A 56,459-nucleotide genomic window follows, 5' to 3' on the forward strand; every position below is an offset into this window, starting at 1 on the left:
GCGGCGCTGCGCCGGATGCCGGCCCGGGTCTTCGCGGTGCTGCTCAGCCTGGAGCCGGCGATCGGGGCGCTGGTCGGGCTGGTCCTGCTCGGCGAGCTGCTGGCCTGGCCGCAGGCGGTCGGCGTGGCCTGCGTGGTCGGCGCCGCGCTGGGCGCCACCCTGGTCCGCCCGGGCCGGTCCGCCCCGCACTGACGCCTGGCGCCGCCGGCACCGCCGGGGGCATGCTGTCGCAATGGGGGTACGCGTCGAACGCGCCGCGGCGGTGACCACGGTGATCCTGGATTGCCCGGAGGCCCGCAACGCGGTCGACGGGCCGACCGCCCGGGCGCTGGCCGACGCGTTCCGCGCCTTCGAGGCCGACCCCGGCGCCTCCGTGGCCGTGCTCTGGGGGGCCGGCGGCACGTTCTGCGCCGGCGCCGACCTGAAGGCCATCGGCACCCCGAGCGGCAACCGCGTCGAAGCGCAGGGGGACGGCCCGATGGGCCCGACCCGGATGACGCTCAGCAAGCCGGTGATCGCCGCGATCTCCGGTCACGCGGTGGCCGGCGGGTTGGAGTTGGCGCTCTGGTGCGACCTGCGGGTGGCCGAGTCCGACGCGGTGCTCGGGGTGTTCTGCCGCCGCTGGGGAGTGCCGCTGATCGACGGGGGCACGGTCCGGCTGCCCCGGCTGATCGGCGAGAGCCGGGCGATGGACCTGATCCTCACCGGCCGGCCGGTGCCGGCCGAGGAGGCGTACGCCATCGGGCTGGTGAACCGGCTGGTCGCGCCGGGCGAGTCCCGGTCGGCGGCCGAGCGGCTGGCCGCCGAGATCGCCCGGCACCCGCAGACCTGCCTGCGCAACGACCGGGCGGCGCTGCTCGCCGGCGCCGGCCTGCCGGAACCGGCGGCGCTGGAGGTGGAGCTGGCGTACGGGATGGAGTCGCTGGCCGCCGACGCGGCGGCCGGCGCGGCCCGGTTCGCCGCCGGCGCCGGCCGGCACGGCGCCCCGGCCCACTGACCGGGCGGAGGCCCGACCAGCGCGCCGCCCCGACCGACGGGCGGGCGGGAGGCCCGACGGGCCGGGCGGTACGGCCACCGGATGTCCGGTGACCGCACCGCCCGAAAGATCGGCCGCCGCTCGGGCGACCGGGGTGGGTCAGTTGCGGTTGATGGTGAACGTCGAGGTGGTGTTCTGGATGTCCACCGCGTTGTTGCTCAGGCGAAGGTTGTTGAAGGTGACCGACCCGACGGCCGGGCCCTGCCCCGACTCCGGCATCGGGTTGGCCCAGATGCCGAAGCCGGACTTCGCGTCGTAGGCGTCACCGCTCTTGCGGGCGCCGCTGATGGAGACGTTGGTGAAGACCGTGTCGGTGATCGGGAACTGCGGCTGCCCACCGACGTAGTTGGTCTGGAACATGATGCCGCTGTAGGTCGGGTCGACGATGTCGACGTCGCTGACCCGGATGCCCTGGAACACCTTCGAGGCGGAGAAGACCCAGATCGCCGGGAAGGTCTGCGCGCCCCAGAAGTGCCCGCCGGCCCGCACGATCGAGATGTTCTCGAACCGCGTGGGCGGGCTGGCGCCGAAGCCGTTCATCGGGTAGCCGAAGTCGAGCGAGCTGATGGTGATGCCGGAGTAGACCAGCGTGTCCGCGATGTAGATGTTGCGGAACGTGTTGCCGTAGCCGCCGTAGACGGCCACACCGGCGGCCCGCCAGGTCAGGGTCGAGGTCAGGTTCTCGTAGATGTTGTCCTTCATGTCCGCGCCGCCCGCGTCGATCGCCGAGAACAGCGCGAAGCTGTCGTCACCGGTGGCCCGGGCGTCGTTGTTGCTGACCAGGTTGTTGGTGCTCCCGTTGGTCATGTTGATGCCGTCGGCGAACATGTTCCGGATCCGGGAGTTCTTGATCGTCATGTGGTCGGTGTTCGCGCCCCAGTAGAGGCACACCATGTGCTCGTTCCAGATGTTGTCGATCACGATGTTCGACACGTTCGAGAAGTCGAACACCTTGCCCGGCCCGTCGATCCGCGACGTGTAGTTGCCGAAGTAGGCGAAGTTCGCGAAGGACGATCCGGCCGCCGAGTTCTCGGCCCGGAAACCGATGTCGGTGTTGTCCTGGCCGGACGGCGCGTTGAACCGGGTGTACCAGGGCCCGGCGCCGGTCACCTTGACCGCCTTGCCGTACACCTGGAACTTCGACGCGGTGGAGTAGTTGCCGGCGGGCAGGTACACCCCGACGAGGTTGCCGGTGGTGTCCATCCGCACCCGGTCGAGGGCGTTCTGCACGTCAGAGTGGGTGAAGCCGGTCGGCGTGGTGTAGCGCGCCGGGTCCGGGTTCGCGATCGGCGCCACCTGCTCGGTGTTGATGAAGTCGATGGCGTACGTGGTGGTGTTGGCCGGGTCCTTCTGGAGCCGGATCCGGCTGCCGGCCGGCACCGTGGAGTTGAGCATGACGTTGGCTTCGTCGTAGATGTGCCGCGGTCCGCCCGCGCTCGGCGAGTTGCCCGGGCTGGCCTCGTTGCCGTAGAGCCAGGCGTACCGGGACGTCAGGTCGATGGCCTTGTGGAAGCTGCCGTTGACGTAGACGTTCAGCGTCGAGTTGATGCCGCCGCCGCCCGGGGCGTCCGGGATGGAGAAGCGGGTGACCAGGGTGTTGGTGCTGGCCCGGGTGGTCCACTCGACGTAGCTGCCGGTCGAGTTGAGGGTCACCGCCCGCCGGCCGGACGCCTCACCGGCGAGGTCGCCGACGGTCCGGTTCGGCCCGACGACGCTGGCGCCGCCACCGACCACGCCGTCCTCGGCCTCGTACATGTCGTACGGCATGTTGGCGCCGCGCCCCACGAAGAGCGCGCGGTCGCTGGTGTTGTTGGCCTGCTTGACCGGCAGCTCGTTGCCGTCGGCCGCGAGCACCACCCGGACGGTGTACTTGCCGTTCGCGGCGGTCCAGGTGCCCAGGTTGACCGGGCCGACCGTGGCCCCGGCGTTGATCACGCCGGAGTACGAGCCGGTCAGGGTACGGACGACCGTGCCCGCCTCGTTGAGCACGGTGAGCGTGATGCCGTGCGCGCCGGACGCGGAGGCGATGCTGCCGGCGTTGCGGATCGACACCGAGAAGCTGACCGTGTTGCCGGCCGCCGGGGTGCCGGGCGACCAGGCGACCGCGGCGGCGACCAGGTCGGAGCTGGCGACCGGGCTGACCACCAGCGGGCTCGGATTGGTGTAGCTGTTGTTGGTGTCGTCCTGCTCGACGACGGTGTTCGACTCGTCGACCTTCGCGCTCAGCGGGTAGCTGCCCGCGTCCCGGGCGCCGATGTTGGCGGTGACCGTGGCCGAGGCGCCGGCCGCCAGGCCACCGACCGGCGCGGTGCCCACCCGGTTGGTGCCGAGGTAGAAGTTGACGTTGGTGGCGCCGGACGCCGCCGAGCCGGCGTTGCGGACGGTGGCCGAGAGCGTGACGGCGCTCGTCTCCACAGGCGCGGACGGGCTGAACGACATGCCGGTCACGGTCAGGTCCGGGTTGGGCGCCGGGGTGCCGATGACCTGGAACTCGGCGATCTGCCCGGCCGGGGCGCCGGTGTTCGAGGCGATCGAGAGCCGCACGTCGGCCGCCGCGCCGGAGACCGGGATGGTCACGGTGTTGCCGCTGGTCGGGTTGAAGCTGTAGTTCGCGGCACCGACCCGGGTGGTGAAGGTCGAGGAGCCCTGGTCCCGGCCGAGCACGGTGATGTTCTGGGTACGCGCCCCCCAGGCGGAGTCCGGGTTCAGCTTCAGCACGACCTGGCTGAGGCTGGCGTTGGCGCCGAGCTGCACGGTCAGCGTGCTCGGGTTGCCGTTGCCCTCCCAGTAGGTGGCCACGTTGTTGTCGTTGGCGTTGCTCGCCACGAACGTGTGCACGTGCCCGGAGGCGGTGATCGGCTTGCCGACCGCCAGGTTGGTGCCGACGGGCGGGTTGCCGGTGCCGGTCCGGGTCACGGTGTTGCTGTTCGCCGACTGGTTGCCGGCCGCGTCCTTGGCCCGGACGTGGTAGGAGACCGTGGCGCTGTCCGGCTGGCTGTCGGTGTACGTCAGCGTGGAGCCGTTGACGCTGCCGCGCAGCGCGCCGTTGGCGTAGACGTCGTACCCGGTCACCCCGACGTTGTCCGTGGACGCGGACCAGGTGAGCCGGATCTGCCCGCTGGCGGGCTGGGTGTACGCCAGGTTCCCGGGGACGCCGGGGGCCTGGGTGTCGGGGTTGCCGGCGGCGCCGTAGACCTCGACCTCGGAGAGTTGGGCGGCCGGCCAGCCGGTGTTGCCGGTGACCTGCACCCGCACGTACCGGGTGCTGGTCGCGGCGAAGCTGACGGTGACGGTGTTGCCGGTGGCCGGGTTGAAGGTGTAGCCGCCGGACGCCTTCAGGGTGGTGAACGACGAGCCGGTGGTGGAGCCGAGCACCGACAGCGTCTGGGTGCGGGTCTGCCAGGCCGACGAGGGCGGCAGCTTGAGCACCACCCGGTCGACGTTGACGGTGGCGCCGAGGTCGGCCTGGATCCACTGCGGGAACGCGTTGTTGGCGCTCTCCCAGTAGGTGTCGGCGTTGCCGTCGTTGGCGTTGCTCGCCACGTAGTTCTGGTTGTGGCTGCTGGCGCTCATGGTGGCGGAGAGCCCGGCGAGCAGGGCGGCGCGGGCGGCGGTCGCGGCCGGGTCCGCCGGTGGCGCGGCGGCCGCCGGGGTCACGGCCGGGACGGCGGTGAGGAGCAGCCCGGCGAGCACGCCGGCGAGCAGCCGTCGGTTGGCCGGGCGGATGGACCGGGGGACGGGACGGCGCGCGCCGGTCGGCGCGGTCCCGGGTCTGGTGCCGAGTCTGGACATGGGGTCGCTACACCTCTTTCGGGGGTGGGGTGCGGGTGCGTTGCCCGGTGACGGGCGCAGGGGTACGCCCGTCGTGCCGCGACAGGTGGGGGACGGTGCGGGACGGGGGTCGGGGCGGCGCTGCGCCGGGCCGCCCGGACTCCGGTGGCCCCCGCCCGGGACGGGCGGGGGCCACCGGGCTAGCTGGAGTAGACCTCGAACTCACCGAGCTGGCCGGCGGGCCAGCTGCTGTTGCCGGTGAACGTCAGCCGCAGGTACCGCTGGCTGGTCGCCGCGAAGGTCACGGTGACCGTGTTGCCGCTGGCCGGGTTGAAGGTGTAGCCGGCGGACGCCTTCAGGGTGCTGAACGACGAGCCGGTGGTGGAGCCGAGCACCGACAGCGTCTGCGTGCGGGTCTGCCACGCCGAGGACGGCGGGAGCTTCAGCACGACCCGGGACACCGTCCGGTTGGCACCCAGGTCCACCGTCACCGACTGCGGGAAGGCGTTGTTGGCGCTCTCCCAGTAGGTGTTCGGGTTGCCGTCGACCGTGTTGGCCGCCACGTACACGTCGGCGTGGCTGGTCTCCGCGGCCGGTCGGCCGAGCGCCAGGTTCCCGGTCGGCGGCGGCGTGGTCGGCGGCGGGGTCGTCGGGGGCGGGGTGGTGGGGCTGCCGCCGTACACCTCGAACTCGGAGAGCTGCGCCGCCGGCCAGCCCGTGTTGCCGGTGACGGTCAGCCGGACGAACCGGCGCTCGCCGGCCGGCACGCTGATCGACACCGTGTTGCCGCCGGCCGGGTCGAACGTGCGTCCGGCCGACCCGGCGAGGGTGGTCCACGAGGAGCCGTCGGTCGAGCCGAGCACCGACAGCGTCTGGGTCCGGCGCTCCCAGCCGGCGGGCAGCTTCAGCACCACCCGGTCGACGGAGCGCGCCGCGCCCAGGTCGACGGTCAGCGACTGCGGGAACGCGTTGTTGGCGCTCTCCCAGTAGCTGGCCGCGTTGCCGTCCACCGCGTTCGCCGCGCCGTAGTTCTGGTTGGTGCTGGTCGCGGTCGCCGGCCGGCCCTGCGCCAGGTTCCCGCCGGTCGGGGGCGGGGTGGTCGGCGGGGTGGTCGGCGGGGGCGTGGTGGGCGGCGGGGTGGTCGGGGGCGCGGTGGGCGTCGTCGTCGGGGGCGGGCTGGTGGGCCCGCCGCCCCACTGCGGCTCGGGCCACGGCCCGCAGTACGGCGTCGACGTGTACCAGCCGGAGTTGCCGGTGCCCTGGGTGATCTGGAAGCCGCTGCCGACGCAGTTGTGCATCGGGTTGGCCTGGGCGATCCCGGTCGCCCGCACGTTCGTGAAGGAGACCTGGCTGGGCGCCTGCACCTGGAGGGCGTACGTGCCCGCGCCGTCGATCCGTACGTTGTTGAAGCTGATCCCGCTGGACTGCCCCTCGATCCAGTGCAGCGCCGCGTACGAACTGTCCAGGATGTCGGTGTCGGTCACGTTGATCGCCGCGCCCTGGATGGGCTCGTTGAGCGCGGAGAACCAGATCGCGCCGACGCCGAAGCGCCAGTTGTAGTCCGAGTTGCCGTTGCGGATCAGGGTGTTCCGGGCGACGGTGATCGTCCCGGAGACGGCGGTCGGGCCGGTCACCCCGGGGTAGCGGTTGGCGACGTGGATGCCGCCGCCGTTGGTGACCGAGTCGGCGGTGACGTTGTCGGTGATCTTGATGTCCCGCCCGCCGTAGGTCACCAGGTGGTTGGCGAGGATCGTCACGCCGATCGTGTTGCGGGTGAAGGAGTTGTTCACGTTCGGCACGCTCTGCGCCCACATGGCGAGGGCGTCGTCACCCGTGTTGCGTACGAACGTGTTGGTCACCGTGGAGTTGGTGACGCCCCAGTGGAAGTTCACCCCGTCGGCGGTCTGGTCGAGGATCCGGCTGTTGCGGATGGTGAAGTTGTCCATCGGGCCGTCCATCCAGGCCCCGACCTTGGTGTGCTGCATCCAGACGTTGTCGACCACCGAGTTCGACATCGCCCCGCCGATGGCGTTGACCTGGTCCTCGTCCACCCGCTCCCGGATGTCGCCGATGATGGCGAAGTCGCGCAGCGTGACGTTGCGGCTGGGACCGCCGGCCTCGTGCGGCCGGATCTCGCCGCTGTAGCCGCCGCCGGGGACGTACTTGCCGTAGATGCCGGCAGCCCGCTTGCGGTCGGTCGGGTGCCGCCCGCCGAGCACCGAGTACCACGGGCCCGCCCCGCGCAGGGTCACCCCGTCCACGACGACGTGGTCCCAGAGGGTGAAGGTGCCGGTCGGGATCCAGACGGCCCGCCCCTGGGCCCGGCCGGCGTCCACCGCCGCCTGGAACCTGGCGGTCGAGTCGGTCGCGCCGGTCGGGTCGGCGCCGAAGTCGGTGACCACGTCGAGCACGCCGGTCGGCTTCGCGATGGGCCCGCCGACCAGCTCGAAGTCGGCCAGGTCGATGGTGAACGTCGGCGACTGGGCGGTCGAGGAGACCTGGAGCCGGATCTTCGTGCCGGCCGGGTACGTGGTCCCGAACATGGTCCGGGTCTCGTCGTAGAAGTGGTGCGGGTTGGTGTCGCCCGGGTTGTTGTTGAACGGGTAGCCGCCGTAGTACCAGCCGTACCGCGAGGTGACCGGCACCGCCTTGACCAGCGTGCCGTTGGCCCGCAGGTCGATGCTGGCGTCCCGGCCGGTGCCGGCGGCGTTGTCCGGCAGGCTGTAGCGGAAGGTGACCGCGTTGGCGGGCGCGGTCAGGGTGAACTCGACGTACTCGCCCACGGCGTCGAGGGTGACGGCCTCCCGGCCGGACGCCTCGGACGGCAGCGTGCCGTAGCGCCGGTCCGGGCCGATCCTCGTGCCGGTGTGCGCGACCTCCTCCGCCTCCTGCTCGACGAACGGGACGGTGGCGCCCCGCCCCGGGATGTCGAACGGCGAGAGTCCCGCCGCGCGGGCCGGGGTCGCGGTGGTGGTCAGCGCGACGACGGAGATCGAGGCCGCCGCGAGGGCGGTTCCGGTGAGGGCGGCGAGCCCCGCGCGGATGCGGTGTCTTCGCTGGTGGTGCGGGGTGGTGTGGTCGGCCATGAGCGGCGCTCCCTTTCCTGAGGTGGCCAGGTCCCCCGTGTCGTGCGGTGTGGTGCGCGTACCTCCCTGTCGGCCTCGGTTTGCGCGGGCCTGCGGGTGGGCGGTGCCGGCGGCCGGGACGGGCCGCCGGCACCGTCGGGTCAGGCCGTCCCGGGCGTCGGGTCCGTCCCGGGCGTCGGGGTGGGCGCCGCCTCGGCGGTACGCAGCCAGACGGCGGTGTCCGGGGGCAACCGGTCGTCGTCGAGCGGCCCGCTGACCAGCAGCCGGTCGGTGTGGGGCGGCAGCGGAACCGCCGTGTCCGACAGGTTGACCAGGCAGACGAACCCGGGTTCCCGCCGGAACGCGAGCACCCCCTCGGGGGCGGGCAGCCAGCTCAGCTCCCCGTCGCCGAGTGCCGCCTCGGCCCGCCGGACGGCGAGGGCGGCCCGGTACAGCTCCAGCATCGAGTGGACGTCGCCGGTCTGGGCGCGGGCGGTGCGGTCCTTCCAGTCGGCCGGCTGGGGCAGCCAGGGTGCCGCCGCCGCGTCGTCGGGGCTGAAGCCGAACGGCGGCGTCTCGCCGGACCAGGGGATCGGGACGCGGCAGCCGTCCCGGCCGGGGTCGACCCCGCCGGAGCGGAAGTGCATGGGGTCCTGCCGCAGCTCACGCGGGATGTCCTCGACCTCCCAGAGGCCCAGTTCCTCGCCCTGGTAGACGTACGCGGCGCCGGGCAGCGACAGCGACAGCAGCGCGGCGGCCCGGGCCCGGCGGGTGCCCAGCTCCAGGTCGGTGGGGGTGCCCTCGCGCTTGGCGGCGAAGCTGAACGTGGTGTCCGCCCGGCCGTAGCGGGTGACGTGCCGGGTGACGTCGTGGTTGGAGAGCACCCAGGTGGCCGGGGCGCCGACCAGCGCGTGCGCGCTCAGCGTCCCGTCGATGCTCTCGCGCAGCGCCGAGGCGTCCCAGGCGCAGCCGAGGAAGTCGAAGTTGAACGCCGCGTGCAGCTCGTCCGGGCGCAGGTAGTTGGCGAACCGCTGCCGGTCCGGCATCCACACCTCACCGATGAGTGCCCGGTCGCCGGGGTACTCGTCGGCGATCCGCCGCCAGTCGCGGTAGATCTCGTGCACCCCGTCGAGGTCGCGGAACGGGTGCGGCCGGTCCGGCAGGGTCTCGGGCAGCGTGCCGTCCTTGACCAGCAGCCCGGCCGAGTCGATCCGGATGCCGTCCACCCCGCGGTCGAACCAGAACCGCAGGATGTCCTCGAACTCGGCACGCACCCTGGGGTGGTCCCAGTTGAAGTCCGGCTGCTCCGGGGCGAACAGGTGCAGGTACCAGTCGCCGGGGGTGCCGTCCGGGTTGGTGGTCCGGGTCCAGGTCTCGCCGCCGAACTCGCCGACCCAGTCGGTGGGCCGCTGGTCGCCGTTCGGGCCCCGGCCGGGGCGGAACCAGAACAGGTCCCGCTCGGGCGCGCCCGGTCCGCCGACGAGCGCCGCCTGGAACCAGGGGTGCGCGTCGGAGCAGTGGTTCGGCACCACGTCGACGATGGTCCTGATGCCGAGGGCGTGCGCCTCCGCGATCAGCGCCTCCGCCTCGGCCAGCGTGCCGAAGACCGGGTCGATGTCGCGGTAGTCCGCCACGTCGTAGCCGGCGTCGGCCATCGGGGACGGGTACCAGGGGCTGAACCAGATCGCGTCGACGCCGAGCGCGGACAGGTAGTCCAGCCGCGACCGGATGCCGGCGATGTCGCCGATGCCGTCGCCGTCGCCGTCGGCGAAGCTACGCGGGTACACCTGGTAGATCACCGCTCCACGCCACCACGGACCGTTGTCTGCTCTGGACACGAGCACCTGCTTTCTGCGTCAGTGCGTCGGCGGGTTCGCCGGACCTTGATGTGTCCCGGGCGAACAGTCGTTGTCCGCCGCGGAAGGTTGCGCCGAGGGCTATCCCTTGAGGCTGCCCGTGGTGAGGCCGGACATGATGTTCCGCTGGAAGATCAGGAAGACGATGACGGTCGGGATCGCGGCGATGACCGAGGCGGCGACCACCACGTTCATGGGCGTACCGCCCGAGAAGGCGTAGATGCCGACGCTGACCGTCCGGGTCTCGGGTGACGGCATGACCAGCTTCGGCCAGAGGAAGTCCTTCCAGACCGCCGTCACGGCGAAGATCGAGACCACGCCGAGGATGGGACGCGACATCGGCAGGATGATCGACCAGAGCGTGCGCAGCGGGGTCGCCCCGTCCATGAGGGCCGCCGCCATCAGCTCCTCCGGGATCGAGTCGAAGAACCGCTTCAGGAGGAAGATGTTGAACGCGTTCGCGACCAGGGGCAGCCAGATCGCGAACGGCGAGTCGAGCAGGTTGACGTGCAGGATCGGCAGGTCGATCACGGTCACGTACTGCGGGACGATGAGGACCATCGCCGGGATCATCAGCGTCGCCAGCATCAGGCCGAGGATCACGTTGCCGAAGACCGGGCGGAGCTTCGACAGGGAGTACGCCGCGGCGGTGTCGAGGACGAGCTGGAACAGCACCGCGCCGGTCGCGTAGTAGAACGTGTTGAACAGCAGCTTGGCGAGATCCAGGTTGTTCCACGCGTCGACGTAGTTCTGCCACTGGGGATCCCGCGGGAACAACGACGGCGGGGTCTGCGCGATCTCCTGGCCCGACTTGAGCGCGCCGGTGACCATCCAGTAGAGCGGCCCGAGGAAGACGAGCGTGAATCCCGCCACGACGACGGCGAGCAGCGTCCAGTAGATCACCCTGCCGCGCCCCCGCCTGAGCTGGGCGGCAGAGACGAGTGTCCGGGTCCCGGAGTCCTGTGCCATTCCGCGTCCGTCCTAGTCCTGTTTCGCAGTCAGCCGCACGTAGACGGCGGAGAAGCCGGCCAGCACCACGAGCATGATCACGCCGAGCGCGGCGGCGCCGTTGAGGTCGTTCTGGAAGAAGCCGTGCTGGTAGATGAGGTACGCGACCGAGGTCGCCGAGTCCTCCGCGCCCGCGCCGTTGGCGAGGATCAACGGCTCGATGAAGAGCTGCATGGTGGCGACGATCTGGAGCATCGCCAGGAGCGCGAGGATCAGCCGGGTCTGCGGGATGGTCACGTGCCGGATCCGCCGCCAGATCCCGGCGCCGTCCAGCTCGGCCGCCTCGTAGAGTTCGCCGGGGATGTTCTGCAACGCCGCCAGGTAGATCAGCACCGCGCTGCCCATGTTCATCCAGGTCGACGCGAGCACCATCGCGGGCATCGTCATCTCGGGGGACTGCATCCACTGCGACGTCGGCAGGTGCAGCGCCTTGAGGATCGCGTTGAAGAGCCCCGCGTCGCTGGGGTCGTACGCGTAGAACTTGAACAGGAAGAGCGCCGAGGCCGGCGGCAGCATCACCGGCAGGTAGACCAGGATCCGCAGGTACCCCTTGGCGTGGCGGAACTCGTTGAGCAGGATCGCCACGAAGAACGGCACCACGTAGCCGAGGACGAGCGCGAGGACGGTGAAGGAGAACGTGTTCTTCCAGGCCGTCCAGAAACTCGGGTCGGCCATGATGCGCGTGTAGTTGTCCCAGCCCACCCAGGTGGTCTCGCCGCGCCGGGTGCGCTGGAAGCTCATCACGATGCCGCGGATCATCGGGTACCAGGAGAAGACCGCGAAGCAGAGCACCGCGCCGATCAGGAACGCGTGGCCGGTGAGGTTGTCCCGCACCTTGCGGCCGAGGCTCGTACGCTGCGGCCGTACCGGGGACGGCGGCGCGGGACGACCCGCGTCTCTGGTGGCCCCCGGGGCGGAGATGATCGCCAAGGCAACTCCTGGTGAGTCAGTGACCGGACGTGCGGTGCGGACTTCGGTGGGGGCCGGCGCGCCGGCCCCCACCTCCGGATCAGCTCTCCGCGGCGAGGAGCTGGTTGACCTTGTCTTCGGCCGTCTTGAGCAGCGCGTCGATGTTCGCGTTCGGGTTGGTCAACACCCCGGACATCGCCGCGTCGAGCACCGCGTAGATCGCCTGCGCGTTACGCGGTTCGCCCTTGATCGGCACCGGGTTGGCCTCGAAGAGCGCGAAGTTCGCGGTGTCGACGTTCGCGTTCGCCTTGCGCAGCTCGAGCTCCTGCTTCTGCGCCTCGCTGCCGCCCGCGAAGAGCAGCGGCTGGGGCAGGCCGACCGGGTAGTTCTGCGGCTTGGCCCGGACGTAGTCGAACTGGCCCTTGCCGGGCGTCAGCTTCTGGTAGGCGATCCACTTCAGACCGGCCTTGACCTGCTCCGGAGAGAGGCCCTTCTTGAAGAAGTAGCCCTCGCCGCCACCGAGCGTCGCCTTCGCCGGGCCGTCCTGGCCGGGCAGCGGTGCCATCGCCCAGTCCTGGAACTTGCCCTGGAACTGGCTGACGATCGCCTGGGTGGCGTCCGGCGCGCCGATGAACATGCCCACCTTGCCCGCGGCGGCGTTGGTCAGCAGGTCGCCCCACTGGAGCAGCTGGCGGCTGCCCATGCTGTTGTCGCCGTACCGCATGTCCTTGAGGTTCTGCAGGACATGCTTGCCCATCGCGTTGTTGAAGTCGGCCTTCTTGCCGTCCTCGGTCAGCACCTGGCCGCCCTGCGAGTAGAGCAGGGAGGTGAAGTGCCAGCCGCCGGTGTTGCCGGCGCTGTACTCCGAGTAGCCGGCGATGCCGTTGCCGAGCGCGGAGATCTTCTTGGCCGCCGCCCGGACCTCGGGCCACGTCTTGGGCGGGTTGTTGACGTCGAGCCCCGCCTGCTGGAACAGGACCTTGTTGTAGACCAGGCCCATCGAGTAGTTCTTCGCCGGGACGGCGTAGAGCTTGCCGCCGTCGCTGAAGACCTCCTTGAGCGCCGGGTCGACGCTGTCCCAGGTGGGGACCGTGTCCTTGTTGGCGTACTCGGTGATGTCCATGACCTGGCCGGAGTCCAGCACCTGCTGGAGGTCGGTCATGTACCCGTAGAACAGGTCGGTCACGGTGCCGCCGGCCAGGCGGGCGGTGAAGTCCGGCGGGTTGTTGCACTGCTCGCCGACGCTCACGCTCTTGATGACGATGTCGGGGTTCTGCCGCTGGAATTCGGCGACGTCGTCGTTCCAGTTCTTCAACAGCTCTTTCTGGGAGCCGACCGGCTGGCAGTCGACGGTGACGGTGACCTTGCCGCCTGCGCTGCCTGTCGCGTCATCGCTCTTCGTCGAACAGGCCGCAAGGCTGAGCCCCAGGCCGGCCACGAGCGCCAACGCCGCAGTCTTCCGGTACTGCGGTACGGACATCTGTCCATCCCTTCGGGAACGGTGTCTCCATGACCTGCGCTGATGCCCGGTGGTCGTCACCGCGCCGATGCGCCGTCACTGATCTGCATCTGCTGAGCGACCTGGCCCCGGGCAGCTGCGTCGGGGCCAGGTGTGAGTGGGGTCACTGTAGCTAAGCGAACTTGTTCCAGCAAGGTATCGATCTAATAATGAAAAAACGGAACTTCATAGTCGACAGATTTTGACAGGAGCTTGGAAGTGGTCGAGTTGCGGCCTTCGCCCTGATTGGCACCCGGTCGGATCGAGCCCCGCTTCGCACCAGGAGCCGCCGGTGCCGCGATCGGCACTCGTGATCGGTTGACGCTCCGCCGGCTCCGCGCGGCCCTCCGCCCGGGCCGACGCCAACGGATCATGGGACGCGACGGCGGCGCCAGGGGCGCAGGCGGGCACGGCCTGGGACAGCGGCGCTGGGGGTCGCCGGCAACGACGAACCGGCCGCCGACCGCGAGCAGCGGTCGACGGCCGGAGCGTCGATGGGTGGCCGGAGCGTCGTCCGGTGGACAGGCGGGGTCCGTGGCCGGACCGTCAGCCGGCGGTCAGCGCGATGCGGTCGGGGCGGAAACGGGGGTCAGCGACCGGGGGCGGGCGCGGTGGAGCCGCGTACGACCAGCTCGGGCTCGAACAGCAGCTCGTCGTGCAGCACGCCGGCGCCCTCGATCTGGGTGACCAGCAGGTCCACCGCGGCCTGCCCCATCGTCTCGATCGGCTGCCGCACGGTGGTCAACGGCGGGTCGGTGCAGGTCATGAACGCGGAGTCGTCGAAGCCCACCACCGACACGTCGGTCGGCACCACACGACCCAGCCGCCGGGCGGCCCGGATGGCGCCCAGGGCCAGCACGTCGCTGGCGCAGATGATGCCGGTCACGCCGCGCTCGACCAGCTTGGTCGCGGCGACCCGCGCCCCTTCCATGGAGAAGCTGGAGCGCTCCACGTACGCCGTGTCGTCACCCCAGCCCGCCGCCTGGGCCATCGCGTCCAGCTTGCGCCGGGACGGCACGTGCCCCTCCGGGCCGAGCACCATCCCGATCCGGTCGTGCCCGAGCGAGCGCAGGTGCCCGTAGGCCTGCTCCACCGCCACCGCGTCGTCCGTGGAGACCCGGGGGAAGCCCAACTCGTCCACACCCGCGTTGACCAGCACCACCGGCAGGCCCCGGTCCGTCAGCCGGCGGTAGTGGTCGTGCCGGGCGTCGGCGAGCGCGTACGAACCACCGGCGAAGATCACCCCGGAGACCTGGTGGTCGAGGAGCATCTCCACGTAGTCCATCTCGGAGACGCCGCCGATGGTGCGGGCGCAGAGCGCCGGGGTGAAGCCGCGTTGGGCGAGGGACCCGGTGACCACCTCGGCGAGCGCCGGGAAGATCGGGTTCTGCAACTCGGGCAGCACCAGCCCGACCAGCCGGGCACGCTCGCCGCGCAGCTTGGTCGGCCGCTCGTAGCCGAGCACGTCCAGCGCGGTCAGCACGGCCGTCCGGGTCGCCTCGGAGACCCCGTCCCGACCGTTGAGCACCCGGCTGACGGTGGCCTCGCTGACGCCCGCCTTCTTGGCAACTTCGGTCAACCGTTTCGTCACGGCCGCAATCGTACGTCACCTCGGTGAAAGAAATGGGCAGCCATCTGCCGGGCGATTGCGTTGCGCTGCCGCGCGCTGCCCGCATCCGGCATCCGACGTGCGGCCCGGCCGTCAGGACATGTCGCGCAGCGCGTCCTCGATCGCCCGGTGGAAGGTCGGGTACGCGTAGATCATCTGCCGGAGGCGGGCGATCGGCACGGCCGCGTGCACCGCCACCGCCAGACCGGAGAGCACCTCGCCACCGGCCGGCCCCACCGAGGTCGCGCCGATCAGCACGCCCTGGTCGGCGTCCGCGACCAGCTTGACGAAGCCCTCGTTGCCGGCCTTGTGGATCCAGCCCCGGGCCGACGACGGCAACCGGGCGAGGCCGACCTGCACGTTGACGCCCCGCTCGCGGGCCTGCGACTCGGTGAGGCCGACCGCGCCGACCTCGGGATCGGTGAAGGTCACCCGGGGCAGCGCCCGGTAGTCGGCGCGCGGCACCGCACCGGCGGAGCCGCCCACGCCGGTGGCACCCGACGCCCCACCCGTCGCGTTCGCGGTGCCGCTGGGGTCGGGCCCGCCGTCGGCGCGTCGGGCGTGGGCGAGCAGGTCGGCGACGACGATCCCCGCCTGGTACATCGCGACGTGCGTGAACGCCCCCTCGCCGGTGACGTCGCCGACCGCCCAGATCCCCTCGGTGACGTGCAGCCGGTCGTCCACGGTCAGGTAGCGCCGGCCGGCGTCCACCCCGACGGTGTCCAGGCCCAGTTCGTCCAGGTGGGCCCGGCGGCCGGTCACCACCAGCAGCCGCTCGGCGGTGAACTCCGCCCCATCGGCGGCGTGCACGGTGAAGCCCCGCCCGTCGTGGCCCACCCGCTGCGCCCGCACCCCGGTGTGGATCTCCACCCCGTCGGCGCGCAGCGCGGCGGCGGCCACCTCGGACGCCTCGGGCTCCTCGACGGCGAGCACCCGGTCCAGGGCCTCGACCACGGTGACCCGGACCCCGAACCGGGCGAAGACCTGCGCCAGCTCCAGCCCGATCGCCCCGCCGCCCAGCACCAGCAGCGACTCCGGCAGCTCCTCGACCTCGATCGCCTGCCGGTTGGTCCAGTACGGCGTGTCGGCCAGCCCGTCGACCGGCGGCACGGACGGTTTGGTGCCGGTGCCCAGCACGATCCCGTGCCGGGCGTGGAAGACCCGCTCGCCGACCCGGACCCGGCCGGGTCCGTCGAGCCGGGCGCTGCCCCGGACGAACCGCCCGCCCTTGCCGGTGAACCGCCGCACCGCGACCGTGTCGTCCCAGGTGTCGGTGGCCTCCTCGCGGATCCGCTTCGCCACCGGCGCCCAGTCGGGCCGGACCTCGGCGGTGCCCGCGAGCCCGTCCACGCGGCGGGCCTCGGCGATCGCGTTGGCCGCGCGGATCATCATCTTGCTCGGCACGCACCCCCAGTACGGGCACTCCCCGCCGACCAGGTCGCGCTCGACGCCGACGACGGTCAGCCCCGCCTCGGCGAGCCGCCCGGCCACCTCCTCGCCGCCGACCCCGAGCCCGACCACGACCACGTCCACCAGTTCCGGATCCGCCATCCCGCCAGCATCGCGCACCGCCCGGCGGCCGGCCAGCGGGTCGACCCGGAAATCCGCTGCCCGCGGACGTCCCGGCCTCCTACCGTGGCCGGATGCGCACCCGCTTCTCCGCCGTCCACGACTGCTTCACCGAACTGCTCGCCGAGGGCCGGGAGACCGGGGCCGGCCTGGCGATCTGGTACGACGGCGAGCCGGTGGTCGACGTCGTCGGCGGCGAGCGGTCACCGGGGCGGCCGTGGCTGCCGGACACGCTGGTGAACGTCTACTCCGTCGCCAAGCCGGTCGCCGCGCTCTGCCTGCTGGCGCTGGTCGACCGGGGCCGGCTCGACCTGGACGACCCCGTCGCCGATCACTGGCCCGGCTTCCGCGCCCCGGCCACCGTCCGCCAGGTGTTGACGCACACCGCCGGGCTGCCGGCCTTCCCGGTGCCCCGGCCGGCCGCCGCCGTCGCCGACTGGGACCTGCTCTGCGCCGACCTCGCCGCCGCCGAGCCCGAGTGGCCGCCGGGGTCCGTCGCGGGCGAGCACGCCTGGACGTACGGGCACCTGGTGGGCGAGCTGGTGCGGCGGGTCGACGGGCGGTCGGTGGGCCGCTTCCTGGCCGAGGAGATCGCCGGGCCGTGGCGGCTGGACCTCGGCTTCGGCCTCGGCGCGGCGGACCAGCGGCGCTGCGCCGACCTGCGGTACGGCGATCCTGGGTGGCCGGACCGGGTGGCGGGCGAGCCGGGTTCGCTCTGGGCGCGGGCGCTGGACAACCCGCCCGGTGGGCGGGACCTGTCGGTGGTGAACAGCTCGCTCTGGCGCGGCGCCGAGGTGCCGGCCGTCAACCTGCACTCGACGGCGGGCGCCCTGGCCCGCCTCTACGCGGGACTGCTCGCCGGCGGCGTCCTCGACGGCGTACGGCTGTTCGGCCGGGAACTGGTGGCCGAGGCGACCCGGGTCCAGTACGACGGCGACGACCTGCTGCTCGGCCGGCGGACCCGCTGGACGCTGGGCATGCAGTGGGAGGAGGACGGCAGCTGGGGCATGGGCGGGATCGGCGGCAGCTCCGCCTGGGCCGATCCCGGACGCGGCTACACCTTCGCCTACGCCACGTCCCACCTGGCCGACCACGACCGGGTCGACGCCCTGACGGACGCCCTGCACTCCTGCCTCTGACCGCACTCCTGCCTCTGACCGCACGGCGGCCCGGACGGCCAGCGGCAGGGGCCCGCCACGGCCCGGACGGCCAGCGGCAGGAGCCCCGTCCCGCGGCGGGCGGACGGTCAGCGGCGGGAGCCCGTCACGGGGCGGACAGGGTCAGCGGGCCGGGCACCAGGGCGGGCCCGGGGATCACCACCGGCGCGCCGACGGGGGTGAGCAGGGCGCGGGCGGCCACCGCCAGCCGGCGGCGCTGCGGCACCAGCGCCCGGTCGACGAAGACGTCGTAGTCCCGCGCGGCCACCTCGTCCAGGATCCCGCCGTACAGCGCGTACGCGGTGCGCATGCAGGCCTGCGAGGCGGGCGCGAGCAGGGTGATCCCGGGGGCCGCGGCGGCGTAGTGGGCCTGGGCGCGGGTCACCTCGTATGCGATCAGCGCCCGGATCCGGGACGTGGCGCGGCCCCGGGCGCGCGCCTCGGCCAGGTCCTCGCGGGTGACGCCGAACAGGGCCAGGTCGTCGTCGGGCAGGTAGGTCCGCCCCCGGTCGAGGTCCTCGGCCACGTCCCGGATGAAGTTGGTGAGCTGGAAGGCGAAGCCGAGCTGGCGGGCCGGCTCCCGGGCCGCCGCCGGGTCGGAGCTGCCCAGGATCGGCAGCATCATGGTGCCGATCACCGCCGCCGAACCCTCCATGTAGTCGAGCAGGTGGTCGTAGGTGCGGTACGAGGTGACCGTCAGGTCCATCGCCATGCTCTTGAGAAACGACGCGAAGTCGTCCCGGTCGAGATCGAAGACGGCGATCGTGTGCAGCACGGCGGGGAGCAGCGGGTCGTCCACCGGTTCGCCGTGCAGTCCGGCGACGAAGCGGCCAGCCCAGTCGTCGAGTCGGGCGGCGCGCCCGGCCGGGGGGAGTTCCTCGGTGCGGTCGACGATCTCGTCCGCGTAGCGCGTGAATCCATACAAGGCGTGCACATGCCGCCGTTTCCAAGCGGGCAGCAACCGGGTGGCGAGATAGTAGGTGCGGCCGTGCCGTCGGTGCAGCTCACGGCAGCGGCCATAGGCCACGGTGAGATCGGTGTCCACCGGCCCTCCTCATCGAACGACGCACGAATCGACGCAACTCGTAAGCCTAGGGTACGCTCGGTCACATGGCCAACGACGCAGTTGCGGGTAACTCGCTCCGCGTGGCCCCCGCCCGCCCGACAGACGGGGACGACCCGGTCCGGGCGGTCCTGGCCGCGTACACGAAGGACCTGGTCACGGCGGTGGAGGGCACCCTCGCCACCTTCCTGGCCACCGAGGTCGACGCGCTGAGGGAGATCGACGCGGCGATGGGCGGATTCGCCGCGACGGCGCGCGACTGCGTGCTGGCCGGCGGCAAGCGCGTCCGCCCCACGTTCGCCTACTGGGGGTGGCGCGGCGCGCCGGGCGGCACGGGTCCGCTGCCGGCGGTGCTGCCCGCGTTCGCCGCCCTGGAGCTGCTGCACACCTTCGCCCTCGTACAGGACGACGTGATGGACGACTCCGCCACCCGCCGTGGCCGGCCGACCGCGCACGTGGCGCTGGCCAACCGGCACACCGCCGCCGGCCACCGGGGTGACCCGCGTCGGTTCGGCGAGGCGGTCGCGGTGCTGATCGGCGACCTCTGCATGGTCTGGGCCGACCGGCTCCTCGCCCGCGCGACGCTGCCACCGGCCCGTCTGCTCGACGTCCGGCGCTGCTACGACCAGATGCGCGTGGAGACGATCGCCGGGCAGTATCTCGACGTGCTCGGCGAGAGCGACGCGGCGAACTGGTCGGTGGACCGGGCGCTGCGGGTCGCCCGCTACAAGACCGCGAGCTACACGGTGCAGCGGCCACTGCTCTTCGGCGCCTGCCTGGCCGGCGTCGGCGGCGACGCCCCGCTGACCGCCGCGTACACCCGCTACGGGCTCGCCGTCGGCGAGGCGTTCCAGCTCTGCGACGACCTGCTCGGCGTCTACGGCGACCCGGCGAGCACCGGCAAACCGGCCGGCGACGACCTGCGCACCGGCAAGCCGACAGTGCTGCTCATGGTGGCCCGGCAGCTCGCCACGCCGACCCAGCGGCGCGCGCTGGACGGGGTCGGCGCCGACGTGGGGGACGCGGAGGTCGCCCGCCTCGCCGAACTGGTCGCCGACACCGGGGCGGTCGACCGGGTCGAACGCATGATCTCCGACCGGGTCACCGAGGCGCTCACCGCGCTCGGCACCGCGTCGATCGACGAGACCGCGCGCACCGCGCTCACCGGCCTCGCCACCGCCGCCACCAACCGGCGGGCATGATGGGCAACTTCGCACAAGGAGGTGGTCGCGTGCGCACCGTCGACGGGCGTACGGACCGGGTGGTCGTCGTGGGCGCCGGGCTGGGCGGGCTGGCCTGCGCGCTGCACCTGGCGGGCAGCGGTCGGCAGGTGACCGTGCTGGAGCGCGAGCCGGTGCCGGGCGGCCGGGCCGGCCGGCTCGGCGTGGACGGCTACGAGTTCGACACCGGGCCCACCGTGCTCACCATGCCCGACCTGATCGCCGAGGCGCTCGGCGCGGTCGGCGAGGAGCTGGACGACTGGCTCGACCTCACCCCGCTCGACCCGGCCTACCGGGCGTACTACCCGGACGGGTCGACGCTCGACGTCATCACCGACACCACCCGGATGGCCGCCGAGATCGCCCGGGTCTGCGGCCCGCGCGAGGCCGACGGCTACCTGCGCTTCGTCGACTACGCGCGCAAGCTCTGGCAGTGGGAACGCGCCGACTTCATCGAGCGCAACCTGGACGCGCCCACCGACCTGCTCACCGGCAACCTGGTCAAGCTGCTGGCCGGCGGCGCCTTCCGGCGGCTCCAGACGAAGATCAACCAGTTCTTCCGGGACCCGCGCACCCAGCGGATCTTCTCCTTCCAGGCGATGTACGCCGGCCTCGCGCCGCACGACGCGCTGGCCATCTACGCGGTCATCGCGTACCTCGACTCGGTGGCCGGGGTCTACTTCCCGCGCGGCGGCATCCACGCGGTCTCCCGCGGCATGGCCGGCGCCGCCGAGAAGCACGGCGTCCAGATCCGCTACGACACGACGGTGACCCGGGTGGAGACCGCCCACGGCCGGGCCACCGGCGTGGTGACCGCCGACGGCGAGCTGATCCCGGCCGACGTGGTCGTGCTCAATCCCGACCTGCCGGTCGCCTACCGCGACCTGCTGCCGCCGAGCCGCCCGCGCAGGCTCACCTACTCCCCTTCCTGCGTGGTCCTGCACGTCGGGTCGACGCAGGGGTATGGGAAGATCGCCCACCACAACATCCACTTCGGACGGTCGTGGAAGGGCACCTTCGATGAGGTCATCCGGCGGGGCGAGCTGATGAGCGACCCGTCCCTGCTGGTCACCAACCCGAGCCGGACCGACCCGTCCGTGGCCCCGGCCGGGCGGCACACCTACTACGTGCTCGCCCCGGTGCCCAACCTCGACCGGGCGCCGTTCGACTGGCGGGGCGACCTCACCCAGCGCTACGCCGACCAGCTCGTCGGGACCCTGGAGGAGCGCGGCTACGTCGGCTTCGGCGCCGGCGTCGAGGTGCTGCGGGCCGTGACCCCGGCCGAGTGGGCGGAGCAGGGGATGGCCGCCGGCACCCCGTTCGCCGCCGCCCACAGCCTCTTCCAGACCGGCCCGTTCCGCCCGTCGAACCTGCACCGGACTCTGCCGAACGTCGTCTTCGTCGGCTCGGGCACCCAGCCCGGCGTCGGCGTGCCCATGGTGCTCATCTCCGGCAAGCTCGCCGCCGGCCGCATCACCGGGGGATCCTGATGGCCCTCCCCCTCGGACCCTGGAGACACCTGCCGTGACCACCCGCGAGAAGCACCTCGTCGAGCTCGTCGACGACGCCGGGCGGCCACAGGGCGAGACCACCGTGGCCGCCGCCCACCAGCCCCCGGGGCAGCTCCACCGCGCCTTCTCGGTGCTGCTCGTCGACCCCGACGGCCGGGTGCTGCTGCAACGGCGGGCACCGGTGAAGACCCGCTTCCCGCTGCGCTGGGCCAACTCGTGCTGCGGCCACCCGACGCCGGGCGAGTCCCTCGTCGAGGCCGCCAACCGCCGGCTGCGCGAGGAGCTCGGCGCCGACCCGGTCGAGCTGACCGAGGTCGGGGTGTACGTCTACTACGCCGAGGACCCGGCCACCGGTCGGGTGGAGTTCGAGTACGACCACGTCCTGCGGGGCCGGTTCCGGCCGGGCAGCCCGCTGCTGCCCGACCCCGACGAGGTGGCCGAGCTGCGCTGGGTGGACCCCGCCACGCTGGCGGCCGACCTGGACGCCGACCCCCGCGCGTACGCACCGTGGCTGGGCGGGGTGGTGAACCGGCTGCTGGCCCCCTCTGGGCCGGCCGTCGGCCCGCCGGGTCCGGCCGCCATCCCGCCCGGCCCGCCGGCGGACGACGCGTCGGAGCGGTCGGGTGGCCGATGAGGCGCTGAGCGCGGGAGCCGTCGCCCGACGGCTGGGCGTCGCCGTGACCACCCTGCGCACCTGGCACCAGCGCTACGGCCTCGGGCCCAGCGAGCACGTACCCGGGCACCACCGGCGCTACACGCCGGCCGACCTCGCGCGCCTGGAGATCATGCGACGGCTCACCGCCCAGGGGGTCACCCCGGCGGAGGCGGCCCGCTGGGCCCGCCGGGCGCCGGACGCCGTGCCCGCCGACGCCGCCGTACGCCCACGGGTGCGTGCCGTCGCCGGCCGGGACGGCGGCGGGTCGACGATCCCCGTCGGCCGGGCCGGACCGGCGGCCCGGGGGCTGGCCCGCGCCGCCATGCGGCTGGACGCGGTCGCGATCGGCGAGACGATCGCCCGGGCCGTCCAGGCGGACGGCGTGATCGCCACCTGGGACGGGCTGCTGCGCCCCGTCCTCTTCGGCATCGGGGAGCGGCACGCCGCCACCGGTGGCCTGGTCGAGGTCGAGCACCTGATGTCGCGCTGCGTCTCGGAGGCGTTCGCGGTGGCCGCCCGGGCCGGCGCGCCCGCCGGCCCGCCGCGCATCGTGCTCACCTGCGCCGACGAGGAGCAGCACACCCTGCCGTTGGAGGCGCTCGCCGCCGCGCTCGCCGAGGCCGGGGTCGGCTACCGGATGCTCGGCGCCCGGATGCCGCTGCCCGCGCTGCTCGAGGCCGTCAACCGGACCGGGCCGGCCGCCGTGGTGATCTGGTCGCACAGCCGGGCCACCGCCGACCCCGCCCAGCTCAACGCCCTGCTCGCCGCGCCCCGCCGGCCGCTGCTGGTGCTCGCCGCCGGGCCGGGCTGGCTGGCGGACTCGCTGCCCGCCGGGGTGGTGCGGCCGGTCGACCTCACCGAGGCGGTCTCGCTGGCGCTCGCCCTACGCGACTCCCTGGACCAGGCGACGACGGACTGACCGGGGGGTGCCGGGGGCGGAACGCCGTCCACTAGCGTCGGGAGGTCCGCCGACCCCGACCCCTCCGGGAGCGAACGATGCGCGCACGCGCCGTGCTGGCCACCGCTCTGGCCCTGCTCCTCCTCGGCGGCTGCGGCGACGGCACCGCGACCGATCGGCGGGCCGCCGGCCCCGACCCCGTCGCCTCGGCCCCGCTGCCGGCCGAGCCGGCTCCGTCGGCCACCCCGCGACCGAGCCGCACCGCCCCGCCCCGGCCCCTGGTCCGCCCGCTGCCGGCGAAGCTGCCGGCGGGGCTGCGCCGCACGACCGGCGTACGGACCGTGGCGTTGACCTTCGACGACGGGCCCGACCCGGCCTGGACGCCGAAGGTCCTCGACCGCCTCCGGGCGGCCCGGGTCACCGCCACCTTCTGCGTGGTGGGTACGCAGGCCCGACGCCACCCCGAGCTGGTCCGACGGATCGTGCGGGAGGGCCACCAGCTCTGCAACCACAGCTGGAACCACGACCTGGACCTGGCCCGGCGGCCGGTCGCCGACATCCGGCGGGACCTCGTCCGCACCAACGCGGCGATCCGGAAGGCGGTGCCGGGCGCCAAGGTGCCGTTCTACCGGCAACCGGGGGGCCGGTGGACGCGGGAGGTGGTGACGGTCGCCGGGCAGCTCGGCATGCGGTCGCTGCACTGGAACGTCGACCCGCAGGACTGGGGCAAGCCGACCGCCGCGACGATCGCCAAGCGGGTACGCGCCGCGGCCCGGCCCGGCTCGGTCGTGCTGCTGCACGACGGGGGCGGCAATCGGGCGGCCACGTTGGCCGCCTGCCCCCACCTGATCACCGACCTGAAGCGCCGCTACGGCGTCGCCCGGCTCCGCTAGACCCCTCTGACCTGCGGATTCGTCCGCCGTTGTGGCTAGGGCCATACCGGTTTGGTCGAGGGACCGACCATCACGTAAGCTATCCAAGCCTCCGGCGGGGCCGGATGGGAGCAAGTCCGCTTGAAGTTGCGAGTGTGCAATGATGGCGGGGCCGCCCTCATCGTCTAGCGGCCCAGGACGCCGCCCTTTCAAGGCGGTAGCACGGGTTCGAATCCCGTTGGGGGCACGGTCCGGCTTCGGCCGGAGGCAACAAAGCTAGGTCCTGTGGAGCAGTTGGAGTGCTCGCCGCCCTGTCAAGGCGGAGGTCGCGGGTTCAAGTCCCGTCAGGACCGCCAGCGCAGAACGCCGCGCCCTGCGCGGCGTTCTGCGTATCGGGGCATGTGACCCTCCCGGCGGAGAACCCGCCATACGGGTAGCATGAACCGAGCAACACGGCCAGGTAGCTCAGTTGGTACGAGCGTCCGACTGAAAATCGGAAGGTCGGCGGTTCGACCCCGCCCCTGGCCACATAGCCTTTCGCCGGGCTACTGAAGCGCCGACCAGCGGAAACGCCGGTCGGCGCTTCTGCGTGCGGGGGGCTGACTCATCGATCACCGTTGGCCGTGGCTGACCGCTCTTGGCCGGCAATCACCGCCACATGTTGCACGTTCGCTGCACGCCGTTTCCTCGCCTGCTGGGTCGATCAGATTCGGTTTCGGTCCCTCTCGTGACCATCGCCGTCGCTACTCTCTGCTTGTGAACGACATCCGGGTGTCAGATCGTGACCGAGAAGCGGTCGTGGTCCGGCTCAGCGTCGCTGCGAGCGAGGGGCGATTGACCTTCGCGGAGTTCGAGGACCGGTCAGCGCATGCCTACGACGCGAAGACCCACGGCGAACTAGACGTCCTGGTGGCCGACCTGCCGTCGCTGGCGCGCGATCAAGCAGGGAAGGCACACGATCACGGAGGCATGGCACGCGATCACGGAGGCATGGCGCTGTCGTACTTGGCGCTCGTCGCAGGTGTGGTCTGGGTGCCGTTGTCCGAAGAACTGCATCCCGTTCTCCTTCCGGGAGCCGCTGGCGTTGTGTTCGGCCTTTACGGCTTACGCGCAAGTACGCCACTCTTCTGCCGCGCACTGGCAACCTTGGGAGTTCTCGGCGGGTCACTATGCGTCGCACTGCAAGTCCTCTGGCTCATCCTTGACTGAGCTGCGCTACGCCCCAACCTGCTGCCATCCCGATGCTCCTATGGAGGTCAAGTGGTCAGGGCGGCGAAGTCTGCGCGGAGGGCGGTGTAGACGTCGCGGACGATGTAGCGCTTGAGGCAGCGGAGGATCTCTTGCTTGCTGAGGCCTTCGGTGATGCGTCGTTGCTGGTAGGCGCGGGTGCGTGGGTCGTAGCGCAGGCGGCAGAGGGCGATGGTGTGCAGGGCGTGGTTGGCGCCGCGGTCGCCTCCGCGGTGGAGGCGGTGGCGGCGCACGCGTCCGGAGCTGGCGGGGATGGGTGCCGCTCCGCAGAGGTGGGCGAGGGCGGCCTCGGAGTGGAGTCGGTCGGGGTTGTCGCCGGCAGTGGTCAGGAGTTGGGCGGCGACGTCGGTGCCGACGCCGAACAGGGCGCTGGTGCGTGGTGCGGTTCGGCGGACCAGCGGTGTCAGTTGCCGGTCGAGGGCGTGGATCTCCTCGGTCAGAGCGAGCGCCCGTCGGGCGAGCCCGGCCAGTGCCGCAGCTGTGGCTTGTTCCGGGTCGTGGAGTCGGCTCAGGTCGGCGGTGAGGGTGGCGCAGCGGTTGACCAGGACAGCAGCGCTGAGCTTGGTTAGTTCGGTTCGGAGGCCTTCCGGGGCGGCGGCGACGAGGCCCCGCATCTGGTTGATCGCGGCGGTTCGGGCCTTGACCGCGCCTTGGCGGGCGACTCGTAGGGCGCGGATGGCCTCGACCGGACCGGTGCGGGTCTTCGGGATGCCCATGGCGGTGCCGGCGAGGGTGGCCCTGGCTGCGGCGATGGCGTCGATGGGGTCGGATTTGCCTTGCTCCGGCGGGTCCTGCGGTCCGGGCGGTCGACCTCGACGACGGGGATCTTGCAGCTTTGAGAGCCCTCGGCCCGATCGCTACCGTCGGCGTGTGGCTGATGACCAAGGGTTTCTCATCGAGATGCGCGTCCAGCTCGCGCCCGCCGACGGAGAGCGGTGGGAAGCTCAGCGGAGTCTGGTCCGGAGCGTGAGTGCCGCCTTCGACGCTCGCACGAAGGCATGGTGGCTACTCATCGGCGATTTGAACGAAGCGTTGACGGCAATGGGTACGTTGGCGAGCGCTGCGGAGACGTACGGCACTGCGGTGGCTCTTCGCCTGGTCGCGGCGCCATCCACCTGGGTTGGCCCGAGGGTTCAACCGGAAGCTCTGGAAGGCACTGCCTCGTCCTGATCGCACGCCCATTGCACGGCAGACCTCTGTCAGCACTTTGACCTGCGAAGATGTACGTGCCTGAAAATCGGAAGGTCGGCGGTTCGACCCCGCCCCTGGCCACATAGCCTTTCGCCGGGCTAAAGAAGATCCCCACCAGCGGAAACGCCGGTGGGGATCTTCTTGTATGCCCTCGCGTCCGGTCGACGCGCCGGGGAAGGGCTGCTGCTTCACGCTCCCTGGCGCCGACCCTGGGTGGCCCCTTCGGGGCTGCTGACGGGCCGGACAGCACCGCCGGCACTACCGGGCTGGCTGACGTCACCTGTCGGCCCGGCTCCGCTGGGCCCGGTGCGCCCGGCACCCTTGCGTCGGCGAACCGCCGCGGCGCCGGCCGCTCCCGCCGCGAGCAGCGCCGCCATCAGTGGCCATCGAGGGCCACGACGGGTCATGGCTGGTTGCCTCTTCGGAGTACGACGAGAAGCTGCGGCTTCTCGCCCCTTCTGCAGGAACCTCTGTGCTCTCATTTCCTCATTGTCGGCACCCGCGCCGACCCGGGTGGCGGAAATCGGTGCTCGCAAATGGTCCGGCGGCGCTTCTGCTTCGCGGCCTGTTTCATCGATCGCCTCCGGCCGTGGTCGGCCGCTGTTGGCGCTGACCGCTGCCCCCTGTTGCCCACAGGCCGCCGCCCCATGACATGTGGCTTGCGTGCGACCCACCCTGTAGACCGATCGCCCAGTCTGGCTATCATCGCGTCATGGCGATTGGTTGCACTCCCGGGCTGGCTCCTGCCGTGGCGCTGTTCCGGTCCCTCGGTGATCCCACCCGGCTGGCCATCCTGCGCCGGATGGCGACCGGAGAGGCAAGGGTGGTGGACCTGACCAACGAGTTGGGCCTGGCGCAGTCGACGGTGTCGAAGCACCTGGCGTGTCTTCGTGACTGCGGCCTCGTCGACTACCGGGTGGAGGGCCGCCAGTCGTTCTACGCGCTGACGCGGCCGGAGCTGCTGGACCTGCTGCGGTCGGCGGAACAGGTGCTGGCTGCCACGGGCGAGGCGGTCGCCCTGTGCCCGGTCTACGGCACGCCGGCCGGCGCGGCGGGGGCGACCACGTGAGCGTGTCGCTGCCGACCCCGGAGCGTCGGATGGTGCTGTCGCGACGCAGCCTGTGGCTGGCCTACGCCACCGCCGGCTACAACCTGGTGGAGGGCCTGGTCGCGATCGCCGCCGGGGCGGCGGCCTCGTCCACGGCGCTGATCGGCTTCGGCCTGGACTCGTTCGTCGAGGTGTCCAGCGCCGCCGTGCTGATCTGGCAGTTCCGCTCCCGGGCGCCCGAGGATCGGGAGCGGCTGGCGTTGCGGCTGATCGGCGTGTCGTTCTTCGCCCTGGCCGCCTGGGTGACGTTCGACGCCGTCCGCTCGCTGTCGACCGGCGGGGACGCCGACGCCAGCCCGGTGGGCATCGGTCTCGCCGTCGCGTCGCTGATCGTGATGCCGCTGCTCGTACGGGCCAAGCGACGCACCGGGCGGGAACTCGGCTCCGCGACGGTCATGGCCGATTCGACGCAGACCATGTTGTGTGCGTACCTGTCCGCAGTGCTGCTCGTCGGCCTGGTCCTCAACGCCGTCTGGGGTTGGTCGTGGGCGGATCCGATCGCCGCGCTCGTGATCGCCGGGGTCGCGGTGAAGGAAGGCATCGAAGCCTGGCGCGGTGAGCACTGCGACGACTGCGCGCCCCTGTCCGCCGTCGGCGAGGGCCCGGACTGCGCCGACGCCTGCTGCACGGACGGGAAGGCGTGACGATGGCCTGGCCCGCACTGCTGCTCTACCTGCTGGGCCTGCTGCTCGCCTTCGGCTGGCGCACCCTCGCCCAAAGGCGCCGCACCGGCGACACCGGCCTACGCCTCGACGCCGGCCCGCCCGGCACCCTGCGGTGGTGGGCGAAAATGCTGTTCGTCGCCGCCCTCGTGCTCGGTGCGGCCGGTCCGGCCGCCGCCCTCGCCGGCCTGTCGCCGGTGCCCGGCCTCGACAACCGCCCCCTGCACGTGGTCGGCCTGGTCGTCACCGTCGTCGGCATCGGGGCCACGCTCGCCGCCCAGCTCGCCATGGGCACCTCGTGGCGGATCGGCGTCGACCCCGGCGAACGCACCCCCCTGGTGACCGGCGGCGCGTTCGGGCTCGCCCGTAACCCCATCTTCACCGCCATGGCGGCCACCGCCCTCGGCCTGGCCCTGATGGTGCCCAACACCGTCGCACTGGCCGCCTGGCTCGCCCTGGTCCTCGCGCTGCAACTACAGGTCCGTGCCGTCGAGGAGCCGTACCTGATCGCCACCCACGGCGACGCCTACCGCCGGTACGCGGCCAGAGTGGGCCGCTTCCTGCCCGGCCTGGGCAGGATCAGCCGGCGACACGACGCGGACCCGGTGCGGTGACCACAGACGTTCACCTCTCGCACCCTGGCGGCGTTCGGTGCAGCTCCGGTCGCCTCGTTCACGCCGGTGTCTAGCGTCGGAGCAGGACGAACCATCCCGCCCCGGTCACGGCAAGGAGGAGCGCCACCACGAGCAGGGTGCGCCCGGCCAGGAAGGGCATGGGAATGAGAAACGGTGCCTGCTGGAGCAGCAGGCACGCGCCGAGCAGCGCCTGGCCGCCGCCGACGCGGACGGGGTGGGACCGCTGGCTCGCCGTCAGGCGGGCGACCCGCACCCACGCCGGGGGAAACCGTCGTGACACGGCGACGCGCACGCCGAGAACGATCAGGGCCAGGCTGAGGAGCACGATCACGAGGCGCGCGGCGATCCACACCGGGTCCGGATCACTCAGGCTCATGCGGCCCATCATGCAAGGGACGTCAAGGTCGCAAGCGGTACCAGCGGGGCCCGCTCCGTCGACACGGCGGCGCCTGTCGGGGGTACGCAGTACGGTCCCGCCATGGCAGCCAGAATCAGCCTGACCCTCGACTGCGAGGACGCGAAGCTCCTCGGCGAGTTCTGGAAGACGGCGCTGGGTTACGTGGACGAGCCACCGCCCGCGCCCTTCCGGACCCGTGAGGAGTGGCACGCGAGTTTCCACCTGCCGGAGGACGACCCGGTGGACGACGTGGCGTGGCTGTGCGATCCCGACGGCGTCGGGCCCGCGCTCTCCATCCTCAGGGTCCCCGAGCCGAAGACGGCGAAGAACCGACTGCACATCGACGTCCGGGTGCCGGGCCACGGCACCCCCGACGAGCGGTGGGCGCGGATCAGGGCCGAGTCCGAGCGGCTGGTGCAGGCGGGCGGGACCGTCCTGGAGGAGTTGACCGGGCACCACATCGTCATGGCCGATCCCGAGGGCAACGAGTTCTGCGTCGCCGCGACCTCGGCATGACGGCGTCTGCCGTCCGCCCCGAACCTGTCGACGGACGGATCCGGGACAGCGGTAGGCCGCCCGCCCTGCCAGGCTGATCACCGACCCGCCCTGGTTCCGTCAGCGGGCGGCGCGACGGGGGGACGGAGCGTGGCCGAGCAGTCGACCGCACGGTCGGCACCGACGGCACCGCGGGTGGTGAACTCCGGGCGCCTGGCGGTGGGGCAGATGGTCGTGGTCGGCGCGACGGCCGCCCTGTTCCTGCGCGGCCGCCGACCGGCCGGGCCTCGACCCTTTGGCGGTCACCCGGCGGGGCCGCAGGCAGGCCGTCGGCGGTCAGGGCCGCCCGCTGGGTCAGCGCCGCTGCTGGCGGTGCTGGGCCACCCCGTCCTGGATCGCCTCCCAGACGCTCCGGCCGGCCTGCCTCAGCGTCTCCCCCGCCTGCTCGGCGAGCTGGGCGGCACTCGGTGCGCCGCCACCGCCGCGGTTCTCGGGCTGCCGGCCCTGCCCGCCCTCGGCCGGGCCGCCCGACGGCTCACGCTGGCCGGCCTCCGGCCCGCCGGGCCCGCCGGCGCCGCGATTTCCGCCCTCTCCGGCCGTGCCGCCCCCGGGCCCGCCGACCCGCTCACCGCCCGGCTGCTGAGCGCCCTGTTCCTCGCGCCCCGGCCGCTGCCCGCCCTGCTCCGCGCCACCCCCCTGTTGCGAACCGCCCGGCCGCTGCGCGCCCTGCGCCGGGGCGCCCTGGCCGTGCTCCCGTTCCTCGGGCCGACCCGGCTCCCGGCGGGCCGCCTCGTCGCCCGCCCGCTCGCGTGCGCGCTGCGCCTGGCCCTGCTCGCCTCCGCCGCCCGAGCCGCTGGCGAGGCCACCACCCCGCTGGGCCTGCTCCGCGCCGGGCTCGCCGCCCCGCCCCGGGCCGCCCGGCTCCCCGCCCTGGCCGGCTCCGGGCCCCCCGCCCCGGCCGGGACCGGGCTTGCCGCCTCGGCCGGGGCCGCCCGGCTCGCGCAGTGACTGGTCGGCGACCGCGCCGATCGCGCCCACCTGCTGGCCGAGGTCGTCGGTCGCGCCCCCAACGCGCTCCAGCGGGCGCTGCTCCCCCGGGCCGACGATTTGCTCGCCCAGGCGGGACATCTGCTGCGTCGCCCGGTTCACGTCGTCCATCGCGGCCGTCGCCGTACCCGACAGCGTCTGGATGACCTGCGGGTTGCGGTCGATGGTGGTCAGCGCCCGGTCGAGGATCTGCACCAGCTTCTCCAGCCGCACCTTGAGCAACGCCTCGGCGTGCACCCCGGTGATGTCCAGCTCGACGCCCTCCAGGTGCACCCGCACCCCGGCGTCGAGCTGGAGGAGGTTGGCCAGCCGGGCCCGCAGGGAGACGTCGGCGTCCAGCCCGTCTACGGCGAGCCGGATCGAGTCGACGGACACCTCCGGGATGTCCAGCAGCACGTCCGGCTCGTTCTCCCCGCCCGGGCGGGGAGCTTCCGCCTCCCTGTCGCGGCGGGCAGGCTCCGCTTCCCCGCCGCGTCGGTTCGATCGGCCGCCGGTTCGGTCGTTGTCCCGCTGCTGCGCGTACTCGCTCATGCTCCCCGCTCCGCATCCTCCGGCCGGGCCGGCCGGGACCGTTCGGCGCGGGTACCCGCAATCCGGCCGAACATCCCGCCGGCACGGCGATACGACCGGGCCAGCCGCCCGGCCACGGGTCGACGCGCCGGCGTGGTCCGGCGTGCGGAAGGGCGGCCCGAAGACGGCAATCGCGAAGCTGCGCACCCGGACATGAGCCGGTATGGTCCGGGCCTATGGGACAGGAGATGGCTGACCCGGCCGGCATCCGGCAGGAGTCCGAACGGTTCGCGTTGCGCAGCGCCCTCCTGGTCCCCGCTCCCGCGCAGCGGGCGTTCGAGGTGTTCACCGGGGCCCTGGCACAGTGGTGGGTGGTGGAATACACCTGGTCCGGGCCGGAGCAGCTCGCCGACCTGGGCATGGAGCCGCACAGCGGCGGGATGCTCTACGAGATCGGTCCGCACGGCTTCCGCTGCGACTGGGGCCGGGTGCTGACCTGGGATCCGCTCCAGCGGCTGGTCTTCACCTGGCAGATCGGGGCGGACCGGGCGCCGGTGCCGGACCCGGCGAAGGCGAGCGAGGTGGAGGTCCTCTTCCACCCGGACGGGCCGGAGCGGACGCGGGTGGAGGTCGAGCACCGGCACTTCGACCGGCACGGCGAGGCCGCGGAGGGCTACCGGCAGGCGCTGACCGCCGGCTGGCACGAACTGCTCACCCGCTACGCCGCCAGGGTAGCCGACCGCAGCCCCGGCTGACCGGCTCCCGGCGGCTCACCGCCCGGGCCACGCGCCACCGCCGACACGCACCGGCCAGGCCGACGCGCCGCCTGAGCCCACGCACCACCGCCGGCACGCACCGCCCAGGCCCACACGCCACCGAGGGCACCCGCCACCGCCGGCACGGACCCGGCCGCCGGAGGCTGCGGCGGTCAGCGGCCGAGGCCGGGACGCGCGCCCGGCGCGGTGGCGACGCCCCGCCCGCCGAGGTCGGCGCGGCGGCCCGCCTCGGCACCCGAGCCGAACCCGCCGCCGGCCAGCCGGCGCGGCGCGGCGGTACGCAGCCGTGGGTACACCTCGGCGACGCGGTGCTGGACCCGGTCCGACCGGTCGGCCAGGACCAGTGCCACCGAGGGCGCGCCCGCCTCGGCGACCGCCCCGGCCTCCGCCGCCCGGAGCCGCACCCCGATCACCTGGGCGAAACCGGCCAGCCAGGAGCGCCGGAAGGCGGCGACATGCGCGCCGGCCGGGACCTCGGCGCCGGCCAGCCCGTGGGCGGCCTGCACCAGCAGCGACGTGAAGAGCAACTCGACCCGTTCGAGGTCGCTGGCGAAGCCGAACAGGTGCATGGCGAAGCCGGCGCCCTCCCGGCGGCGGACGCAGCGGCAGCGCAGCGGATCGGCGACAGCGGCGAGCAGGCCGGCCTTGTCCCGGGCGTACGGGGCGACGACCTCGACCACCCGGTCGCCCACCGGGTCCGTGGCCGGATCCCGGGCGGCCAGCAGCGCCCGGTCCACGCCGTAGCGGGCGATCAGCTCGGTCGCCTTGGCCGTGAACGCAGCCGACTCGGCGGGGGTGCAGGCCGGGTCCTCGGCCTGGGCCAGCAGCTTGCGCACCTTGCTGAGCATGGCGTCGGACATGCCCCTCAGCCTGTCACGGCGGACCGGCCCCGCCGCACCACGCCCGACCGGCGGCCACCGGACGCCCCGGTGGTCCCGAGCCGACGAGCGGCACGACGGGTCAGTCGGCCCGGCTACGCAGCGTCGCCACGGTCGAGCCGGCGAGGGTGAGCAGGCACTCCGGCAGCAGCCCGTCGGCCGCCGCCGCCCCGAACAACGCCTCGCCGGTGTCGGCGTCGGCGTTGGCGTACGCGCTGACGAAGCGCGCCACCCAGCGGGTGTCGTAGCCCGCCTCGTCGATGCCGGGGAAGTCCAGCGCGCACGTGCCCGGCGGCACCGGCTCGCCGACCATCGTCGCGGCAAGACACCAGGCCACCCCGTATGCGCCGGCCAGGCCGGACCGGTCGACGACCGCGTCGAAAGTCCCCGCCACCGCGTCGCCGTCCCCGGCCAGCGCCGAGCGGAGCACGGCGGTCGCGTCGTCGAGCGTCTGCTGTGGTGAGTCCGTCACCCACAGCACGGTAGAGGGAAGGGTCAAGCCACCCGACGGCGGTTACTTTCCGTAGTCAGGGCGGGCGACCTGCGGATTGAGCCGCATCCGTGGTCCCGCCGCACGGCCCAGCACGCTAATGTGCGCAGCGGACCTTCGCCGGAGGAAGGACGACCATGTTCAAGTCACGCGCCTCGCGGGCGGCCACCCTGGCTGCCTGCGCGACGTTCCTGCTCGCCACGAGCGCCTGCGGGACCGAAGAGCCCGAGGAGGCGGCCACCCAACAAGTGCGCCTCTACGGCACCGACGGCAACATGCTGAACTCGTACCCTGCCGAGCTGAAGGATCGCGCCAGCCTGGTCGACGGCATGAAGGGCACCACGCCGCTCACGCCCCTGCCCGAGGACTTCAAGAACCGGCTCCGGTCCGTCGACCCGAAGCTGGGCGACTTCCTCTACTCCGCCGAGGCGTACGACGCGGTGGTGATCAGCGCGATCGCCGCCCAGCTCGCGGGCACGACGGATCCGGCCGCCATCGCAAAGCAGATCGTCGGGGTCACCAACGACGGGCAGCGCTGCGAACGGGTGGCGGAGTGCCTGACCCTGGCCCGCGCGGGGCAGGACGTGGAGTACCGCAGCGTCTCGCTGACCCGGGCCGGCTTCACCGACGCCGGCGAGCCGTCCACCGCGAGCTACGGCACGCTGCACTTCGACGGCCAGCGGCTCAACGACGGCAAGACGGAGTTCGTCGGGGCCGGGGACGAGTCGGCGGCGAGCAGCAAGGCCCCGCCGAAGGCGAAGAAGCAGCGCGGTGGCCGTACCGACCGCAGCGACGGCTCGCCGCTGGTCATGGGCGGGCTGCTGCCGCAGACCGGTGACCTGGCCCTCGCGTACCCGCCGATCTCCGCCGGCACCAAGCTGGCGATCAGGGAGATCAACGCGGCGGGCGGGGTGCTCGGCGAGCCGGTGGTCTGGATCGACGGCGACGACGGCACCAACCCGGCGGTCGCCAAGGCCACCGTGGCCCGGCACGTCGCGCGGAACGTCCACGTCATCATCGGCGCCGGCGCCTCCGGCATCTCCCGCGCGGTGCTGCCCGACGTGGTGCGGGCCGGCAAGGTGCTGTTCGCCCCGTCGAACACCGACGCCAGCCTCACCGAGCTGGACGACAACGGCCTCTACTTCCGCACCGCCCCGCCGGACAGTCTCCAGGGCCGGGCGCTGGCCGACGTGATCCTCCGCGACGGCCCGCAGAAGATCGCCATCGTCGCCCGTAAGGACTCCTACGGCGAGGGCCTCCAGGGCACCGTCCGGGCCGAACTGGAGCGGGCCGGCATCGGCGGCGACCGGCTCAAGCTGCTGACCTACGACCCGCCGGAGGACGCCAAGGCGAACCCGATCGACTTCGTCGCGGGCGCGAAGGAGATCAAGGACTTCGGCGCCGAGGCCGTGCTGATCATCGGCTTCGCCGAGTCTGCGCAGGTGATCCGGGCCCTCGCGGACGCCGGGGTCGAGATCCGGCACTGAGCCACCACCCGTCGGACACGGACGGCCGCACCGGTGACCGGTGCGGCCGTCCGTTCGTCCGGGGCCTCAGCGGGGGCGTCGACGCTCCAGGAACTCGGTCATCCGCCGGTGCTTCTCCTCGTCCTCGAAGAGCACCGCCTGGCTGACGAGGTCGAGGTGCGGGTGCGCGGCGGCCGGCGCGTCGACCGCCAGCTTGGTCAGCCGCAGCGCCAGCGCCGATCCCTTCGCCATCTCGTCGAGCAGCCCGTGCGCCGTGGGCAGCAGCTCGCCGGGCTCGGCCACCACCCGGTTGACCAGCCCGATGCGCAGCGCCTCCTCGGCGTCCACCCGCCGGCCGGTGAAGAGCAGCTCCTTGGCGCGGGCCTCCCCGACCAGCGCCGGCAGCCGGTGGGTCGCACCCGCACCGGCCAGGATCCCCAGCCGGACCTCCGGCTGGCCGAACACCGCCCGCGCCGTGCAGACCCGCAGATCGCAGGCGTACGCCAGCTCGGCGCCCCCGCCCAGCGCGGGCCCGTCCACGGCCGCCACGGTCGGCATCGGCAGCGCCCGGATCCGGGCGAAGGCCGCCGAGTTGATCGCCGCGAGGGCGTCCAGCCGACCCCGCTCGCGCAGCTGCCCGATGTCCGCCCCGCCGGCGAAGATCCCCTCGGTGCCGCCGGTGAGCAGCAGCAGGCGGGGCCGTGCCTCCAGGTCCGCGCAGACCTGGTGCAGCTCGGCGATCAGGTCGGCGTCGATGGCGTTGCGCTTCTCCGGCCGGTCGAGCGTCACCACCAGCCGGTCCGCGTACTCCTCGATCCGCAGCCCACTCATGAGCGCACCCCGCCTTCCCAGCGGTAGAAGCCCTGGCCGGACTTCTTGCCCAGGCGGCCGGCGGCCACCATCTCCGCCAGCAGCGGCGGCGGGGCGAACCGGTCCCCGTACGCGGCCTGGAGGGTGCGCGCGATGTCGAGCCGCACGTCCAGGCCGACGAGGTCGGTCAGCTCCAGCGGGCCGACCGGGTGCCGGTAACCGAGCACCATGGCCTTGTCGATGTCGGCGGGGCTGGCCACCCCGTCGGCGACCATCCGGATCGCTTCCAGCCCCAGGGTGACCCCGAGCCGGGAGGTGGCGAAGCCGGGCATGTCGCGTACGACGACGGGGTCCTTGCCCAGCCGGCCGGCGAGCGCGACGGCCGCCGCGGTGGTCTCCTCGGCGGTGGCCGGGCCGACCACGACCTCCAGCAGGGCCATCGCCCAGACCGGGTTGAAGAAGTGCAGCCCGAGGAAGCGTTCGGGCCGGGCCAGCCCTTCGGCCAGCGCGGCGATCGGGATGCTGGAGGTGTTGCTGCCCAGCAGCGCCGGCCGCAGCGCCTCGGCCTCGCGCAGCACCGCCCGCTTCAGGTCCGGCCGCTCCGGTACGGCCTCGACCACCACGGCCGGCTCCTCGGCGACCTCGGCGAGCCCCGAGCGCAGCGTCACCCGCTCCCGGTTCATCGCGGCCCGGTCGGCGTCCAGCTTGCCGCGCGCCACCGCCCTGTCCCACAGCTCCCCGAGCCGCTCGACGGCCGCCGCGCCCCGGGCCCGGTCCACCTCGACCAGCTCGACGGCGTGCCCGGCCCCGGCCGCCACGTACGCGATGCCGAGGCCCATCGTGCCGGCCCCGACGACGACAAAGCGGTCGCTCATGACGCCTCCCTGTCTCCGGTGGCGGGACGGGGTCGACCCGCGCCCCGCCGCCCGCTCCACTCGCTCATGGGCCGACCCTATGCAGCGGCGATCTTCCCGGCATGCGTGGGGGCGCGGAGGATCGGGTACCACGGCACCAACCGAGGGAAGGACGGCCAGATGAGCCAGGCACCGGAGACCGCGCACGCCACGGACGCGGCGGAGACCGTGGAGACCCGCGGGGACGAGCGGGTCGACCTGCTGCGCGCCGACACCAACAACGACGGCCGCACCGACGTCTGGGTGGCCGACACCGACGGGGACGGCAAGCCCGACCTCTTCCAGTTCGACACCGACCACGACGGCAAGGTGGACATCACGATGGTCGACCTCGACGAGGACGGCACCCCCGACGAGGTGGTCGACGGCGACGGCGGCCTGCCGCCCGAGCAGCTCCCCCCGACCGTCCAGGTCTGACACCCGCGCCGGGTTCCCGCGTCCGGCGGGGATCCGGCGTCGGCGTTCCGGGGCCGCCGGCCGAGGTCCACTCGGCCCCTGTCGCGGCCGGGGCCTTGCGGTCAGCCGGCGAGGCGGAGGGTGGCCAGGTAGTACGGCGCGTCCCGGTCGTCCACGTCGGTCAGTCGCCAGCCGCTGCCCCGGACCAGCTCGGCCAGCTCGTCCGGGGAGCAGACCAGGTAGTCGAACCACTCGGTGCCCAGCTCCCGGTAGCGCAGCCGCAGCCGGAGCTGCCCACCGAACCGGCCCCGGCGCCGGTTGCGCTCGTGGTAGCCGGTGTGCACCGGGTCCCGGGTGCCGTACGGGTCGGTGCCGTGGGCGATGACCTGTGCGCCGGGCCGGGCCAGCGCGGCCAACGCGGCCAGCAGCGCCGGCCCCCGGTCCCGCCCCTCCAGCAGGCCGACGTTGTTGCCGAGCAGCAGGAACGTGTCGTAGCGGCGGCCGTCCGCGACGTGCGCGTCGACCGTGCCGTGCACCAGGTCGCGTACGCCCCGGCGGCGGCAGACGGCCAGCGCCCCGGCCGAGGTGTCCAGCCCGGTGACGGGCACGCCCCGCTCCTGGAGCAGCAGCGCGATCCGGCCCGCCCCCACGCCGACGTCCAGGGTCGCGCCCCGGACCCGGTCGACGGCCCGGTGGTCGTACGGCTGCCAGTCCGCCGGCGGGTCCAGGTAGTGCGCGGCGGGCGCGCCGTTGATGAGCCCGTCGTCCCGCTCGATGATCTCGATGACCGGTCGCGGCAGCCGCCCGCCGGCCAGCGGTCGGGGGCCGACCCCGGTGGCCACGGCGTACGCGTCGCGCAGCATCTCTCCGAACACGTCACCGATCCGTGGCTGTGCCGTCACGGGCTTCACGCTATCCGGCCGGTCAGTCAGCCGCACCGGTCGTATCCTGGCGGGGTGACCACCCTGGACCGCCTCGGCGCGGAGAAGTACATCCTGCTCACGACGTTTCGCAAGGACGGTCGGGCGGTGCCGACCCCGGTCTGGGCGGTGCGCGACGGCGACGCGCTCTGGGTGTGGTCGGCGGCGGACGCCGGCAAGGTGAAGCGGATCCGGCGCAGCGGCGACGTGACGGTGGCGCCGTGCGACGTCCGGGGCCGGCCGCACGGCGAGGCGGTCGCCGCCCACGCGACCCTCTGCGACGCGGCCGGCACGCGGCGGGTGCGTGAGCTGATCAAGCAGAAGTACCGGATGATCGGCCGGCTCAGCCTGCTCGGCAGCCGCCTGCGTCGCGGCGAGAGCGGCACGGTCGGCATCAGGGTCGTCCTCGCGGACCGGCCGGCGGCCGGCGCCTGATCCGCGCCCGCCGTCGCGTACGCGGGGCGGGGTCCGGACACGACGGAGGGCGGCGGACCATGTCCGCCGCCCTCCGTTCACACCTGTTTGACTCCCGGTCGGTCAGTCCCCCTGGCGCTGCTGGGGAATCTGTCCCTGCAACAGGGCCCTGACCTCCGACTCCCGGTACCGACGGTGGCCACCCAGCGTGCGGATGGCGCTGAGCTTGCCCGCCTTGGCCCACCGGGTCACCGTCTTCGGGTCGACACGGAACATCGACGCCACCTCGGCCGGTGTGAGTAGCGGCTCTGGTTCGTGCGTTCGCGATGCCATCGGTCACTCCTCCACATGTATAGACATCGGCCGGGGTCCCGCCGGCCGACGCGTCTCCCATGGTCCGGCTAGTCCCCGATGTCCGACATGGGCCGAACGGCCGAACGTCCCTAGACGGACGGATGAACCATGCCCGATTTATGCGACTTTTACACGGCAGAAAGTACCTTATTCGGACTCATGATCACGGTTCGTGATGCGTCGACTACGAACTCGCCTCGACTTGGGAGCGCTCCCTGGGCGATTTCGTATCAGTTGCACCGTTCCAGCAACTGGATCGCCCGCCAGCGCGCGACCAGCCTGTCGTACGCCGCCGAGGCCTCCTCCGCCTCGCCGCGGGACAGCCCGGCGAGCCCGCTCGCCACCAGCTCGGGGGAGTCGTCGGCGGCCAGCGTCTCGTCCGACAGCAGCTCGACCAGGCCCCCGTAGTCCAGCTCCACCATCGAACGGGGGTGGAACTCCTCCAGCCAGCGGGCGGCCTCCTCGACCGCCTCCGTGATCGGCGCGTCGCCGATCGACTTGCGCAGCACCGACAGGGCCCGCGACGAACGACGCCGCGCCTTGGAGATCTCCGTCCGGTAGCGCAGCGCCCGCCGCCCGGGGTGGGTCACGTGGTGCCGCTCCTCCGGGTCGAAGAGCACGAACCAGCGCAGCGGTACGCCCCACGTGGCGATCTGCTCGTGCACGCGCGGCACGCCGTGCTCCAGCACCCGCGCCCCGCTGCGCCAGTCCTCCACCACGGCCTTCGCCTGACCGGCGAGCACCGGCGGGACGAAGGCGTCGGCCAGCACCGGCGGCACCCCGTCGCGCGCGCTCAACGCCGCCTCGGCCACCCGGATGCGCAGGTTCCACGGGCAGACCAGCAGGGCCTCGTCGGTCTCCAGGACGTACGCCTCGTCCGGCAGGTCGGGCAGCCGGGTCCAGCCGGCGCCGAGCGCCTCCAGCACCGACGTCCGTTGCCGGCCCGGCCCCTCCACCGGCGCCACCGCCCGCCCCTGCTCGACGTAGCGCCGCCAGTACGCCTGGCGGTCCCGGTCGAAGGCGGTCAGCGGCTCGTACACGCGCAGGTATGAAGCGAAGAGCGACGGCACGGCGCGATCCTCCCACGAATTGGAACTCGGCCGTCGCCGGCGGCACGATCACGCACGACGTGGGCGGCCGGACGGCGTCGGCCGATACTAGGCTCAGCGGCACCGGCAGCATCCCGCCGGCGGTCCACCGGTCCGCGTCCCACAAGGACGCACCCCACACCAGGAGCGAGTCATGGGCGTATTCGCCACCACCGAAGACCCGGGATCCAGCGGTCACGAACAGGTCGTTTTCTGCCAGGACAAGCAGACCGGCCTCAAGGCGATCATCGGCATCTACTCCACCGCGCTCGGCCCCGCGCTCGGTGGGACCCGGTTCTACCCGTACGCCAGCGAGTCCGACGCCCTCGCCGACGTGCTCGACCTCTCCCGGGGCATGGCCTACAAGAACGCCATCGCCGGGCTGGACCTGGGCGGCGGCAAGGCGGTCATCTGGGGCGACCCGGAGCGGATCAAGAGCGAGGCGCTGCTGCGCGCGTACGGCCGCTTCGTGGAGTCCCTCGCCGGGCGCTACTACACCGCCTGCGACGTGGGCACCTACGTCGCCGACATGGACGTGATCGCCCGCGAGACCTCGTACGTCACGGGCCGCAGCGTCGAGCACGGCGGCGCCGGCGACTCCTCGATCCTCACCGCCTGGGGCGTGTTCCAGGGCATGCGGGCCGCGGCCGAGCACGTCTGGGGCGCCCCGACCCTCGCCGGTCGGCGGGTCGGCGTGGCCGGCCTGGGCAAGGTCGGCAAGTACCTCGTCGGGCACCTGATCGACGACGGCGCCGAGGTGGTCGCGACGGATGTCAACCCGAAGGCCCTGGAGTGGGCGCGCGCCACCCACCCGCAGGTCGCGCTGCTCGACGACGCCGCCGCGCTGGTCGCCGCCGACATCGACGTGTACGCCCCGTGCGCGCTGAGTGGCGCGCTCAACGACGACACGGTGCCGGCGCTGCGCGCCAAGGTGGTCGCCGGCGCGGCCAACAACCAGCTCGCCCACTCCGGCATCGAGAAGCTCCTCGCCGACCGTGGCATCCTCTACGCCCCGGACTACGTCGTGAACGCCGGCGGCGTGATCCAGGTGGCGGACGAGATCGAGGGCTTCAACTTCGACCGGGCCAAGCTGCGCGCGACCCGGATCTACGACACCACCCGGGAGATCCTGCGACTGGCCGACGCCGAGGGCGTGCCGCCGGCGGTCGCGGCGGACCGGCTGGCGGAGCGGCGGATGGCCGACGTCGGCCGGCTGCGCACGATCCACCTGCGCTGAGGGCCTCGGGGGCGGAGCGGCTGTTCCGCCCCCGGCCCCGGTGGGCGGCCCGTCCCGTTAGGGTGGTTTCACACAGTTTTGCCCGGTGTCACGGGCGCTCCCGGCGCCGCTCCTTACCGGGTACAATCGGTGACGGCCGGATGACCGCGACGCGCGGTGTCGGTCGACGGTAACCCGAGGTGCCGAACGGTGGCATCCCCATGTACCGTAAGAGCCACGAGAGATGCCTGACGTCATCGGGGCCCGCCTTCGGGCTGCCCCGCATTCTGTGCGAGGGGGTCGAGCCATGGGGCGCGGCCGTGCTAAGGCCAAGCAGACGAAGGTGGCCCGGGAGTTGAAGTACCACTCCCCGAACACCGACCTCACCGCCTTGCAGCGCGAGTTGGCGGGTGCTGGTAAGTCTGAGCACAACTTCGACGACGACTACAAAGAGTATGTCGACGACGATGATGAGGATCATGCGGACGAAGACCCGGATCCCTGGGTACGTCCGCCCCGCTGACCTCCGGCAGCAGCTGAGCACGCGGTGATCGCCCGCGTGCTCACGCATGTGCCCATCGAAGCGGCGCCACGACCGACGATCAGGGACCTGCCCCTCCCGGAGAGCCCTCCGGACGATCGGCAGGTCCCTGATCACGGTCCGTCTCAGCGGGGACGGTTGTTCCAGTTGTAGAACGTCGGGATGTTCTCGAAGTGGTTCCAGGCGCACACGGCGCTCGCGCCGTCGCCGCCCGCCACCTCGGCCCGTAGTCGCCGCGCGGCCTCGGCCTCGTGGAGGAGTGCGGTGAGCCCCGGCGCGGCGTCCCGCACCCGGTCGGCTACCTCGTCCGGGGTGTCCGTCCTCCGGTCAGGATGCCGGTGACTGGTGGTCTCGGGCATGCTCCAACACTCCCTCCAGTAAGTGGATCTTGCTGTTGCGGCAGTGCGCGGTCTGCGTACCGTCGAAACGCCCCTGTTCGAAGTAGCGGTTGGCCGCGTGGCCGCCGCCGCAGAACCCGAAGTAGGGGCAGGACGAACGGCACGCCTCGACGCCGGCGAGGAACTCGCCGACCCAGGGCGTCCGGTCCGCGTGGGCGAGGATCTCGACCAGCGGGGTGGCCAGCACGTTGCCGCTGCTGAAGTCGCCGTAGCGGACATCGGTGAAACCGGCCAGCTCCGGCGAGAGCACGGTCACCGAGCCGTCGTGGCCGACGGTCGGGATCGGGTCCAACCGCCGGGGGAGCAGGTCGTCGGCGCTGCCGTCCAGGACCGCCGCGGCGTACCGCAGCGACCACTCGACCTCGCGCAGGTGGATCCGGGGCTCCCGGCGCCAGGCCGCCACCAGCTCCGCCCAGAAGGCGGTCACCAGCCGTGGATCGTGGGAGTTGTCGCGGAGGTTGACCCCCTCGGTCTCTTCGATGTTGACGCCCAGCACGTCACAGCCCAGGTCGAGGAAGTAGTCGTACAGCTCGGTGGCCAGGCCCGGCCCGGGGCGACCCACCACCGCCAGCGCCGAGAACGGCAGGCCGTGCCGGCGCAGCGCCGCCACCCCGCGCAGGATCCGGTCGTACGCGGGCCCGCCGCCCCGGGTGACCCGGTCGCCGTTGCGTTCCCGCGGGCCGTCCACGCTCACGCTCACCCGCACCCCGTGCTCGACGAAGAACGCGCACCAGGCGTCGTCGATCAGCGTGGCGTTGGTCTGGACGTGGTGCTCGACCTCGGGCCCGAAGGGCGCGATCAGCGCGGCCAGGTGCTCCCGGCCGGCCGCCAACGGCTCGCCGCCGTGCCACACCACGGAGAAGCGGCCCGCCGCCGCCCAGGGGTTGACCGACGCGGCCACCGCCTCGGCCACCGGCACCGGCATCCGCCGGTCGGCCGCGCGGAACGGCAGGTAGCAGTAGGCGCAGTCCAGGTTGCAGAGGGTGGTGGGCTGCATGACCACGTACGAGGGGACGGCGGCCAGGCCGCGCATCCCGCTGAACGGCAGTCCCCGAGCAGCCATTGCCCTCCTCCGCGCCTGAAGGGCTGTCGGGGAACCCGGGCGGGCGGCCCCGACAGCTTTGAGGGTGCCCTTCAGGCTAGGCGGCGACGGCCACTCGGGTGAAGCCCTGATCAGGTGCCCGTACGGTCACCGGGAGTCGATCAGCCCCTCGTGTGCTGGCCGATCATCTGCACGTTGCCGGAGCCCTCGATGATCTCGCCGGCCTGCCACGCGTCGACGCCCCGGCCCGTCAGGGTGGCCAGTGCGCGGTCCGCGTCCTCGGCGGAGACGATCGCGAACATGCCGACGCCCATGTTGAAGGTCGCCTCCATCTCCGGGTCCTCGATCCGCCCCTTGGACTGGATCAGGTCGAAGATCGGCTGCGGCTTCCAGGTGGACCGGTTCACCACCGCGTCGACGTGCTCGGGGAGCACCCGGACCAGGTTGCCGGGGATGCCGCCGCCGGTGACGTGGGCGATGGAGCGCACCTCGGCCTCGGCGATGAGCTTGAGGCAGTCCTGCGCGTAGATCTTCGTCGGGGTGAGCAGCTCCTCGCCGAGGGTGCGCTGCCGGCCGAAGTCGTCGATCACCACGTCGAGGCGCATCCGGCCGGCCCCCAGCAGCACGTGGCGCACCAGGGAGTAGCCGTTGGAGTGCAGGCCGGAGGAGCGCATCGCGATGACCACGTCACCCACCTCGACCCGGTCCGGGCTGAGGATGTCGCTCTCCTCCACCACACCGACGCCGGTGGCGGAGATGTCGTACTCGTCCGGACGCAGCACGCCCGGGTGCTCGGCGGTCTCGCCGCCCAGCAGGGCGCAGCCGGCGTACCGGCAGCCGTCGGCGATGCCCGCGCCGATCTCGGCGACCCGGTCCGGCACGACCTCGCCGGTGGCGATGTAGTCGAGCAGGAAGAGCGGCTCGGCGCCGCAGGCCACCAGGTCGTCGACGACCATCGCGACCAGGTCGATGCCGACCGTGTCGTGGATGTCCATCTGCTGCGCGATCACCAGCTTGGTGCCGACGCCGTCGGTGGACGAGGCCAGGATGGGGTTCTTGTACTTCTTCGTGTCCAGCCGGAACAGGCCGGCGAAGCCGCCCAGGTCGCCCATCACCTCGGGGCGCCGCGTCTGCTTCACCTTCGACTTCAGCAGCTCGACCGCGCGGTCGCCCGCCTCGATCGAGACCCCGGCGTCCGCGTACGAGACCGAGCGTTTGCGCGCCTGGCGGCCGGCGCCGGCCGTCCAGGGCTGGCGGTCGTCGCCGGCGCCGGTCGGGCTGCTTCCTGCGCCGCTGCGCTCGGACACGTGCGTCACGGTTCTCCCCCTTGGTTCTGGCGCCGCACCGGCGGTGACCGGCCGCGCCGGGTGGTGCTACGGGCGGTGTGTGGTCACGCCGCCCGGAGTGGCGACGAGCGGGGCGGTGTGCTCCGGGGTGTCGGACGCCTGCGCGGCGACCCGCCGGCCCACCCCTTCGAGCACGTGCTTGCCGATCAGGTTGCCGGCGGGCAGCTCGATCGGGTATTCCCCGTCGAAGCACGCACGGCACAGCCGGGTCTTCGGCTGCTCGGTGGCGGCGATCAGGCCCGGGAGCGACACGTAGCCGAGCGTGTCCGCCCCGATGGAGCGCCGGATGCCGTCGTTGTCCAGCCCGTTGGCCAGCAGCTCGGCGCGGGTGGCGAAGTCGATGCCGTAGAAGCACGGCCAGTTGACCGGCGGCGACGAGATGCGCACGTGCACCTCCAGCGCGCCGGCCTCGCGCAGCATCCGCACGATCGCCCGCTGGGTGTTGCCGCGCACGATCGAGTCGTCGACCACGACCAGCCGCTTGCCCCGGACGTTCTCCCGCAGCGGGTTGAGCTTGAGCCGGATGCCGAGCTGGCGCAGGGTCTGCGACGGCTGGATGAAGGTGCGCCCGACGTACGGGTTCTTCATCAGGCCGGCGCCGTAGGTGATACCCGACTCCTCGGCGTAGCCGATCGCGGCCGGGGTGCCGGACTCCGGCACCGGGATGACCAGATCGGCCTCGACCGGGTGCTCCTTGGCCAGCTGGCGACCGATCTGCACCCGGGCGGAGTGCACGTTGCGGCCGGCGATGGTGGCGTCCGGGCGGGCGATGTAGACGTACTCGAAGAGGCAGCCCTTGGGCTCCGGGGCGGCGAACCGGCTGGAGCGCAGGCCGTCCTCGTCGATCGCGATCAGCTCGCCGGGCTCGACCTCGCGGACCACGCTCGCGCCGACGATGTCCAGCGCGGCGGTCTCGCTGGCCACCACCCAGCCACGCTCCAGCCGGCCCAGCACCAGCGGGCGTACGCCGTGCGGGTCGCGGGCCGCGTAGAGGGTCGACTCGTCCATGAACACGAAGCTGAACGCGCCCCGCAGCTGCGGCAGCACCTCCAGCGCCGCCGCCTCGACCGACAGGTCCGGGCGGCTGGCCAGCAGCATCGTCACCAGGGAGGTGTCGTTGGTCGAGCCGTCGGCGACCAGGCCCCGCTCGGCGACCTCGCGCTGGAGCTCCGCGGTGTTGACCAGGTTGCCGTTGTGGGCCAGCGCGATGGTGGTGCCCGACGTGGTGGACCGGATGGTCGGCTGGGCGTTCTCCCAGGTCGATCCGCCGGTGGTGGAGTAGCGGGCGTGCCCGATCGCCACGTGCCCGCGCAGGCTGGCCAGGGTCGGCTCGTCGAAGACCTGGGCGACCAGGCCGAGGTCCTTGTAGACCACCACGCCCGAGCCGTCGCTGACCGCGATGCCCGCGGCCTCCTGGCCACGGTGCTGGAGGGCGTAGAGCCCGAAGTAGGTCAGGTTCGCGACCTCCTCCCCGGGCGCCCAGACGCCGAAGACGCCGCACGCGTCCTGGGGGCCTGGTCGTTGGGGATCAAGGTCGTGGCTCAGCCGGCCGTCGCCTCGGGGCACCTGCGCTCCCTCATGCTGGTCTGGACCGGCCTTGCGGAATCACGCGGGGGCGGATCCGCACTCCTCGACCGGGACCACTGTCGTCGCCTGACAGTGTACGCGAATCCGTGTCGATACAGAAAGTCACGATCCGGCTCCAACGTGTCACCGGTCGATGGGTATCGCCGCAGCTAGAGCGGCAGGTGCGCGGAGAGGTCCGCCCGGATTCCGCTCACCCGTACGCGACCCTGGGTGATCGCGTCGGCCCAGCCGAGCCGTCCGGTGGCCACCGCCAGCCATGTCTCGGGCTCCATCTCGACGACGTTCGCAGGGGTGCCACGGGTGTGTCGGGGACCCGGAACGCACTGAACTGCGCCGTAAGGTGGGACACGCACCTCCACCGATCGGCCGGGGGCGCGCTCCGCGAGGACGGTCAACAGGGCACGGACCGCCTCCCGGAGGACCGGTCGTTCGGGCGTACGCCCCTCGTCGAGCGCCGACAACGCCGCCGCGACCGCGGCGGACTTAATGTGCGGAGAGGACACGACGGGACGATACGGCTTCAACGCGCCGCGTCTGACGCTGGCCCTGGGTCGCGCCGATCCGGTCAGACAAGGCATAGTTGCCGACGGCGTATTCGTACCGTGATGATCCCCGGCCCGGCGCCTCGCCGCCGAGGGAAGTCAGTCCGGAAGGCGGTGGACGTGTCAACACACCGACGTGCCTGGAAGCAGCGGGCCGGTGTGGTCGTGGCGCTGGTTGTCGGCGCTCTGCTCGCCGTCCCCGCCACACCAGCCCTGGCCGCCGACGTCACCGTGTCGCCCGGCTCGGTCACCGTCAACGCCGGCAGCGACGCCGCCGTCACCGTGCTGGTGACCCCCCGTGAGGGCGACGAGGAGGCCGAGATCAGCCTCGCCGGCCTACCGAGCGGCGTGAGCTGCGCTGGCGGCTGCGGGACGGTCAGATTTGCCGGCGGCCAGCCGAGGCCTCAGCTGGTGCGGATCAAGGCCAGCGACAACGCCGGCGACGCCAACGTCACCGTGACGGTGGCGGCCGAGGGTGACAAGTCCGGCCCCGGCACCGCCACCTTCCAGCTCGGCGTGAAGGGCAGGGCCCAGCCGTCCCAGCCGCCCCAGGCGCAGACCGTCAAGTCGGTCTCCGGCAAGGTGGTCGTCCAGGCGAACGGCAAGGCCGTGCCGAACGCCGTGGTCATGCTCCAGGACGGCGCCGGCAAGAAGATCGACACGATCAGTGACGACGACGGCAACTTCCGCTTCACCGGCACCAGCGAGAAGCCGATCGCGCCCGGTCGGCTCGCCGTCGGCGCCAGCGTGGGTGAGGTCTACGCCACCAAGAGCTTCGACGCGTCCGCCGGGCAGAGCGTCACCGGCCAGCGCATCGCCCTGGCGATCAAGGTCGAGACGACCCCGAGCGCCACCCCGTCGGCCAGCGAGGAGCCCCTCCCCTCCGACGAGCCCGTCGAGGAGACGCCCGAGGAGAGCGCCGAGGCGACCCCGGGCGCGGCGGCCAACGCCAGCAACGAGGACTCCGGCGGCATGGGCTCCTGGCTGATCATCCTGCTCGGCGGCCTGCTCGTCGCCGCCGGTGTCGGCACCATCGTGCTGCTCTGGATGCGACGCAAGGACAGCGGCGACGAGGCCGACGACGACGCCCCGGCGGGTGCCGCGGCCGGCGCGGTCCCGGCGGCGCACGGGGCGTTCCGGGGCGCGGACGACCAGACCCGGGTGGTCAACCGGGTCGGCGCCACGCCGGATCCGACGATGGTCGGCGGCACCGCGCTCAGCGACGCCCCGACGATGATGCACCGCCCCGTGGTCGACGACGTGCCGCCGGACCCGTACGGCGCCCCACCGCAGCCCTACGGCGCGGCGGGCAACCAGCAGGGCTGGGGCGGCTACGGCGACGAGCCGGCCGGCGCGGGTGGCTACGGCGGTGCCGGCTACGGCAACGCGCCCGCCTCCGGCGGCGGCTACGGCAGCGGCGGAGCCGGTGGCGGCTACGGCAACGCGCCCTCGTCCGGCGGCGGCTACGGCAACGCGCCCGCCTCGGGCGGCGGCTACGGCAGCAACGACTACGGCGCCCCGGCGGGCGCGGCCGGCGCGGCGGGTGCCGCGGGCTACCCGCCGGCGGGCGGCGGCCGGGGCTACGGCGAGCGGTACGACGAGCCGACCGGCCGCTACACCGGCGACGCCACGCAGTACCCGGCCCCGGCCGACCCTTACGCGACCGGCGTCTACCAGCCGGAGCAGGGGCAGGGCTACGGCCAGTCCGAGCCGGGCGGGTACGGCCGGGGCGGCGAGCCGACCGGCGGTTACGACCAGCCGGGCGGCGGCTACGAGCGGGGCGGCTACGGCCAGCCCGGTGGCTACGGGCAGGAGCCCCCGGCGCCACGCGGCGGCTACGGCCAGCCGGGCGGCTACGACCAGCCCACCTCGTACGACAACCAGGGCGGCTACGGTCAGGGTGGCTACGGTCAGGAGCCCCCGCAGCAGCGCGGCGGCTACGAGGACCGCGACGGCTACGGCCAGGGTGGCTACGGCCAGCCGGGCGGCTACGAGGACCCGCAGACCGGTCGCGGTCGCCCGGACGGCCCACCGCAGCAGGACCGGGGTGGCCGCCGGCTGGACTGGCTGGACGACTGATCCGCTCGGGGGACGGGCCCCGAAACGACAGCAGCACGGCGAGGGCCGTCCGGATCTCCGGGCGGCCCTCGCCACCGTTCCGGCCCGCCCCGACCAGGTCGACGCGCGCTTGCGGGGAGGTCAGGCGGCGGAGAAGACGCCCTGGCGCAGCACCGGGACCACGTCCGAGACGCCGACCCGGACGGCGACCTCCACGTCCCCGGCGAAGCCGCCCTCGATGAGTTCGCGGCCGGACACGCTGCCGCAGACCGCGGCGGGCACGTCGGGGGTGCTGGCCAGCGCGGCGAGGGCCATGGCCGCCTCCACGGAGAGGCCGCCGGGCACACCCGATAGGGCGTCCAGCACGCAGGCCGCCCCGAGCTGGTCCTCCACGCAGGGGCGCAGGGAGCCGTCCGGCCAGCGCTCGCCCGAGGCGATCACGCCGATCGGCGCGTCCGTCGAGCCGTACCCCTGCTGGTCCAGCCAACGGCCGACGGCGCGCGCGTTGCGCAGGCAGGCCGCGACCACCGGCAGGCCGGTCGCGCTGGCCGCCGCGCTGATCGCCGAGCCGTTCGGCGACGGCAGCACCAGGTCGGCGACGACCGGCGCGGTGGTCAGCGCCGCCGACGAGAGCGACCACGGATGCTCCGGGGTCGTCTGCCGGCGGCCCACCGCCGCGACCGCGCCGATCCGCCGCGCGTAGTCGGCCGCCTGCTCGCCCCACGGGAACGGGTGCACCCGCATGCCGCGCCCGACCGCGACGTCGACGGCGGTGGTGAACGACAGCACGTCCACCACCACCAGCACCGCGCACACCCGGCCCAGCTCGGCCGCTCCCGTCAGCCCCCAGTCGAAGCGGGCTCCGGAACCGGGTTGGACGTGGACGGCCGCGGCCACCGCCTCAGCGCTGACCGGGCTCGGTGTCACCGGGCCCGGGAGCCGACGCCCCGCCGGCCTCGGCCGGCCGGTCGGCGGCCTCGGCCACCGGCTGCTCCGGGCCGGGCCCGACGGCCTCCGCCGGGGCTGCCGCCTCGGCCGGGGCCACCGGCTCGACGGCACCGGTCGGCGGGACCGGACCGGCCGACGCGATCGGCTCGCTCACGACGGCCGACGGGTCCACCGGCTCCACCCCGGCCGATTCGGCGACGGGCAGCGGCACGGCCTCGACGGCACCCGCCACACCGGTGGCCGGCGCGGGCACCTCGACGACCCCCGCGCCCCCGAAGAGGCGCGGCAGCGTCCCGCCGTGCGCGGCCCGCAGCTCGTCCAGGCCGATCCGGAACTGGCCGTGCACCTCCAGCGCCCCGCCGGTCGGGTCGGTGACGCCGATCAGCTCGAACGGCACGCCGCGCTCGGCGCAGAGGGCGGTGAACGCCTTCTCGCGGCCGCGCGGCACCGACACCAGGACCCGGCCGGCGGATTCGCTGAACAGGTAGACGAACGGCATCGAGCCGCCGTCGAACCGCTCCGGCACCGCGATCCGGGCGCCGACGCCGCGCCGCAGGCAGGACTCCACCAGGCTCTGCGCGAGGCCACCGTCGGAGAGGTCATGCGCGGCGCTCAGGTGCCCGACCCGCGCGGCCTCCGCCAGCAGGTCGGCCAGGAGCCGCTCGCGGGCCAGGTCGACCTGCGGGGGTACGCCGCCGAGGTGCTCGTGGGTGACCCAGGCCCACTCCGAGCCGGAGAGTTCCACGTGCGTCTCGCCGAGCAGGAAGATCTGGTCGTGGTCGCCGCCCGGCCGGGGCACGAAGCCCATCGGCACCCGGTCGGCCACGTCGTCGAGCACGCCGAGCACACCGACCACCGGGGTCGGGTGGATCGGCGCCGCGCCCGTCTGGTTGTAGAAGCTGACGTTGCCGCCGGTGACCGGGATGCCCAGCTCGGCGCAGCCGTCCGCCAGGCCACGCACGGCCTCGGCGAACTGCCACATCACGCCCGGGTCCTCCGGCGAGCCGAAGTTGAGGCAGTTGGTCACGGCGATCGGCTTCGCGCCGGTGACGGCCACGTTCCGGTACGCCTCCGCCAGCGCGAGCTTCGTGCCGTGGTACGGGTCGAGCCGCGCGTACCGGCCGTTGCCGTCGACCGACAGCGCCACGCCGAGGCCGGTCCGCTCGTCGATCCGGATCACGCCGGAGTCCTCCGGCTGGGCGAGCACGGTGTTGCCCAGCACGTAGCGGTCGTACTGCTCGGTGACCCAGGTCTTGTCGGCCAGGTTGGGCGAGGCGACCATGCGCAGCACGGTCTCGCGCAGCGCCTCCGGGTCGGCCGGCCGGGGCAGCGTCTCGGCGCGGTCGGCCTGGAGCAGGATCAGGTCGGCCGGCTCGCGCATCGGGCGGGCGTAGACCGGGCCGTCGTCGACCAGCGAGCCCGGCGGCACGTCGACCACCAACTGGTCGTGCCAGGTGATCAGCAGCCGGCCGGGCTGCCCGTCCGGCGCTGGCGGGGTGACCTCGCCGATCGCGGTGGCCCAGACGCCCCACTTCTCGGCGGTCTTGAGCACCGCTTCGAGCTTCTCCGGCTCGACGACCAGCAGCATCCGCTCCTGGGACTCGCTGGCGAGGATCTCGTGCGGCTCCATCGAGGGCTCGCGCAGCGGCACCCGCTCCAGCCACACCCGCATGCCGGTGCCGGCCGCCGCGGCGGTCTCGGTCAGCGCGCAGGTGAGGCCGGCGCCGCCGAGGTCCTGGATGCCGACGACCAGCCGGGCGTCGTAGAGCTCCAGGCAGGCCTCGATGAGCAGCTTCTCCATGAACGGGTCGCCGACCTGCACCGACGGGCGGCGCTGCTCGCTGCCCTCGTCGAAGGTGGCGCTGGCCAGCACCGACACGCCGCCGATGCCGTCCCGGCCGGTCCTGGCGCCCATCAGCACGACGACGTTGCCCGGCCCGGCGGCGGCCTTGTTCTGCAGCCGGTCGACCGGCAGCACGCCGAGGCAGAGCGCGTTGACCAGCGGGTTGCCCTGGTAGCAGGGGTCGAAGACGACCTCGCCGCCGATGTTCGGCAGGCCCAGGCAGTTGCCGTAGCCGCCCACGCCGGCGACGACGCCTGGCAGCACCCGGGCGGTGTCGGGGTGGTCGGCGGCGCCGAAGCGCAGCGGGTCCATCACCGCGACCGGGCGGGCACCCATGGCGAGGATGTCCCGGACGATGCCGCCGACGCCGGTGGCCGCGCCCTGGTAGGGCTCGACGAAGCTCGGGTGGTTGTGCGACTCGACCTTGAAGGTCACCGCCAGCTCGTCGGAGACCTGCACCACTCCGGCGTTCTCGCCGATGCCGGCGAGCAGCCGGTCGCTGGGCGGGGCCTTCTCGCCGAACTGGCGCAGGTGCACCTTGCTCGACTTGTAGGAGCAGTGCTCGCTCCACATGATCGAGTACATCGCCAGCTCGGCCTGGGTGGGCCGCCGGTCGAGGATGTGCCGGATCCGCTCGTACTCGTCGTCGCGGAGCCCGAGCTCGGCGTACGGCTGGAGCTCACCGGGGGTGTCCCCGGCGCGCGGCACGGTGTCCAGGCCGTCGGCCCAGTCGGCGGTCGCCGGCCCGGGACGCCCGGCCGGCGGCGCGACGGCGGCCGGACGCGGCTCCACCGGCTGCGCCGGGGCGGCCGGGAAGGCCTCCGGGTTATCCCGTACCTCGTCCGGATGGGTGGTCATGACCTCTCCTCGCTGCGCTCGCGTCCGCCCGACGGGCGGGTGAGCCGACCGATGATGCCGCGCACGGTCACGCCGGCGTCCCCACCAGGTGCTTGAGCACCGAGGTGAAGAAGCCGAGACCGTCCAGGGAGGGGCCCGTGAGCGCCTCCACCGCGTGCTCGGGATGCGGCATGATGCCGACCACGTTGCCGGCGGGGTTCGTGATCGCGGCGATGTCGCGCTGCGACCCGTTGGGGTTGCCGCCGACGTAGCGGGCGACCACCCGGCCCTCGGCTTCGAGCTGGTCGAGCGTCGCGGTGTCGGCGACGTAGCAGCCCTCGCCGTTCTTGACCGGGATCAGCACCTCCTGGCCGGGCTGGAACGTGTTCGTCCACGCGGTGCCGGCCGACTCGATGCGCAGGACCTGGTCGCGGTTGCGGAAGTGCAGGTGCTGGTTGCGGGTGAGCGCCCCGGGCAGCAGGTGGGCCTCGCAGAGGATCTGGAAGCCGTTGCAGATGCCGAGCACGGGCAGGCCGCCCCGGGCCGCGTCCACGATCGTGCCCATCACCGGGGCGAACCGGGCGATGGCGCCGCAGCGCAGGTAGTCGCCGTAGGAGAAGCCGCCGGGCAGGACGACGGCGTCCACCCCGTGCAGCTGCGGGTCACCGTGCCAGAGGCGGACCGGCTCGGCGCCCGCGATCCGGACGGCCCGGGCCGCGTCCCCGTCGTCGAGCGAGCCGGGGAAGGTGACCACACCGACCCGGGCGGTCACGAGCGGGCGTCCACGGTCTCGTCGGCCTCGGCCACGCGGACCGTGAAGTCCTCGATGACCGGGTTGGCGAGCAGCTTGTCGGCGATCTCCCGGGCCCGGTCCAGGTCCGGTTCACCGGTGAATTCGATCTCGATCCGCCTGCCGATCCGAACCGAGGCGACGTCGCTGACGCCGAGCCGGGGCAGCGCGTTTGCGACGGCCTGGCCCTGGGGATCGAGGATCTCGGGCTTGAGCATGACGTCGACGACGACGCGAGGCACTGGGCACTCCTGACTGTGTACGCAGTTGGGTGCCGACCCACAACGGGCGAGCGCAGCCAGCCTACCTGGCAGATACCGCCCCGGACGCACCGGCCGGACGCAGTTCAGGCAGTGATCGACATTCCCGGCGCGGGGCCCGGGGACCGATGCGGGTTCGTTGCGATCCCGATGCCCATCCGTTGCCGACCGGCCCGTTTCGCCCCGCTCCGCCGGGCCGTGGGACACCCGACCGTCGCCCGTCCCGCCATACCGTCTCATCCATCATTTTCGATGGATCTCTTGTGAACGACATCTCAGGGGCCCTACCGTACATCGTCGTACGTCGATCGGACGTCGGGCCACCCCCGCCCGCCGGCCGACAGCTCGACCCGGTGAACCCGGGCCCCGTCCCCCGAAGGAGCCCCCATGCGCATCCGATCCATGATCGCGGTGCTGGCCACCGCAGCGGCCGGCCTGCTCGGCGCCAGCTCCGGCGCCCTCGCCGCACCCGTCAGCCCGTACATCATCGGCGGCGGCACCGTCTCGTCGGCCCCGTGGGCCGCCGCCGTACTCAGCAACGGCTCGTTCACCTGCTCCGGCACGATCATCGCGCCGCAGTGGGTGCTCACCGCCCGGCACTGCGTCAACGGCACGATGTCCGTCCGGGTCGGCAGCGTCAACCGCACCTCCGGCGGCCAGACCCGCACCGTCAGCGCCAGCTACAGCCGGTACGACCTGGCCCTGCTGCGCCTGTCCAGCTCGGTGAGCACCTCGTACGTCACGCTCGCCAACAGCAACCCGCCGATCAACTCGACCAACTCGATCTACGGCTGGGGCATGACCTGCTACAGCGGCTGCTCCGCCTCGACCCAGCTGAAGACCGCGTCGGTCCGGGTGACCAGCAACAGCGCCACCGACGCGTACGGCGGGCAGGCGATCCGGAGCACCCGGATCAACGGCAACGCCTGGCGGGGCGACTCGGGCGGCCCGCAGTTCTACAACGGCGCGCAGGTCGGCGTCGCCTCCACCGCCGACGGCCAGAGCATCCAGAACTACGGCAGCGTCGCGTACAACCGGGCCTGGATCACCCAGACGGCCGGTGTCTGACGGTTAGCGCCACGCTAGGCGCGGATGGTCGGCAGCGCGCCGGCCGTCCGCGCCGCGCCGTTTTGCAGCATCCGATCAGGTGAACAAGGCCCGCGATCGGGCGCCTCGCCACCCTGACAGCATCGGAAGCGTGCTGGTCGTGACGACGGAGCAACTGCCCGGGTACGAGATCCGCCAGATCCTCGGCGAAGTGGTGTCGTCGATGGCCAGGACGCGGAACCCGTACCGCGAGGGGGTCAAGAACCTGCGCGGTGGGGCGTACGACCCGATGGCCCCGGACAACCTCACCCGGTGGCGTACGGACTCGGTGGCCCGGCTCGGTGAGGAGGCCCGCCGCATCGGCGCGAACGCCGTGGTGGGGATGCGCTTCGACAGCCGCGACTGCGGCGAGATGTGGATGGAGATCTGCGCGTACGGCACGGCGGTGGTCGTGGCGCCCAAGATGCCCGACGTCATGCCGCCCGACCAGCCGCTGGTCGCCGCGGAGACCGCGCACGACCCGGCCTTCGCCGAGTCCCCGGGCGGCATCGCCGAACCGGCGAGCGCCCCCAACCTCCGCTCGGCCGCGGAAACCCCCACCCGAGACTGACCAACCCCACCCACCCCACCCCCACCGGCCCCGGGCCCCTCACCCGAGCCCCGGTGATCATGAGTTGGCGGCGAAGTTGATCTCTAAAACCGCCGCCAACCTCATGATCACCGGGTTGAGGGCGGGGGGTGGGTGGGGTGGGGGTGGGGGTTAGAGGATGGGGGGTGGGGTGTAGGTGGCGGCCTGGGGGTGGGCGTCCACGACGGTGGCGATGCGGCGGGCGACGGCCTCGACCTGGGCCGGGGCGGCGCCGACGAAGGCGGTGCGGTCGGCGACGAGGGCGTCGATCTCGCCACGGGTCAGGCCCAGCCGGTCGTCCGCCGCCAGGCGGTCGAAGAGGTCGTTCTCGGCGGCGCCCTTCTCGCGCATGGCCAGGGCCACCGCGACCGCGTGCTCCTTGATCACCTCGTGGGCGACCTCACGGCCGACGCCGCGCCGGACCGCCGCCACCAGGATCTTCGTGGTGGCCAGGAACGGCAGGAACCGCTCCAGCTCCCGGTTGATCACCGCCGGGTACGCGCCGAACTCGTCCAGCACGGTGAGGAAGGTCTGGAACAGCCCGTCGGCGGCGAAGAACGCGTCCGGCAGGGCGACCCGGCGGACCACCGAGCAGGAGACGTCCCCCTCGTTCCACTGGTCGCCGGCCAGCTCGCCGACCATCGACAGGTAGCCCCGGATGATCACCGCGAAGCCGTTGACCCGCTCGCTGGAGCGGGTGTTCATCTTGTGCGGCATCGCGCTGGAGCCCACCTGGCCCGGCTTGAAGCCCTCGGTGGCCAGCTCCTGGCCGACCATCAGCCGGATCGTGGTCGCCAGCGACGACGGGGCGGCGGCGACCTGGGCCAGGGTGGAGAGCACCGCCAGGTCGATCGAGCGCGGGTAGACCTGCCCGACGCTGTCGAGGACCCGGCTGAAGCCGAGGTGCCCCGCGACCCGGCGCTCCAGCTCCGCCACCCGCTCGGCGTCGCCGTCGAAGAGGTCGAGCTGATCGGCGGCGGTGCCCACCGGGCCCTTGATGCCCCGCAACGGGTACCAGTTGATCAGGTCGTCCAGCCGCTCGTACGCGATGAGCAGCTCCTCCGCGGCCGACGCGAAGCGCTTGCCCAGCGTGGTGGCCTGCGCCGCGACGTTGTGGGAGCGGCCGGTCATGACCAGGTCGGAGTGCTCGACGGCGAGCCGGGCCAGCCGGGCCAGGGTGGCGACCACGCGGTCGCGGATCAGCTCCAGCGAGCGGCGCACCTGGAGCTGCTCGACGTTCTCGGTGAGGTCCCGGGAGGTCATCCCCTTGTGCACGTGCTCGTGCCCGGCGAGTGCGCTGAACTCCTCGATCCGGGCCTTCACGTCGTGCCGGGTGACCCGCTCCCGCTCGGCGATCGAGGCCAGGTCGACCTGGTCGAGCACCCCCTCGTACGCCTCGACGACGCCGTCGGGCACGGGGACGCCGAGATCCCGTTGGGCCCGGAGCACGGCGAGCCAGAGCCGCCGCTCCATCCGGATCTTCTCCTCGGGCGACCAGAGGGCGACCAGCTCGGGTGAGGCGTACCGGTTGGCGAGCACGTTCGGGATCGTCACGTACCTCAGTCTTTCACGTCGCCCGGGACGGCCCGGACGACGGCGTCCGCCCGCCCGACTGCGCGGACACCGCGCTCGACCGGCACCGTATATACTCGGACGCCGGTACGTATATAGGGGGTGTGCGTGACCAAGATCCTGGTGGACGTCGACGACGAGGCACTGGCGGACGCGGCCGCGGCCTTCGGCACCAAGACCAAGAAGGACACGGTGAACGTCGCGCTGCGGGAAGGGGCTGCCCGCCTGCGTCGCGCCCGCGCCCTCGCGGAACTCAGCGGTCGGGCCCAGGCCGGTGACTTCGACGAACTGCTCGACAAGGGCACATA

52 protein-coding genes, 3 tRNA genes and 1 pseudogene (2 of these 56 running past the window's edge) are annotated in these 56,459 nt (G+C 73.0%); 27 read left to right on the forward strand and 29 right to left on the reverse strand.

The window, feature by feature from the left end; all coding sequences use genetic code 11:
* Both DER29_RS10600 and DER29_RS10605 read left to right on the forward strand, forming a co-directional pair.
* Positions 1–192, forward strand: the end of a protein-coding gene (locus tag DER29_RS10600) for a DMT family transporter (protein WP_199729211.1). It extends 726 nt beyond the left edge of the window; only the last 192 of its 918 coding nucleotides appear in the window; its start codon lies off the left edge, out of view; the stop codon is at positions 190–192.
* A 40-nt stretch (positions 193–232) separates the two neighbouring features.
* Positions 233–997 carry a crotonase/enoyl-CoA hydratase family protein gene (locus tag DER29_RS10605; RefSeq protein WP_121397196.1) on the forward strand — a complete coding sequence of 255 codons (765 nt, stop codon included), beginning with the start codon at positions 233–235 and terminating at the stop codon, positions 995–997.
* 138 nt (positions 998–1,135) lie between these two features.
* Here the strand turns inward: DER29_RS10605 and DER29_RS10610 are convergent, their stop codons facing one another.
* From DER29_RS10610 to DER29_RS10645, 8 genes are all read right to left on the reverse strand, one after another.
* Positions 1,136–4,828: a discoidin domain-containing protein gene (locus DER29_RS10610; RefSeq protein ID WP_121397197.1), complete on the reverse strand. Its 3,693-nt coding sequence runs from the start codon at positions 4,826–4,828 to the stop codon at positions 1,136–1,138.
* A 179-nt stretch (positions 4,829–5,007) separates the two neighbouring features.
* Entirely contained in the window at positions 5,008–7,893 is a 2,886-nt protein-coding gene (locus DER29_RS10615) for a discoidin domain-containing protein (protein WP_121397198.1), read from the reverse strand.
* 140 nt (positions 7,894–8,033) lie between these two features.
* Entirely contained in the window at positions 8,034–9,710 is a 1,677-nt protein-coding gene (locus DER29_RS10620) for a glycoside hydrolase family 13 protein (RefSeq protein ID WP_121399134.1), read from the reverse strand.
* A 99-nt stretch (positions 9,711–9,809) separates the two neighbouring features.
* Positions 9,810–10,697 (reverse strand): carbohydrate ABC transporter permease, encoded by an 888-nt coding sequence (locus DER29_RS10625; protein ID WP_121397199.1) that lies wholly within the window; start codon positions 10,695–10,697, stop codon positions 9,810–9,812.
* 12 nt (positions 10,698–10,709) lie between these two features.
* Positions 10,710–11,666, reverse strand: coding sequence for a carbohydrate ABC transporter permease (locus DER29_RS10630; RefSeq protein ID WP_121397200.1), 957 nt, complete (start codon positions 11,664–11,666; stop codon positions 10,710–10,712).
* 79 nt (positions 11,667–11,745) lie between these two features.
* Positions 11,746–13,125 (reverse strand): ABC transporter substrate-binding protein, encoded by a 1,380-nt coding sequence (locus tag DER29_RS10635; protein ID WP_121397201.1) that lies wholly within the window; start codon positions 13,123–13,125, stop codon positions 11,746–11,748.
* Positions 13,126–13,732: 607 nt separating this feature from the next.
* Positions 13,733–14,734, reverse strand: a complete 1,002-nt coding sequence (locus tag DER29_RS10640) for a LacI family DNA-binding transcriptional regulator (protein WP_121397202.1) — start codon at positions 14,732–14,734, stop codon at positions 13,733–13,735.
* 111 nt (positions 14,735–14,845) lie between these two features.
* Complete coding sequence (locus DER29_RS10645) at positions 14,846–16,303, reverse strand: NAD(P)/FAD-dependent oxidoreductase (protein ID WP_121397203.1); 1,458 nt, start codon at positions 16,301–16,303, stop codon at positions 14,846–14,848.
* Positions 16,304–16,395: 92 nt separating this feature from the next.
* Here DER29_RS10645 and DER29_RS10650 point away from each other — a divergent pair, with 92 nt between their 5' ends.
* Entirely contained in the window at positions 16,396–17,460 is a 1,065-nt protein-coding gene (locus tag DER29_RS10650; RefSeq protein ID WP_121397204.1) for a serine hydrolase, read from the forward strand.
* Positions 17,461–17,584: 124 nt separating this feature from the next.
* On the opposite strand, the gene DER29_RS10655 is transcribed toward DER29_RS10650, so the two are convergent.
* On the reverse strand, positions 17,585–18,523 hold the full coding sequence (locus DER29_RS10655) for a phytoene/squalene synthase family protein (protein WP_121397205.1): 939 nt from the start codon (positions 18,521–18,523) through the stop codon (positions 17,585–17,587).
* A 65-nt stretch (positions 18,524–18,588) separates the two neighbouring features.
* On the opposite strand from DER29_RS10655, the gene DER29_RS10660 reads away from it, so the two are divergent.
* The 9 genes from DER29_RS10660 to DER29_RS10700 all read left to right on the forward strand — a co-directional run bounded on the left by DER29_RS10660 (position 18,589) and on the right by DER29_RS10700 (position 24,906).
* Positions 18,589–19,743 (forward strand): polyprenyl synthetase family protein, encoded by a 1,155-nt coding sequence (locus DER29_RS10660; protein ID WP_121397206.1) that lies wholly within the window; start codon positions 18,589–18,591, stop codon positions 19,741–19,743.
* Positions 19,743–21,251 (forward strand): phytoene desaturase family protein, encoded by a 1,509-nt coding sequence (gene crtI, locus DER29_RS10665; protein ID WP_121397207.1) that lies wholly within the window; start codon positions 19,743–19,745, stop codon positions 21,249–21,251. The genes DER29_RS10660 and crtI overlap by 1 nt, the downstream gene beginning before the upstream one ends.
* A gap of 34 nt (positions 21,252–21,285) precedes the next feature.
* Positions 21,286–21,906 carry an isopentenyl-diphosphate Delta-isomerase gene (idi, locus tag DER29_RS10670; RefSeq protein WP_121397208.1) on the forward strand — a complete coding sequence of 207 codons (621 nt, stop codon included), beginning with the start codon at positions 21,286–21,288 and terminating at the stop codon, positions 21,904–21,906.
* Positions 21,896–22,846 (forward strand): MerR family transcriptional regulator, encoded by a 951-nt coding sequence (locus DER29_RS10675; protein WP_121397209.1) that lies wholly within the window; start codon positions 21,896–21,898, stop codon positions 22,844–22,846. The genes idi and DER29_RS10675 overlap by 11 nt, the downstream gene beginning before the upstream one ends.
* Before the next feature lie 77 nt (positions 22,847–22,923).
* Positions 22,924–23,718, forward strand: a complete 795-nt coding sequence (locus DER29_RS10680; RefSeq protein WP_121397210.1) for a polysaccharide deacetylase family protein — start codon at positions 22,924–22,926, stop codon at positions 23,716–23,718.
* Between the two features lie 153 nt (positions 23,719–23,871).
* Positions 23,872–23,944, forward strand: a tRNA-Glu gene (locus tag DER29_RS10685).
* 32 nt (positions 23,945–23,976) lie between these two features.
* A tRNA-Asp gene (locus DER29_RS10690) sits at positions 23,977–24,053 on the forward strand.
* Positions 24,054–24,151: 98 nt separating this feature from the next.
* A tRNA-Phe gene (locus DER29_RS10695) sits at positions 24,152–24,225 on the forward strand.
* Positions 24,226–24,453: 228 nt separating this feature from the next.
* Positions 24,454–24,906 carry a DUF1707 domain-containing protein gene (locus DER29_RS10700; RefSeq protein WP_158618999.1) on the forward strand — a complete coding sequence of 151 codons (453 nt, stop codon included), beginning with the start codon at positions 24,454–24,456 and terminating at the stop codon, positions 24,904–24,906.
* A gap of 47 nt (positions 24,907–24,953) precedes the next feature.
* Here DER29_RS10700 and DER29_RS10705 read toward each other — a convergent pair whose 3' ends face one another.
* Positions 24,954–25,661, reverse strand: coding sequence for a transposase (locus DER29_RS10705; protein WP_233599712.1), 708 nt, complete (start codon positions 25,659–25,661; stop codon positions 24,954–24,956).
* 154 nt (positions 25,662–25,815) lie between these two features.
* Here DER29_RS10705 and DER29_RS10710 point away from each other — a divergent pair, with 154 nt between their 5' ends.
* The 4 genes from DER29_RS10710 to DER29_RS10725 all read left to right on the forward strand — a co-directional run bounded on the left by DER29_RS10710 (position 25,816) and on the right by DER29_RS10725 (position 28,520).
* Positions 25,816–26,115: a hypothetical protein gene (locus DER29_RS10710; protein WP_121397212.1), complete on the forward strand. Its 300-nt coding sequence runs from the start codon at positions 25,816–25,818 to the stop codon at positions 26,113–26,115.
* 733 nt (positions 26,116–26,848) lie between these two features.
* Positions 26,849–27,205 carry a helix-turn-helix transcriptional regulator gene (locus DER29_RS10715; RefSeq protein ID WP_121397213.1) on the forward strand — a complete coding sequence of 119 codons (357 nt, stop codon included), beginning with the start codon at positions 26,849–26,851 and terminating at the stop codon, positions 27,203–27,205.
* A gap of 29 nt (positions 27,206–27,234) precedes the next feature.
* The gene (locus DER29_RS10720; RefSeq protein WP_370040275.1) at positions 27,235–27,888 is read left to right on the forward strand and encodes a cation diffusion facilitator family transporter; all 654 of its coding nucleotides are present in this window, start codon (positions 27,235–27,237) and stop codon (positions 27,886–27,888) included.
* A gap of 2 nt (positions 27,889–27,890) precedes the next feature.
* A complete protein-coding gene (locus DER29_RS10725; protein WP_121397214.1) occupies positions 27,891–28,520 on the forward strand; it encodes an isoprenylcysteine carboxylmethyltransferase family protein in 630 nt (209 codons plus the stop codon).
* 70 nt (positions 28,521–28,590) lie between these two features.
* Here DER29_RS10725 and DER29_RS10730 read toward each other — a convergent pair whose 3' ends face one another.
* The gene (locus DER29_RS10730; RefSeq protein ID WP_148710002.1) at positions 28,591–28,917 is read right to left on the reverse strand and encodes a hypothetical protein; all 327 of its coding nucleotides are present in this window, start codon (positions 28,915–28,917) and stop codon (positions 28,591–28,593) included.
* 102 nt (positions 28,918–29,019) lie between these two features.
* On the opposite strand from DER29_RS10730, the gene DER29_RS10735 reads away from it, so the two are divergent.
* On the forward strand, positions 29,020–29,454 hold the full coding sequence (locus DER29_RS10735; RefSeq protein WP_121397216.1) for a VOC family protein: 435 nt from the start codon (positions 29,020–29,022) through the stop codon (positions 29,452–29,454).
* A gap of 333 nt (positions 29,455–29,787) precedes the next feature.
* Here DER29_RS10735 and DER29_RS35160 read toward each other — a convergent pair whose 3' ends face one another.
* On the reverse strand, positions 29,788–31,011 hold the full coding sequence (locus DER29_RS35160; RefSeq protein ID WP_233600086.1) for a hypothetical protein: 1,224 nt from the start codon (positions 31,009–31,011) through the stop codon (positions 29,788–29,790).
* Between the two features lie 215 nt (positions 31,012–31,226).
* On the opposite strand from DER29_RS35160, the gene DER29_RS10745 reads away from it, so the two are divergent.
* Positions 31,227–31,745 (forward strand): SRPBCC family protein, encoded by a 519-nt coding sequence (locus DER29_RS10745; RefSeq protein WP_121397217.1) that lies wholly within the window; start codon positions 31,227–31,229, stop codon positions 31,743–31,745.
* Positions 31,746–31,918: 173 nt separating this feature from the next.
* Here the strand turns inward: DER29_RS10745 and DER29_RS10750 are convergent, their stop codons facing one another.
* Together DER29_RS10750 and DER29_RS10755 are read right to left on the reverse strand one after the other, a co-directional pair.
* Positions 31,919–32,626, reverse strand: a complete 708-nt coding sequence (locus tag DER29_RS10750) for a DUF2786 domain-containing protein (RefSeq protein ID WP_121397218.1) — start codon at positions 32,624–32,626, stop codon at positions 31,919–31,921.
* Between the two features lie 100 nt (positions 32,627–32,726).
* Positions 32,727–33,116: a hypothetical protein gene (locus DER29_RS10755; RefSeq protein WP_121399136.1), complete on the reverse strand. Its 390-nt coding sequence runs from the start codon at positions 33,114–33,116 to the stop codon at positions 32,727–32,729.
* 155 nt (positions 33,117–33,271) lie between these two features.
* Here DER29_RS10755 and DER29_RS10760 point away from each other — a divergent pair, with 155 nt between their 5' ends.
* Positions 33,272–34,621 (forward strand): ABC transporter substrate-binding protein, encoded by a 1,350-nt coding sequence (locus DER29_RS10760; RefSeq protein WP_121397219.1) that lies wholly within the window; start codon positions 33,272–33,274, stop codon positions 34,619–34,621.
* 66 nt (positions 34,622–34,687) lie between these two features.
* On the opposite strand, the gene DER29_RS10765 is transcribed toward DER29_RS10760, so the two are convergent.
* Positions 34,688–35,431, reverse strand: a complete 744-nt coding sequence (locus tag DER29_RS10765; RefSeq protein WP_121397220.1) for an enoyl-CoA hydratase/isomerase family protein — start codon at positions 35,429–35,431, stop codon at positions 34,688–34,690.
* A complete protein-coding gene (locus tag DER29_RS10770) occupies positions 35,428–36,285 on the reverse strand; it encodes a 3-hydroxyacyl-CoA dehydrogenase family protein (RefSeq protein ID WP_121397221.1) in 858 nt (285 codons plus the stop codon). The genes DER29_RS10765 and DER29_RS10770 overlap by 4 nt, the downstream gene beginning before the upstream one ends.
* 159 nt (positions 36,286–36,444) lie before the next feature.
* Between DER29_RS10770 and DER29_RS10775 the strand changes: the two genes are divergently transcribed.
* Positions 36,445–36,741, forward strand: a complete 297-nt coding sequence (locus tag DER29_RS10775; protein ID WP_121397222.1) for a hypothetical protein — start codon at positions 36,445–36,447, stop codon at positions 36,739–36,741.
* Positions 36,742–36,842: 101 nt separating this feature from the next.
* On the opposite strand, the gene DER29_RS10780 is transcribed toward DER29_RS10775, so the two are convergent.
* On the reverse strand, positions 36,843–37,622 hold the full coding sequence (locus DER29_RS10780; protein WP_121399137.1) for a bifunctional 2-polyprenyl-6-hydroxyphenol methylase/3-demethylubiquinol 3-O-methyltransferase UbiG: 780 nt from the start codon (positions 37,620–37,622) through the stop codon (positions 36,843–36,845).
* 54 nt (positions 37,623–37,676) lie between these two features.
* On the opposite strand from DER29_RS10780, the gene DER29_RS10785 reads away from it, so the two are divergent.
* A complete protein-coding gene (locus DER29_RS10785) occupies positions 37,677–38,075 on the forward strand; it encodes a PPOX class F420-dependent oxidoreductase (protein WP_121397223.1) in 399 nt (132 codons plus the stop codon).
* 102 nt (positions 38,076–38,177) lie between these two features.
* Here DER29_RS10785 and DER29_RS10790 read toward each other — a convergent pair whose 3' ends face one another.
* Entirely contained in the window at positions 38,178–38,387 is a 210-nt protein-coding gene (locus DER29_RS10790; RefSeq protein ID WP_007073996.1) for a BldC family transcriptional regulator, read from the reverse strand.
* A gap of 251 nt (positions 38,388–38,638) precedes the next feature.
* Complete coding sequence (locus DER29_RS10795) at positions 38,639–39,478, reverse strand: hypothetical protein (RefSeq protein WP_121397224.1); 840 nt, start codon at positions 39,476–39,478, stop codon at positions 38,639–38,641.
* A gap of 172 nt (positions 39,479–39,650) precedes the next feature.
* On the opposite strand from DER29_RS10795, the gene DER29_RS10800 reads away from it, so the two are divergent.
* A complete protein-coding gene (locus DER29_RS10800) occupies positions 39,651–40,733 on the forward strand; it encodes a Glu/Leu/Phe/Val dehydrogenase (RefSeq protein WP_121397225.1) in 1,083 nt (360 codons plus the stop codon).
* A 286-nt stretch (positions 40,734–41,019) separates the two neighbouring features.
* Positions 41,020–41,235: a DUF3073 domain-containing protein gene (locus DER29_RS10805; protein WP_089002617.1), complete on the forward strand. Its 216-nt coding sequence runs from the start codon at positions 41,020–41,022 to the stop codon at positions 41,233–41,235.
* A gap of 143 nt (positions 41,236–41,378) precedes the next feature.
* Here the strand turns inward: DER29_RS10805 and amcA are convergent, their stop codons facing one another.
* From amcA to DER29_RS10830, 5 genes are all read right to left on the reverse strand, one after another.
* Complete coding sequence (gene amcA / locus DER29_RS10810; protein WP_121397226.1) at positions 41,379–41,612, reverse strand: multiple cyclophane-containing RiPP AmcA; 234 nt, start codon at positions 41,610–41,612, stop codon at positions 41,379–41,381.
* The gene (gene amcB / locus DER29_RS10815) at positions 41,581–42,684 is read right to left on the reverse strand and encodes a cyclophane-forming radical SAM peptide maturase AmcB (RefSeq protein WP_305036131.1); all 1,104 of its coding nucleotides are present in this window, start codon (positions 42,682–42,684) and stop codon (positions 41,581–41,583) included. Before amcB ends, amcA begins: the two co-directional genes overlap by 32 nt.
* Positions 42,685–42,854: 170 nt before the next feature.
* Entirely contained in the window at positions 42,855–44,009 is a 1,155-nt protein-coding gene (purM, locus tag DER29_RS10820; RefSeq protein ID WP_121397228.1) for a phosphoribosylformylglycinamidine cyclo-ligase, read from the reverse strand.
* Between the two features lie 57 nt (positions 44,010–44,066).
* The gene (gene purF / locus DER29_RS10825) at positions 44,067–45,605 is read right to left on the reverse strand and encodes an amidophosphoribosyltransferase (protein WP_121397229.1); all 1,539 of its coding nucleotides are present in this window, start codon (positions 45,603–45,605) and stop codon (positions 44,067–44,069) included.
* A 170-nt stretch (positions 45,606–45,775) separates the two neighbouring features.
* Entirely contained in the window at positions 45,776–46,129 is a 354-nt protein-coding gene (locus DER29_RS10830; RefSeq protein WP_121397230.1) for a sterol carrier family protein, read from the reverse strand.
* Between the two features lie 102 nt (positions 46,130–46,231).
* Here DER29_RS10830 and DER29_RS10835 point away from each other — a divergent pair, with 102 nt between their 5' ends.
* A complete protein-coding gene (locus tag DER29_RS10835) occupies positions 46,232–48,247 on the forward strand; it encodes a carboxypeptidase-like regulatory domain-containing protein (protein ID WP_121397231.1) in 2,016 nt (671 codons plus the stop codon).
* 120 nt (positions 48,248–48,367) lie between these two features.
* On the opposite strand, the gene DER29_RS10840 is transcribed toward DER29_RS10835, so the two are convergent.
* The 4 genes from DER29_RS10840 to purS all read right to left on the reverse strand — a co-directional run bounded on the left by DER29_RS10840 (position 48,368) and on the right by purS (position 52,886).
* On the reverse strand, positions 48,368–49,123 hold the full coding sequence (locus DER29_RS10840; protein ID WP_121399138.1) for a 2-phosphosulfolactate phosphatase: 756 nt from the start codon (positions 49,121–49,123) through the stop codon (positions 48,368–48,370).
* 4 nt (positions 49,124–49,127) lie between these two features.
* Entirely contained in the window at positions 49,128–51,875 is a 2,748-nt protein-coding gene (purL, locus tag DER29_RS10845) for a phosphoribosylformylglycinamidine synthase subunit PurL (RefSeq protein ID WP_121397232.1), read from the reverse strand.
* 67 nt (positions 51,876–51,942) lie between these two features.
* Positions 51,943–52,626, reverse strand: coding sequence for a phosphoribosylformylglycinamidine synthase subunit PurQ (gene purQ, locus DER29_RS10850; RefSeq protein WP_121397233.1), 684 nt, complete (start codon positions 52,624–52,626; stop codon positions 51,943–51,945).
* Positions 52,623–52,886: a phosphoribosylformylglycinamidine synthase subunit PurS gene (gene purS / locus DER29_RS10855; RefSeq protein WP_121397234.1), complete on the reverse strand. Its 264-nt coding sequence runs from the start codon at positions 52,884–52,886 to the stop codon at positions 52,623–52,625. Before purS ends, purQ begins: the two co-directional genes overlap by 4 nt.
* A gap of 405 nt (positions 52,887–53,291) precedes the next feature.
* Between purS and DER29_RS10860 the strand changes: the two genes are divergently transcribed.
* Together DER29_RS10860 and DER29_RS10865 are read left to right on the forward strand one after the other, a co-directional pair.
* The gene (locus DER29_RS10860; protein WP_121397235.1) at positions 53,292–53,972 is read left to right on the forward strand and encodes a trypsin-like serine protease; all 681 of its coding nucleotides are present in this window, start codon (positions 53,292–53,294) and stop codon (positions 53,970–53,972) included.
* Between the two features lie 24 nt (positions 53,973–53,996).
* Positions 53,997–54,561 (forward strand): annotated as a pseudogene (locus tag DER29_RS10865) (YbjQ family protein).
* Positions 54,562–54,711: 150 nt separating this feature from the next.
* Here DER29_RS10865 and purB read toward each other — a convergent pair.
* Entirely contained in the window at positions 54,712–56,133 is a 1,422-nt protein-coding gene (gene purB, locus DER29_RS10870) for an adenylosuccinate lyase (protein ID WP_121397236.1), read from the reverse strand.
* A gap of 126 nt (positions 56,134–56,259) precedes the next feature.
* Between purB and DER29_RS10875 the strand changes: the two genes are divergently transcribed.
* Positions 56,260–56,459 carry the 5' portion of a type II toxin-antitoxin system VapB family antitoxin gene (locus tag DER29_RS10875; protein WP_121399140.1) on the forward strand. 10 nt of this gene lie beyond the right edge of the window, so only the first 200 of its 210 coding nucleotides appear in the window; the start codon lies at positions 56,260–56,262; the stop codon falls past the right edge of the window.

Source organism: Micromonospora sp. M71_S20 (assembly GCF_003664255.1).
Lineage (GTDB): Bacteria > Actinomycetota > Actinomycetes > Mycobacteriales > Micromonosporaceae > Micromonospora.

Bases quoted from the DNA above. Each gene is read 5' to 3' on its own strand.
- DER29_RS10605 (WP_121397196.1), top strand. From the start codon at position 233: ATGGGGGTACGCGTCGAACGCGCCGCGGCGGTGACCACGGTGATCCTG.
- DER29_RS10610 (WP_121397197.1), bottom strand. From the start codon at position 4,828: ATGTCCAGACTCGGCACCAGACCCGGGACCGCGCCGACCGGCGCGCGC.
- DER29_RS10615 (WP_121397198.1), bottom strand. From the start codon at position 7,893: ATGGCCGACCACACCACCCCGCACCACCAGCGAAGACACCGCATCCGC.
- DER29_RS10625 (WP_121397199.1), bottom strand. From the start codon at position 10,697: ATGGCACAGGACTCCGGGACCCGGACACTCGTCTCTGCCGCCCAGCTC.
- DER29_RS10635 (WP_121397201.1), bottom strand. From the start codon at position 13,125: ATGTCCGTACCGCAGTACCGGAAGACTGCGGCGTTGGCGCTCGTGGCC.
- DER29_RS10645 (WP_121397203.1), bottom strand. From the start codon at position 16,303: ATGGCGGATCCGGAACTGGTGGACGTGGTCGTGGTCGGGCTCGGGGTC.
- DER29_RS10650 (WP_121397204.1), top strand. From the start codon at position 16,396: ATGCGCACCCGCTTCTCCGCCGTCCACGACTGCTTCACCGAACTGCTC.
- DER29_RS10660 (WP_121397206.1), top strand. From the start codon at position 18,589: ATGGCCAACGACGCAGTTGCGGGTAACTCGCTCCGCGTGGCCCCCGCC.
- crtI (WP_121397207.1), top strand. From the start codon at position 19,743: ATGGGCAACTTCGCACAAGGAGGTGGTCGCGTGCGCACCGTCGACGGG.
- DER29_RS10680 (WP_121397210.1), top strand. From the start codon at position 22,924: ATGCGCGCACGCGCCGTGCTGGCCACCGCTCTGGCCCTGCTCCTCCTC.
- DER29_RS10705 (WP_233599712.1), bottom strand. From the start codon at position 25,661: ATGGGCATCCCGAAGACCCGCACCGGTCCGGTCGAGGCCATCCGCGCC.
- DER29_RS10715 (WP_121397213.1), top strand. From the start codon at position 26,849: ATGGCGATTGGTTGCACTCCCGGGCTGGCTCCTGCCGTGGCGCTGTTC.
- DER29_RS10720 (WP_370040275.1), top strand. From the start codon at position 27,235: ATGGTGCTGTCGCGACGCAGCCTGTGGCTGGCCTACGCCACCGCCGGC.
- DER29_RS10725 (WP_121397214.1), top strand. From the start codon at position 27,891: ATGGCCTGGCCCGCACTGCTGCTCTACCTGCTGGGCCTGCTGCTCGCC.
- DER29_RS10730 (WP_148710002.1), bottom strand. From the start codon at position 28,917: ATGAGCCTGAGTGATCCGGACCCGGTGTGGATCGCCGCGCGCCTCGTG.
- DER29_RS10735 (WP_121397216.1), top strand. From the start codon at position 29,020: ATGGCAGCCAGAATCAGCCTGACCCTCGACTGCGAGGACGCGAAGCTC.
- DER29_RS35160 (WP_233600086.1), bottom strand. From the start codon at position 31,011: ATGAGCGAGTACGCGCAGCAGCGGGACAACGACCGAACCGGCGGCCGA.
- DER29_RS10745 (WP_121397217.1), top strand. From the start codon at position 31,227: ATGGGACAGGAGATGGCTGACCCGGCCGGCATCCGGCAGGAGTCCGAA.
- DER29_RS10750 (WP_121397218.1), bottom strand. From the start codon at position 32,626: ATGTCCGACGCCATGCTCAGCAAGGTGCGCAAGCTGCTGGCCCAGGCC.
- DER29_RS10760 (WP_121397219.1), top strand. From the start codon at position 33,272: ATGTTCAAGTCACGCGCCTCGCGGGCGGCCACCCTGGCTGCCTGCGCG.
- DER29_RS10765 (WP_121397220.1), bottom strand. From the start codon at position 35,431: ATGAGTGGGCTGCGGATCGAGGAGTACGCGGACCGGCTGGTGGTGACG.
- DER29_RS10770 (WP_121397221.1), bottom strand. From the start codon at position 36,285: ATGAGCGACCGCTTTGTCGTCGTCGGGGCCGGCACGATGGGCCTCGGC.
- DER29_RS10775 (WP_121397222.1), top strand. From the start codon at position 36,445: ATGAGCCAGGCACCGGAGACCGCGCACGCCACGGACGCGGCGGAGACC.
- DER29_RS10790 (WP_007073996.1), bottom strand. From the start codon at position 38,387: ATGGCATCGCGAACGCACGAACCAGAGCCGCTACTCACACCGGCCGAG.
- DER29_RS10800 (WP_121397225.1), top strand. From the start codon at position 39,651: ATGGGCGTATTCGCCACCACCGAAGACCCGGGATCCAGCGGTCACGAA.
- DER29_RS10805 (WP_089002617.1), top strand. From the start codon at position 41,020: ATGGGGCGCGGCCGTGCTAAGGCCAAGCAGACGAAGGTGGCCCGGGAG.
- amcA (WP_121397226.1), bottom strand. From the start codon at position 41,612: ATGCCCGAGACCACCAGTCACCGGCATCCTGACCGGAGGACGGACACC.
- amcB (WP_305036131.1), bottom strand. From the start codon at position 42,684: ATGCGCGGCCTGGCCGCCGTCCCCTCGTACGTGGTCATGCAGCCCACC.
- DER29_RS10835 (WP_121397231.1), top strand. From the start codon at position 46,232: ATGATCCCCGGCCCGGCGCCTCGCCGCCGAGGGAAGTCAGTCCGGAAG.
- purL (WP_121397232.1), bottom strand. From the start codon at position 51,875: ATGACCACCCATCCGGACGAGGTACGGGATAACCCGGAGGCCTTCCCG.
- DER29_RS10860 (WP_121397235.1), top strand. From the start codon at position 53,292: ATGCGCATCCGATCCATGATCGCGGTGCTGGCCACCGCAGCGGCCGGC.